The organism is Actinoplanes sp. NPDC049668 (genome assembly GCF_044465445.1).
Lineage (GTDB): Bacteria > Actinomycetota > Actinomycetes > Mycobacteriales > Micromonosporaceae > Actinoplanes.
The window spans coordinates 1-56,024 of record NZ_JBITLR010000002.1 but is presented as its reverse complement, the minus strand read 5'-3'; the positions used below and the strand labels follow the sequence as shown (position 1 = coordinate 56,024).

General features: G+C 73.2%; 49 protein-coding genes and 1 pseudogene (1 of these 50 running past the window's edge). 29 read left to right on the top strand and 21 right to left on the bottom strand.

Annotated features, from left to right (window positions below; all coding sequences use genetic code 11):
- Window positions 1–74: the beginning of a hypothetical protein gene (locus ACIBSW_RS07390; protein ID WP_354729464.1), read on the bottom strand. Its footprint begins 388 nt before the window's first position; 74 of the gene's 462 nt are visible here — the first part of the coding sequence; it begins with the start codon at window positions 72–74; its stop codon lies off the left edge, out of view.
- Between the two features lie 105 nt (window positions 75–179).
- Here ACIBSW_RS07390 and ACIBSW_RS07385 point away from each other — a divergent pair, with 105 nt between their 5' ends.
- The 3 genes from ACIBSW_RS07385 to ACIBSW_RS07375 are packed head-to-tail and all read left to right on the top strand — an operon-like array spanning window position 180 to window position 1,556.
- Window positions 180–599 carry a hypothetical protein gene (locus ACIBSW_RS07385; protein WP_354729466.1) on the top strand — a complete coding sequence of 140 codons (420 nt, stop codon included), beginning with the start codon at window positions 180–182 and terminating at the stop codon, window positions 597–599.
- Window positions 600–601: 2 nt separating this feature from the next.
- Window positions 602–826 (top strand): helix-turn-helix transcriptional regulator, encoded by a 225-nt coding sequence (locus ACIBSW_RS07380; protein WP_354729468.1) that lies wholly within the window; start codon window positions 602–604, stop codon window positions 824–826.
- 34 nt (window positions 827–860) lie between these two features.
- Window positions 861–1,556 carry a DUF4386 domain-containing protein gene (locus ACIBSW_RS07375; RefSeq protein ID WP_354729470.1) on the top strand — a complete coding sequence of 232 codons (696 nt, stop codon included), beginning with the start codon at window positions 861–863 and terminating at the stop codon, window positions 1,554–1,556.
- Here the strand turns inward: ACIBSW_RS07375 and ACIBSW_RS07370 are convergent.
- Both ACIBSW_RS07370 and ACIBSW_RS07365 read right to left on the bottom strand, forming a co-directional pair.
- On the bottom strand, window positions 1,547–2,428 hold the full coding sequence (locus ACIBSW_RS07370; RefSeq protein WP_354729472.1) for a universal stress protein: 882 nt from the start codon (window positions 2,426–2,428) through the stop codon (window positions 1,547–1,549). The genes ACIBSW_RS07375 and ACIBSW_RS07370 overlap by 10 nt on opposite strands.
- A complete protein-coding gene (locus tag ACIBSW_RS07365) occupies window positions 2,425–3,867 on the bottom strand; it encodes an amino acid permease (RefSeq protein WP_354729474.1) in 1,443 nt (480 codons plus the stop codon). The genes ACIBSW_RS07370 and ACIBSW_RS07365 overlap by 4 nt, the downstream gene beginning before the upstream one ends.
- 236 nt (window positions 3,868–4,103) lie before the next feature.
- Here ACIBSW_RS07365 and ACIBSW_RS07360 point away from each other — a divergent pair, with 236 nt between their 5' ends.
- Genes ACIBSW_RS07360 through ACIBSW_RS07330 form a run of 7 tightly spaced genes read left to right on the top strand, consistent with a single transcriptional unit; the run spans window position 4,104 to window position 12,279 of the window.
- Entirely contained in the window at window positions 4,104–4,454 is a 351-nt protein-coding gene (locus tag ACIBSW_RS07360) for an STAS domain-containing protein (protein WP_354729476.1), read from the top strand.
- Between the two features lie 41 nt (window positions 4,455–4,495).
- Window positions 4,496–5,521, top strand: coding sequence for an alpha/beta hydrolase-fold protein (locus tag ACIBSW_RS07355; protein ID WP_354729478.1), 1,026 nt, complete (start codon window positions 4,496–4,498; stop codon window positions 5,519–5,521).
- Window positions 5,522–5,533: 12 nt separating this feature from the next.
- Window positions 5,534–6,769 carry a hypothetical protein gene (locus ACIBSW_RS07350; RefSeq protein WP_354729480.1) on the top strand — a complete coding sequence of 412 codons (1,236 nt, stop codon included), beginning with the start codon at window positions 5,534–5,536 and terminating at the stop codon, window positions 6,767–6,769.
- The gene (locus ACIBSW_RS07345; RefSeq protein WP_354729482.1) at window positions 6,762–8,033 is read left to right on the top strand and encodes a cytochrome P450; all 1,272 of its coding nucleotides are present in this window, start codon (window positions 6,762–6,764) and stop codon (window positions 8,031–8,033) included. Before ACIBSW_RS07350 ends, ACIBSW_RS07345 begins: the two co-directional genes overlap by 8 nt.
- Window positions 8,034–8,064: 31 nt before the next feature.
- Window positions 8,065–8,508 (top strand): DUF5990 family protein, encoded by a 444-nt coding sequence (locus tag ACIBSW_RS07340; protein WP_354729484.1) that lies wholly within the window; start codon window positions 8,065–8,067, stop codon window positions 8,506–8,508.
- Window positions 8,505–11,456 (top strand): DEAD/DEAH box helicase, encoded by a 2,952-nt coding sequence (locus ACIBSW_RS07335; RefSeq protein ID WP_354729486.1) that lies wholly within the window; start codon window positions 8,505–8,507, stop codon window positions 11,454–11,456. The genes ACIBSW_RS07340 and ACIBSW_RS07335 overlap by 4 nt, the downstream gene beginning before the upstream one ends.
- Complete coding sequence (locus ACIBSW_RS07330; protein WP_354729488.1) at window positions 11,449–12,279, top strand: hypothetical protein; 831 nt, start codon at window positions 11,449–11,451, stop codon at window positions 12,277–12,279. The genes ACIBSW_RS07335 and ACIBSW_RS07330 overlap by 8 nt, the downstream gene beginning before the upstream one ends.
- 379 nt (window positions 12,280–12,658) lie before the next feature.
- On the opposite strand, the gene ACIBSW_RS07325 is transcribed toward ACIBSW_RS07330, so the two are convergent.
- Entirely contained in the window at window positions 12,659–13,291 is a 633-nt protein-coding gene (locus tag ACIBSW_RS07325) for a hypothetical protein (protein WP_354729490.1), read from the bottom strand.
- A 1,444-nt stretch (window positions 13,292–14,735) separates the two neighbouring features.
- Between ACIBSW_RS07325 and ACIBSW_RS07320 the strand changes: the two are divergent.
- Together ACIBSW_RS07320 and ACIBSW_RS07315 are read left to right on the top strand one after the other, a co-directional pair.
- Window positions 14,736–15,628 (top strand): annotated as a pseudogene (locus ACIBSW_RS07320) (IS5 family transposase).
- A gap of 363 nt (window positions 15,629–15,991) precedes the next feature.
- Window positions 15,992–16,807, top strand: a complete 816-nt coding sequence (locus tag ACIBSW_RS07315) for a methyltransferase domain-containing protein (protein ID WP_354727146.1) — start codon at window positions 15,992–15,994, stop codon at window positions 16,805–16,807.
- A 298-nt stretch (window positions 16,808–17,105) separates the two neighbouring features.
- Here the strand turns inward: ACIBSW_RS07315 and ACIBSW_RS07310 are convergent, their stop codons facing one another.
- From ACIBSW_RS07310 to ACIBSW_RS07300, 3 genes are all read right to left on the bottom strand, one after another.
- On the bottom strand, window positions 17,106–17,303 hold the full coding sequence (locus ACIBSW_RS07310) for a leucine zipper domain-containing protein (RefSeq protein WP_404799310.1): 198 nt from the start codon (window positions 17,301–17,303) through the stop codon (window positions 17,106–17,108).
- A 211-nt stretch (window positions 17,304–17,514) separates the two neighbouring features.
- Window positions 17,515–19,005, bottom strand: coding sequence for an SDR family NAD(P)-dependent oxidoreductase (locus ACIBSW_RS07305; RefSeq protein WP_354727148.1), 1,491 nt, complete (start codon window positions 19,003–19,005; stop codon window positions 17,515–17,517).
- 101 nt (window positions 19,006–19,106) lie between these two features.
- Window positions 19,107–19,967, bottom strand: a complete 861-nt coding sequence (locus ACIBSW_RS07300) for a hypothetical protein (RefSeq protein WP_354727150.1) — start codon at window positions 19,965–19,967, stop codon at window positions 19,107–19,109.
- Window positions 19,968–20,366: 399 nt separating this feature from the next.
- On the opposite strand from ACIBSW_RS07300, the gene ACIBSW_RS07295 reads away from it, so the two are divergent.
- Entirely contained in the window at window positions 20,367–20,957 is a 591-nt protein-coding gene (locus ACIBSW_RS07295; RefSeq protein ID WP_354727152.1) for an FKBP-type peptidyl-prolyl cis-trans isomerase, read from the top strand.
- A 7-nt stretch (window positions 20,958–20,964) separates the two neighbouring features.
- Here ACIBSW_RS07295 and yaaA read toward each other — a convergent pair whose 3' ends face one another.
- From yaaA to ACIBSW_RS07280, 3 genes are read right to left on the bottom strand one after another with little or no spacing between them, the layout of a single operon-like run.
- Window positions 20,965–21,771, bottom strand: a complete 807-nt coding sequence (gene yaaA / locus ACIBSW_RS07290) for a peroxide stress protein YaaA (protein WP_354727154.1) — start codon at window positions 21,769–21,771, stop codon at window positions 20,965–20,967.
- A gap of 9 nt (window positions 21,772–21,780) precedes the next feature.
- Window positions 21,781–22,125, bottom strand: coding sequence for an STAS domain-containing protein (locus tag ACIBSW_RS07285; protein ID WP_354727156.1), 345 nt, complete (start codon window positions 22,123–22,125; stop codon window positions 21,781–21,783).
- A 41-nt stretch (window positions 22,126–22,166) separates the two neighbouring features.
- Window positions 22,167–23,843: a copper resistance protein CopC gene (locus ACIBSW_RS07280; protein ID WP_354727158.1), complete on the bottom strand. Its 1,677-nt coding sequence runs from the start codon at window positions 23,841–23,843 to the stop codon at window positions 22,167–22,169.
- Between the two features lie 121 nt (window positions 23,844–23,964).
- Between ACIBSW_RS07280 and pgm the strand changes: the two genes are divergently transcribed.
- Window positions 23,965–25,608 (top strand): phosphoglucomutase (alpha-D-glucose-1,6-bisphosphate-dependent), encoded by a 1,644-nt coding sequence (gene pgm / locus ACIBSW_RS07275; RefSeq protein WP_354727160.1) that lies wholly within the window; start codon window positions 23,965–23,967, stop codon window positions 25,606–25,608.
- Here the strand turns inward: pgm and ACIBSW_RS07270 are convergent.
- On the bottom strand, window positions 25,598–26,248 hold the full coding sequence (locus tag ACIBSW_RS07270; protein WP_354727162.1) for a response regulator transcription factor: 651 nt from the start codon (window positions 26,246–26,248) through the stop codon (window positions 25,598–25,600). The two genes, pgm and ACIBSW_RS07270, sit on opposite strands and share 11 nt — an antisense overlap.
- On the bottom strand, window positions 26,248–28,587 hold the full coding sequence (locus tag ACIBSW_RS07265; RefSeq protein WP_354727164.1) for a histidine kinase: 2,340 nt from the start codon (window positions 28,585–28,587) through the stop codon (window positions 26,248–26,250). Before ACIBSW_RS07265 ends, ACIBSW_RS07270 begins: the two co-directional genes overlap by 1 nt.
- Before the next feature lie 216 nt (window positions 28,588–28,803).
- Here ACIBSW_RS07265 and ACIBSW_RS07260 point away from each other — a divergent pair, with 216 nt between their 5' ends.
- Complete coding sequence (locus tag ACIBSW_RS07260) at window positions 28,804–31,101, top strand: bifunctional diguanylate cyclase/phosphodiesterase (protein ID WP_354727166.1); 2,298 nt, start codon at window positions 28,804–28,806, stop codon at window positions 31,099–31,101.
- 39 nt (window positions 31,102–31,140) lie between these two features.
- Here ACIBSW_RS07260 and gndA read toward each other — a convergent pair whose 3' ends face one another.
- Window positions 31,141–32,571, bottom strand: a complete 1,431-nt coding sequence (gndA, locus tag ACIBSW_RS07255) for an NADP-dependent phosphogluconate dehydrogenase (protein WP_354727168.1) — start codon at window positions 32,569–32,571, stop codon at window positions 31,141–31,143.
- 217 nt (window positions 32,572–32,788) lie between these two features.
- On the opposite strand from gndA, the gene ACIBSW_RS07250 reads away from it, so the two are divergent.
- On the top strand, window positions 32,789–33,103 hold the full coding sequence (locus ACIBSW_RS07250; RefSeq protein WP_354727170.1) for a type II toxin-antitoxin system PemK/MazF family toxin: 315 nt from the start codon (window positions 32,789–32,791) through the stop codon (window positions 33,101–33,103).
- Here ACIBSW_RS07250 and ACIBSW_RS07245 read toward each other — a convergent pair.
- Window positions 33,100–33,951, bottom strand: a complete 852-nt coding sequence (locus ACIBSW_RS07245; RefSeq protein ID WP_354727172.1) for a transglutaminase family protein — start codon at window positions 33,949–33,951, stop codon at window positions 33,100–33,102. The two genes, ACIBSW_RS07250 and ACIBSW_RS07245, sit on opposite strands and share 4 nt — an antisense overlap.
- 259 nt (window positions 33,952–34,210) lie before the next feature.
- On the opposite strand from ACIBSW_RS07245, the gene ACIBSW_RS07240 reads away from it, so the two are divergent.
- On the top strand, window positions 34,211–35,656 hold the full coding sequence (locus ACIBSW_RS07240) for a SpoIIE family protein phosphatase (protein ID WP_354727174.1): 1,446 nt from the start codon (window positions 34,211–34,213) through the stop codon (window positions 35,654–35,656).
- On the opposite strand, the gene ACIBSW_RS07235 is transcribed toward ACIBSW_RS07240, so the two are convergent.
- Both ACIBSW_RS07235 and ACIBSW_RS07230 read right to left on the bottom strand, forming a co-directional pair.
- On the bottom strand, window positions 35,653–36,417 hold the full coding sequence (locus tag ACIBSW_RS07235) for a DUF427 domain-containing protein (protein ID WP_354727176.1): 765 nt from the start codon (window positions 36,415–36,417) through the stop codon (window positions 35,653–35,655). The genes ACIBSW_RS07240 and ACIBSW_RS07235 overlap by 4 nt on opposite strands.
- Window positions 36,418–36,519: 102 nt before the next feature.
- Entirely contained in the window at window positions 36,520–37,410 is an 891-nt protein-coding gene (locus ACIBSW_RS07230; protein WP_404799261.1) for an alpha/beta hydrolase family protein, read from the bottom strand.
- 163 nt (window positions 37,411–37,573) lie between these two features.
- Here ACIBSW_RS07230 and ACIBSW_RS07225 point away from each other — a divergent pair, with 163 nt between their 5' ends.
- The 4 genes from ACIBSW_RS07225 to ACIBSW_RS07210 all read left to right on the top strand — a co-directional run bounded on the left by ACIBSW_RS07225 (window position 37,574) and on the right by ACIBSW_RS07210 (window position 43,577).
- Window positions 37,574–38,926: a phthalyl amidase gene (locus ACIBSW_RS07225; RefSeq protein ID WP_354727178.1), complete on the top strand. Its 1,353-nt coding sequence runs from the start codon at window positions 37,574–37,576 to the stop codon at window positions 38,924–38,926.
- Window positions 38,927–38,959: 33 nt separating this feature from the next.
- Window positions 38,960–40,798 (top strand): hypothetical protein, encoded by a 1,839-nt coding sequence (locus ACIBSW_RS07220; protein ID WP_354727180.1) that lies wholly within the window; start codon window positions 38,960–38,962, stop codon window positions 40,796–40,798.
- Between the two features lie 168 nt (window positions 40,799–40,966).
- Window positions 40,967–43,135, top strand: a complete 2,169-nt coding sequence (locus tag ACIBSW_RS07215; protein WP_354727182.1) for a protein kinase domain-containing protein — start codon at window positions 40,967–40,969, stop codon at window positions 43,133–43,135.
- A complete protein-coding gene (locus ACIBSW_RS07210) occupies window positions 43,128–43,577 on the top strand; it encodes a hypothetical protein (protein WP_354727184.1) in 450 nt (149 codons plus the stop codon). The genes ACIBSW_RS07215 and ACIBSW_RS07210 overlap by 8 nt, the downstream gene beginning before the upstream one ends.
- 12 nt (window positions 43,578–43,589) lie before the next feature.
- On the opposite strand, the gene ACIBSW_RS07205 is transcribed toward ACIBSW_RS07210, so the two are convergent.
- A complete protein-coding gene (locus tag ACIBSW_RS07205) occupies window positions 43,590–44,123 on the bottom strand; it encodes a DUF4240 domain-containing protein (protein WP_354727186.1) in 534 nt (177 codons plus the stop codon).
- 54 nt (window positions 44,124–44,177) lie between these two features.
- On the opposite strand from ACIBSW_RS07205, the gene ACIBSW_RS07200 reads away from it, so the two are divergent.
- Window positions 44,178–44,579: an NUDIX domain-containing protein gene (locus tag ACIBSW_RS07200; RefSeq protein ID WP_354727188.1), complete on the top strand. Its 402-nt coding sequence runs from the start codon at window positions 44,178–44,180 to the stop codon at window positions 44,577–44,579.
- Between the two features lie 85 nt (window positions 44,580–44,664).
- Complete coding sequence (locus ACIBSW_RS07195) at window positions 44,665–46,350, top strand: cellulase family glycosylhydrolase (protein ID WP_354727190.1); 1,686 nt, start codon at window positions 44,665–44,667, stop codon at window positions 46,348–46,350.
- On the opposite strand, the gene ACIBSW_RS07190 is transcribed toward ACIBSW_RS07195, so the two are convergent.
- The gene (locus tag ACIBSW_RS07190) at window positions 46,343–47,560 is read right to left on the bottom strand and encodes a hypothetical protein (protein ID WP_354727192.1); all 1,218 of its coding nucleotides are present in this window, start codon (window positions 47,558–47,560) and stop codon (window positions 46,343–46,345) included. The genes ACIBSW_RS07195 and ACIBSW_RS07190 overlap by 8 nt on opposite strands.
- Before the next feature lie 112 nt (window positions 47,561–47,672).
- Between ACIBSW_RS07190 and ACIBSW_RS07185 the strand changes: the two genes are divergently transcribed.
- The 3 genes from ACIBSW_RS07185 to fliQ all read left to right on the top strand — a co-directional run bounded on the left by ACIBSW_RS07185 (window position 47,673) and on the right by fliQ (window position 49,313).
- A complete protein-coding gene (locus ACIBSW_RS07185) occupies window positions 47,673–48,236 on the top strand; it encodes a sigma-70 family RNA polymerase sigma factor (protein WP_354727200.1) in 564 nt (187 codons plus the stop codon).
- The gene (locus ACIBSW_RS07180; protein WP_354727194.1) at window positions 48,229–48,957 is read left to right on the top strand and encodes a hypothetical protein; all 729 of its coding nucleotides are present in this window, start codon (window positions 48,229–48,231) and stop codon (window positions 48,955–48,957) included. Before ACIBSW_RS07185 ends, ACIBSW_RS07180 begins: the two co-directional genes overlap by 8 nt.
- An 86-nt stretch (window positions 48,958–49,043) precedes the next feature.
- Window positions 49,044–49,313, top strand: a complete 270-nt coding sequence (gene fliQ, locus ACIBSW_RS07175; protein ID WP_404799260.1) for a flagellar biosynthesis protein FliQ — start codon at window positions 49,044–49,046, stop codon at window positions 49,311–49,313.
- A gap of 49 nt (window positions 49,314–49,362) precedes the next feature.
- Here fliQ and ACIBSW_RS07170 read toward each other — a convergent pair whose 3' ends face one another.
- Together ACIBSW_RS07170 and ACIBSW_RS07165 are read right to left on the bottom strand one after the other, a co-directional pair.
- Window positions 49,363–49,824, bottom strand: coding sequence for an SRPBCC family protein (locus ACIBSW_RS07170; RefSeq protein WP_354730585.1), 462 nt, complete (start codon window positions 49,822–49,824; stop codon window positions 49,363–49,365).
- On the bottom strand, window positions 49,821–50,156 hold the full coding sequence (locus ACIBSW_RS07165; RefSeq protein ID WP_354730587.1) for a metalloregulator ArsR/SmtB family transcription factor: 336 nt from the start codon (window positions 50,154–50,156) through the stop codon (window positions 49,821–49,823). The genes ACIBSW_RS07170 and ACIBSW_RS07165 overlap by 4 nt, the downstream gene beginning before the upstream one ends.
- Before the next feature lie 99 nt (window positions 50,157–50,255).
- Here ACIBSW_RS07165 and glgX point away from each other — a divergent pair, with 99 nt between their 5' ends.
- Entirely contained in the window at window positions 50,256–52,364 is a 2,109-nt protein-coding gene (gene glgX, locus ACIBSW_RS07160) for a glycogen debranching protein GlgX (protein ID WP_354730589.1), read from the top strand.
- Between the two features lie 7 nt (window positions 52,365–52,371).
- Here the strand turns inward: glgX and ACIBSW_RS07155 are convergent, their stop codons facing one another.
- Window positions 52,372–54,042 (bottom strand): DEAD/DEAH box helicase, encoded by a 1,671-nt coding sequence (locus tag ACIBSW_RS07155; protein ID WP_354730591.1) that lies wholly within the window; start codon window positions 54,040–54,042, stop codon window positions 52,372–52,374.
- A gap of 168 nt (window positions 54,043–54,210) precedes the next feature.
- Here ACIBSW_RS07155 and ACIBSW_RS07150 point away from each other — a divergent pair, with 168 nt between their 5' ends.
- Together ACIBSW_RS07150 and ACIBSW_RS07145 are read left to right on the top strand one after the other, a co-directional pair.
- Window positions 54,211–55,140: an FAD-dependent oxidoreductase gene (locus tag ACIBSW_RS07150; protein WP_354730593.1), complete on the top strand. Its 930-nt coding sequence runs from the start codon at window positions 54,211–54,213 to the stop codon at window positions 55,138–55,140.
- A gap of 78 nt (window positions 55,141–55,218) precedes the next feature.
- On the top strand, window positions 55,219–56,024 hold an 806-nt coding region (locus tag ACIBSW_RS07145; RefSeq protein ID WP_354730595.1), incomplete at its 3' end, for an alkaline phosphatase PhoX.

The window sequence follows — 56,024 nt, the reverse complement described above, 5'->3', positions numbered from 1 at the left end:
GCCCAGCGCTGATGCTCGTCGCCGGGGTCCTCGGGTGGCGGCGTGCCGAGGCACTCGGCAAGGTCACTGCTCACCTCACCACGGTAGACAACTGCCATGGTCATGTTAAAGATTCTTGACACGATGTCAATGCTGTTTTACCTTTGGCGTGTCAAACTTTTTGTACATGGGAGCGGGTCATGTCCTCCGAGGAGAAGCGCACCTGGATCTCCGCGCTGGTCGGCTTCGTCGTTCCGGTCGTCTATCTCGCGGTCGTCATGTCCAAGGTGCCGGGTGCGGACGTGGCGGGGATCGGCTACGTGGTGCCGATGCTGGCCTCGATCGGGATCGGGATCGGCGCGGGCATCGTGCTGGCCATCGTGGCCGCCGTCGCCTCGCCGCAGGACGCGGACCGGACCGACGAGCGCGATCGGGAGATCAACCGGCGGGGTGAGTACGTCGCGTTCTACGTCATGAGCGGCGCCGCGATCGTGCCGCTGGCCCTGGCCATGGCGGAGGTCGAGCAGTTCTGGATCGCGCACGCGCTCTACCTGGCGTTCGTGCTGGCCGCGCTGACGTCGTCGGTAGTGAAGATCGTCGCGTACCGGCGGGGCTGGTAGGGGTGGGCAAGCCGACCAGGGTGACCAACTCGATCCGGGCGCTGCGCTTCTCGCACGGGGAGATGACCCAGGCGGAGCTGGCCGACCGCATCGGGGTGACCCGGCAGACCGTCATCGCGATCGAGCAGGGCCGGTACTCGCCGTCGCTGGAGGTGGCCTTCCAGATCGCGCGGGTGTTCGGGGTGCCGCTCGACGACGTCTTCGGATACCCCGACACCCACGAATAGACCGGCTCCGTTTACCCGAGATCGAGGAGGGATCATGCAACCAGAAGAGCTGAGGCGTACCGCCCGCATCACCGGGCTGTTCTACCTCGGCAACGCCGTCACCAGTGTGCTCGGGTTCATTGTCATCCGCTCGCGGCTGTTCGACGTAGGCGATCCCGGTGCGACGCCGGCCAACCTGGTCGCGCACGAGTCTCTCGCCCGCGTCGGCATCGCCATGTACCTCGGCATGGTCATCACCCAGACCCTCGCCGCGGTCTGGTTCTACCGACTGTTCCGAACCGTGAACTCCTTCGCCGCGAGTGGGATCGCCGCCTTCGGACTGGTCAACGCGGTCGTGGGCATCATGAGCACGGCGCTGCTGGCCACGGCGGTCGAGGTGGCGGCCGACCCGGTCGGCGACGCGGTGGCCACCGTCCAGGTTCTGCAACTGGTCGACGACAACCTGTGGGGCGTCGGGGCGCTGTTCTTCGGCCTGTGGCTGATCCCGATGGGCTGGTGCGTGCTGCGGTCGGGCTGGATGCCCCGCGCCCTCGGCTGGCTCCTCGTCGGCGGCGGTGCCGGGTATGTGCTCAGCGCGTTCGTCGAGTACCTCGCCCCCGACGCTCAGGTCATCGCCGAGGCGCTTACGTATCCCGCGTCCGTCGGCGAGCTCTGGATGGTCGGGTACCTGCTGATCCGCGGCGTGCGCCGGGTGGCGCCGGAAGCGGCGCCGGCGGTGGCTCAGGTCTGACCGGCGGCGCTGCGCGGTACCACCACCAGCGGGCGGCGGGCGCGGCGCACGAGCCGGGTCGAGACCCCGCCGAGCAGCACCCGCCGGGCCGGGCCGTAGCCCCGCGAACCGCAGAACAGCACGTCGACGTCGTCCAGGTCGGCGAGGGACTCGACCACGTCGCCGACCCGGATCTCCCAGTCGGTCTGCACGCCCGCCACGGACTCGGCCGCCCGGCCCAGCGCCAGCTCGTAGGTCTCCCGGGCGGTCTCCAGGAAGGCGTGCTCCGCGTCCTGCCCGACCAGGAACGGCATGGCGGCGTCGGCGTCCGCGACCACCGTGTACAGCCGCAGCGGGCTGCCGGTGCGCGCCGCCAGCCGGGCCGCCGCCGCGAGCGCCGCCCGGCCGTCGGGGGTGTCCACGTAGGCGACGCCGATCCGGCCCAGCGCGCCGGGCGGCGTCTCCATCGCGGCCGGCGCGACCGCGACCGGGCAGACGCTGCCGGCCAGCAGCCGCTCGGCGGTGCTGCCCGCGAAGAGCCGGTGTCGGCTGCCGGCCCGCCCGGAGCCGACCACGATCACCTCCGCGGTCAGCTCCTCGGCGAGATCGTGCAGGCCGTGCGCGGCCGAGGTGGAGGCGATCACCCGGTACGCGATGTCGCCGGTCGCGCCGGCGAGCACCGCGCGGGCGCCGTCGAGCACCGCCGTCGCGGCCCGGTGCCGGTCGGCGACCCACTCGGCGTCGACCCGGCCCGAGCCGAGCGCGGACGGCGCCGGATGCACGACCGCGACGATCAGCGGGGCGTCCAGCGTCTGCGCCGTCCACTGGCCCAGCCGCAGGGCGTCCTCGGCCGCCTCGGCGCCGTCGACGCCGACGATGACCGGGGCGGTCACTGGGACTCCCCGTCCGGCGCCGCGGCGCGGCGGCGCAGCCGGGAGTGGCGGTAGCCGTACAGGAAGTAGATGGCCAGGCCGAGGATCAGCCAGACGATGAAGCGGATCCAGGTGCTCAGCGGGAGGTCCGACATCAGGTAGACCGCGAAGAGCACGCCGAGGATCGGCAGCACCGGCGACCACGGCACCCGGTACGGCCGGGGCATCTCGGGCCGGGTCCGGCGCAGGATGATCACGCCGACGTTGACCAGCACGAACGCGAACAGCGTGCCGATGTTGACCAGCTTGACGATCTCGGAGAGCGGCACCAGCGCCGCGAGGATCGAGATGAGCACGCCGAGGCCGATGGTCAGCCGGGCCGGGGTGCCGTAGCGCTGGTTGACCGTGGCCAGCCGCTCCGGGAGCAGGCCGTCGCGGCACATGGCGAAGAAGATGCGCGTCTGGCCGTACAGGATGACCAGGACGACGCTGGTGATGGCGACGACCGCGCCGAGGGCCAGGATCGAGGCCGCCCAGCTCATGCCGGCGCCCTGGTCGAGCGCCGCGGCCAGCGGCGCGTCGCTCGAGGCGAGCTGCTCCGGGCTGGCGATGCCGATCGCGCCGATCGCGGTCAGCACGTAGAAGACCGTGCAGATGGCGAGCGAGCCGATGATCGCCAGCGGCAGGTCCTTGGCCGGGTTGCGGGCCTCCTCGCTGCCGGTCGAGACGGCGTCGAAGCCGATGTAGGCGAAGAAGATGATCGCGGCGGCCGAGGTGACCCCGTCGACCCCGGACGGCGCGAACGGGTGGAAGTTGCCGGTGCCGAAGTTGAAGAGCGCCACCACGATGAAGAACAGCAGCACCGTCAGCTTGACCCCGACCATGACCAGGTTGACCCGGGTGCTCTCGGTGACGCCCCGCACCAGCAGCAGCGTGATGGCCAGGACGATGAAGACGGCGGGCAGGTTGAAGACGCCACCGTCCTCGGGCGACTTGGAGATGGCGTCCGGCAGGGCCACCCCGAACGCGGCGTCGAGGAACGCGTTGAGGTTGCCGCCCCAGCCGACCGCGATCGCGGCGACCGAGACGCCGTACTCCAGGATCAGGTCCCAGCCGATGATCCAGGCGACGATCTCGCCCAGCGTGGCGTAGGTGTAGGTGTAGGCGCTGCCGGCGACCGGGATGGACGAGGCCAGCTCGGCGTACGAGAGGGCGGAGAACGCGCAGGCGACCGCGGCCAGCACGAAGGAGAGGATGACCGCCGGGCCGGCCACCGAGGCGCCCTCGCCGATCACCACGAAGATGCCGGTGCCGATGATCGCGCCGACGCCCATGGCGGTCAGATGGGTGGCGCTGACCGTCTTCCTGAGCCCGTGTCCCTCCTCGGTCGTCTCGGAGATCAGCGACCCCACGTCGCGGACCGCGAAGATTCCCGGGCGTTGGTTCGAACCATTCACCATGCTGAGACCATCCTCCACATGCGTCGGCCGCGCGCCTCTCACCAGCGGATCCGCCGGATGCTGCCTACTTTCCCGCAGTGGTCGGCGTTGATGCCGGTGATGCGTGATTTTCTCGTCGCCCTCTGTGGCGGACGTGGTGTCCGCCCTGGTCACGGAAACACCGGGCAGCCTGCGGGGGCACCGGAGGGCGTTGTACCGTGAGCCGACGGGCTAGCTGGTTCGAAAGGTCGGGGTACATGGGCGAGGCCGTGATGACCACGCGGCGCCAGGCGGACGGCGCGATCGTGGTCGAGGTCCGCGGCTCCCTCGACGCGGCGACAGTGGACGCGCTGCGCAGGACGGTGCTCGGCGCCCTGCAGGCGGAGCGCCCGGTGATGATGATCGTCGATCTCACGTTCGTCACCTTCATGGACTCGATGGGCGTCGGCGCTCTGGTGGCCGGCCACAACGCCGCCCGCGACACCGGCACCCGGTTCCTGCTGCGCAACCCGAGCGAGTTCGTGCACCGGCAACTGCGGATCACCGGCCTGACCGAGATGTTCGGCCTGCCGCCCGGTTCCTCCCGCCCACAGACATACACCCCTTAGCCCCGTGGGCGACGGAGCCTCGCGCCGGTTATGGTGCCGTCATGGAACCGGCGGTCGGTGCGTGGTGCGCGAACGCCGAGATCTGCTTCCGACTCCATGATCACGAGCACCGGCTCAAGTCCGTACGGCTGAGCTCCGCGGCCGCGGCCGGCGACTTCTCCTACGACGCCGAGCGGCGCAGCTGGGAGCTGCGGCTGCCCCGCCCGCCGGTGCGGCGCGTCGAGTACCGCCTGGAGCTCGGCCATCCCGACGGCACCAGCGAGCTCGTCCGCGACCCCGACAACCCGCGGCGCAGCGGCGAGGCCTCCGTGCTCTGGTGCCCCGACTACCGCGAGCCCGACTGGCTGCACCTGCCGCAGGCCGCCGGCCGGTGGCGGGAGGTCTACCTGCCGCTGCCCGCGCTGCGCGGCGAGATGATCGCCCGGATCTGGTCGCCGGACACCCGGACGGATCGGGTCCTGGTCGCGCACGACGGGCCCGACTTCCACCGGTACGGCGAGATCGGGCGTTACACCGGCGCCATGATCGGCGCGGGGCGGGTGCCGCCGTACCACCTCGTGCTGCTGCCGCCCGGCGAGCGCTTCGAGTGGTACTCGGCCAGTCCGGCGTACGCGAAGTCGCTGGCCCGCGACGTCCTGCCGAAGCTGGCCGCCGAGCTCGGCACCGACCGGCCCGTGGTCGGCGCCGGCGCCAGCCTCGGCGCCCTGGCCATGCTGCACGCGCAGCGCCGCCACCCGGAACGCTTCGCGGCGCTGTTCCTGCAGTCGGGCAGTTTCTTCCAGCCGCGCTTCGACCGGCAGGAGTCCGGGTTCCGGCGCTACCTGCGCATAGTCCGGTTCACCGGCCGGGTCCGGCGGGCCGAGTCCTTCGACGCCGGCGTGCCCACGGCCATCACCTGTGGTGCGGTCGAGGAGAACCTGGCGAACAATCGCGACATGGCCGCGGTGCTGGGCCGGCAGGGCTACACCGTGAGCTTCGGCGAGGTTCCCGACGCGCACAACTGGACCGGCTGGCGCGACGCCCTCGACCCGGACCTGACCAGGTTGCTGCAGAAGGTGTTCATCTAGCGGGAGGCGCCAATGGCCGACGTCGAGCACACCATCGGACTGCTGCTGGGCACCGAGGACGACTGGCCACGGGCGTACGAGGCGATGCTGCGCCGGATCGGCGCGGTCACCGACGACCAGGGCCGCACCCACCTCACCCGCAGCGTGCGGGTCACCATCGAGCCGTTCAACCTGCGCGACTCGCCGCGCCACGACCTGGTCATCGACCGGCTCGCCTACTGGTACTACCACCCGCGCGAGTGGCTCAAGAAGATCGCGCTGATGGACGACGTGTACCTGCTGAACAGCCCGTTCACGTTCCAGGCCATGGAGAAGCACGCCGCGTACTGCGCGATGATGCGGCTCGGGCTCAAGGTGCCGGAGACGGTGCTGGTGCCGTTCAAGAACCCCCTCGACAACGCCCGGTACGCGTACACCTCCGAGCGCTACAACCAGGCCTTCGACCTCGAGGCGCTGGCCGCCTCCATCGGCTACCCGATGTACATGAAGCCGTACGACGGCGGCGCCTGGGTCGGCGTCTCCCGGATCCGCGACGTCACCGAGCTGCACGCGGCGTACGACGCGTCCGGCGAGCGGCTCATGCACCTGCAGGCGGCCGTCGAGGACTACGACGTCTTCGCCCGGTCGCTGACCATCGGCCCCGAGACCATGGTGATGAAGTTCCGCCCCGAGCTGCCCATGCACGAGCGGTACGCGGTGGCGCACGACTTCCTCACCCCGGCCGTCGGCGACGAGGTGGTGGCCATCTCCCGGGTGGTCAACGCGTTCTTCCGCTGGGAGTTCAACAGCTGCGAGACGCTGATCCGCGGCACCGACGTGCACCCTATCGACTACGCGAACGCCTGCCCCGACGTGGCGGTGACCTCGCTGCACTACTACTTCCCGTGGGCGATGTCGGCGCTGCTGCGCTGGACCGTCTACTGCGTGGTCACCGGCCGCAAGCCACGGCTGGACACCGACACGTCCCGGTACTTCGCGATCGCCGACGACCCGTCGCTGTCGTACGACGAGAAGCTGGCGGGCTACCGCCGGCTCGCCGACGAGTACTTCGAGATCGACCGCTACCAGGAGTTCTGCGCCAAGCACCTGGGGCACGTCGACGACGTGGTCGCAGACTGGGTCGGATCCGAGGAGTTCCGCTTGCTACTGGACGGTACCGTCCGGGGGATGTACCCGCCGCACGAGCACGAGCGCTTCCTCGGCCACTTCAACGGGCTGATCGACGCCTGGCTCCGCGACCATGGCTGACCTCGTCCGCGCGGTCAGGTTCTCCGCCGGGCTGTACGCGCGCCGGCTCGACTTCCTCTACCACGGCTACCTGCGCCGCGACCCGATGGCGCTGCTGCACCTGCGGCCCGGCCGCGACGACCCGTACGCGATCTATGCGGGCATGCCGCGATTCGGGCCGACCCGCCTCGGGAACTGGGCGACGACCAGCCACCGCGTGTGCAGCGCCGTGCTGCGCGACCGGCGCTTCGGGGTGAGCGCCGTCAACCTGGACCCGGCGGCACCGCCGGCGGTCGCCGACTCGTTCGACATGTCGTTCCTCGACCGGGATCCGCCCGACCACACCCGGCTGCGCCGGCTGGCGCAGCCCGCGTTCAGCCCGAAACAGATGGCCGGCTACCGGCCGCGGATCGAGCGCACGGTCGACGACCTGCTGGACACCGCGCTCGCGGCGCGGGAGTTCGACCTGGTACGGGCGCTCGCGGCGCCGCTGCCGATCGGGGTCATCACCGACCTGCTCGGCGTGCCTGACGCCGACGCCGAGCGGTTCTCCCGCTACGGCACGATCATCGGCGGCGCGCTCGACGGCGTCCGCTCGCCGGCGCACGCGGCCCGGCTGCGGTCGGCCAACCGGGCGCTGCGGGAGCTCTTCGAGGAGCTGTTCGTGCTGCGCCGCCGGGAGCCCGCCGACGACCTGATCAGCCGGATCGTGGCGGCGGAGGGCGACCAGATCCAGCCGCGCGAGATGGTGCCGATGTGCAACCTGCTGCTGGTCGCGGGCTTCGAGACGACGGTCAACCTGATCGGCAACGCGGTGAACGCGCTGCTCGAACACCCGGAGCAGTGGGCCGCGCTGGTCTCGGACCCGGCCGCCTTCGCGCCGGCCGTCGTCGAGGAGACGCTGCGCTACGACCCACCGGTGCAGCGTACGGCCCGCTGCGCGCTCCAGGACCTCGAACTGGAGGGCCGGCGCGTGCGCCGGGGCCAGTTCGTGGTGACGCTGATCGGCGCCGCGAACCGCGACCCGGAGGCGTTCGAAGACCCGGGGAAGTTCGACATCTGGCGCGCGTCGACCGCCGACCACCTGGCCTTCTCCAGCGGCATCCACTACTGCATCGGGCAGCCCCTCGCGCGGCTCGAGGCGACGATCGCCCTGCAGAAGCTGGCGGAGCGGGTGCCGGACCTGCGCCGGGCCGGCCCGCTGCGCCGCCGCGCGTCCAGCATCGTGCGAGGCCCGATCCGCCTACCGGTGCGCACCGGCGACCGGCGGCTGTCCGTGGTCTGAACTGTCAGTGCCCCGGCCTAGAGTTCAGGGCGTGCATATCCGGATCGAGGGCAGCGACCTGCCCGGGCAGCGCCCCGGCGACCAGGCCGACGAGCTGCGCCGCGGCAACGTGCACGTCGGCGTGCAGCGGGGGAGCGAGGTGATCGAGCGGGTCCCGGCCGGCGCCGCCGGCGCCACCTGGGAGCTCGAGGTGGCCAGCCGCGAGGTCGACGGCCTGCTCGACGTCGGCGGGCCATACGTGCACGGCCGGCCCGGCGCCCGCTTCCTCTACCTCAGCTGGGGCGCGGTCGACGGCGGGAGCTTCGCGATGTTCCGGCGGGCCAAGCTGCTCTTCGGCGACATCCCCACGCCGATGCTGCGCGCGGCGCACGACGGCACCGCCTCGCTGGTCGGCCGGCTCGGCCTCACCGACGACCGGGGCGGGCCGCGCTGCGCCCGGGTCCGGCCGCCGGACATCGTCTGGCGGCTCGCATGACGGTGGTGGCGCACGGCCTCATCGCGCGCGACGGCGCCCTGGCCGTCTGGGCCGAGACCGACGAGCCCGACCCGGCCGCCCGCGGCGGTGTGCACCCCCGGGCGCTCCCGCTGCCCGGCGCGGACCGGGAGGTGACGCTGATGCTGCCCGCCACCACGGCCGGGCCGCTGCCGTCCCCGCAGCTCGGGCTGCCGCCGCGCCGCGGCCGGCCCCGGCTGCGCCCCTGGCGGGTGCCCGCCGCCGCCGTCGCGTTCGTCACCGACGACCTCGCCGACGACTACGGCGCGCGCGCCGCGCCCTCGCTGGCCTACCTGGCCGAGGTGTGCGCATTCGCGGCCGACCTGGTCGCCCGCGGCCGGGTGCTGCCCGCCGTGCACGCCGCGGAGCCTCAGCCCCGGGCGCTGTGGCGGCCCGTGCTCACCGGGCCCGACGCGGCCCGCCACGCCGACCTGCTGCGCCGCATGCCGCCCGCCTGCCGGGCCGAGCGCGCCCGTCCCGGCGACGCCGGCGGGCTGCCGGCTCCCGACCTGCTGCACGCCGCGCTGCACCGGCTTGTCGACGGCCTGGTCCGCACCCGGCTCGCCGAGTCCGGCGTCGCCCTAGGTCCTGCCTGGCTCGCCGCCCTGTCCGCGGAGCCCGAGTTCGACCCGCCGCCGCACCACGAGCTGGACGCCCTCGCCGACGCCCTGAACGCCTGGCACGCCGAGGCCACCAGCGGCGCCGCCGTGCGCGTCTGCTTCCGGCTCACCTTCCTGCCCGAGCTCGAGCCCGACGAGCCCGACGCCACCGGCGTGCCGGAGCCGGCCGCCGACGGCGACGCGTGGCTGCTCGAGTTCCTGCTGCAGCCGGCCGACGAGCCCAGCCTGCTCGTGACCGCCGCCGACGTGTGGCGCGACCGCAGCGCCCCGCTGCGGCGCTGGACCCACCACCCGCAGGAGCGGCTCATCGCCGGGCTCGGCCGGGCGGCCCGGCTCTACGCCGACCTCGACGCGGCCCTGCGCACCGCCCGCCCCGCCGAGCTGGTCCTCGACACCGAGGGCGCGTACCGCTTCCTGAGCCACGCGACGCTGCTCGAACAGGCCGGCTACGGCGTCCTGCTACCGGCCTGGTGGCGCGAGCCGCAGCGCCTCGGCCTGTCCCTGGAGGTCCGCGGCCGCGAGGACGTCGCGGCGGTGCTGCGCGACGAGGCGACCGACCTGGCGAGCATCGTCGGCTACAACTGGGGCCTCGCGCTGGGCGGCCGCGCCCTGACCGAGACGGAGCTCGCCGAGCTGGCCCGGGCCAAGGTGCCGCTGGTGCGGCTCCGCGGGCGCTGGGTCTACCTCGACGCGGGCCGCCTGCGGGCCGGGCTCGAGTTCCTGCGGCGCGGCGGCGGCACCATGACCGCCGGCGACGCGCTGCGGATGATCCGGCTGCTGCCGCCCGAGGAACTGCCGCTGCCGGTGACGGCCGTCGACGGCAAGGGCTGGCTCGCCGACCTGCTCGCCGGGCGCCTCGGCGAGCGGCTCGAGCTGCTCGACCCGCCCGGTGGCCTGGTCGGGGAGCTGCGGCCGTACCAGCGAAGGGGTTTCTCCTGGCTGGCCTTCCTCGACGGCCTCGGCGTCGGCGCCTGCCTGGCCGACGACATGGGCCTGGGCAAGACCGTGCAGCTGCTCGCGCTGCTCCTGCACCGCCGCGGCGGGCCCACCCTGCTGATCTGCCCGCTGTCGGTGCTGGGCAACTGGGTGCGCGAGGCGGCCCGGTTCGCGCCGGACCTGCGGGTGCGCGTCCTGCACGGCAGCGACCGCCCCGACCCCGCCCACCTGCTCGACGGCGCCGACGTGCTGCTGACCACCTACGCGACGGCCACCCGCGACGTCGACGCGCTGGCCGCCGTGCCCTGGGACCGGGTGGTCCTCGACGAGGCGCAGCACATCAAGAACGGCGCGAGCGCCGCCGCCCGGGCCGTGCGCCGCCTCGACGCCCGGCACCGAGTCGCGCTCACCGGCACCCCGGTGGAGAACCGCCTGGCCGAGCTCTGGTCCATCCTGGACTTCCTCAACCCCGGCCTGCTCGGCAGCGCGCACTCGTTCCGCGCCCGCTACGCGGTGCCCATCGAGCGGTACGCGGACGAGGACGCCGCCGCCCGCCTGCGCCGCGCCACCCGGCCGTACATGCTGCGCCGGGTCAAGGCCGACCCCGCGGTGATCGACGACCTGCCCGACAAGCGGCACACCCGGCACCTGTGCGGCCTCACCACCGAGCAGGCCACCCTCTACCAGGCCGTGCTCAACGAGATGACCGACCGGCTCACCGACGAGACCGAGATCCGCCGCAAGGGCATCGTGCTGTCCGCGATGACCAAGCTCAAACAGGTCTGCAACCACCCGGCCCAGCTGCTCGGCGACGGCTCGCCACTGCCCGGCCGCTCCGGCAAGCTCGAACGCCTGGAGGAGATCCTCGACGCGGCGCTCGCCGACGGCGAGAGCGCGCTGTGCTTCACCCAGTTCGCCCGCTTCGGCGCCATGCTGACGCCGCACCTCGCGGCCCGCTTCGGCGTCGAGGTCCGCTACCTGCACGGCGGCACCCCGCGCCGGGCCCGCGACGAAATGGTCGCCGCGTTCCAGGCGGACACCCGCCCGGGCATCTTCGTGCTCTCGCTCAAGGCCGGCGGCACCGGCCTGAACCTGACCGCGGCCAACCACGTCGTGCACGTCGACCGCTGGTGGAACCCGGCGACCGAGACCCAGGCCACCGACCGGGCGTTCCGCATCGGACAGAACCGCGACGTCCAGGTACACACCCTCGTCTGCCTCGGCACGCTGGAGGAGCGCATCGACCGCCTGATCACGGACAAGGGCGTGCTGGCCGAGCGCGTCGTCGGCAACGGCGAGGGCTGGCTGACCGCCCTGAGCACCGACGACCTGCACGCCCTGCTGGCCCTGGAACCGGAGGCCGTCGTTGACTGACAACCTCTCAGCGCCGTTCATCGCCATGTTCGAGTCCCTGCGCATGGCGCCGACCTTCGCCCGCGGCCGCCGCGACGCCCGCGCCGGCCACGTGCGCCACCTGACCGTCTCCAGCAGCCTGGTGACGGCCCAGGTCCGCGGCCCGGACGACCCGACCGCGTTCCGCTCCCGCATCGCGGTACGCGCGTTCGGCGCGGCCGAATGGTCCCGCGTCGAGGACGACCTGGCGTCCCAGGCCCGCTACGTGGCCGACCTGCTGGCGGGCCGCATGCCGGCGGACATCGACCAGGTGTTCGCCCGCGCCGGGGTGACGCTGCTGCCGCTGTCGCTGGACGAGGTGGCCCTGGACTGCACCTGCGAACGCTGGCCGATGCCGTGCGCACACCTCGCGGCGACGTGCTACGCGCTGGCCCGCTCCTTCGAGACGGACCCCTTCACGGCCTTCGCCTGGCGCGGCCGCTCCCGCGACGAACTACTCACCCGCCTCAGCCAACTACGCGGCGCCACCGCCCACGCCCCACCGCCGACACCGCCGGAGCCCTCGTCCGGCGACCTCGGCGACCTGGCCGCCTTCTGGGGCGGCCCGGCAACCATCTACCCGGCCGCCGTCCCGGGACCGGGGACCGTGGAGGCCGCCGCCGGTCCGGGAGCCGCCGCTGGTACGGGAGGCGCCGGGTGGGTGGAGGTAGCCGCGCCGTCCGCCGACGCGGGGCGTCCAGACCTTCTGCTCGACCAGTTCGACCCGCCGCCGCTGCGCCCGGGCGGGGTCCCGTTGATCGAAGCCCTGCGCCCGGCCTACCGCGCACTTCCTCCGCACGCCTGAGCGCGCGCAGCGCGGCCGCCTGATTGCACTCGCCGGATTTTCTGCGTGGGATTCGGCGGAGGGTCGCCGCTGGTCCTGGGGCCGGGACCTCGGCGGTTTGAGGCGGTGGCGGCGTGGCGTGCCCGATGCCACCGTCTGGCATTCACCGGATTTCTGCGTGGGATCCGGCGGAGGGTCGCCGCTGGTCCTGGGGCCGGGACGTCGGCGGTTTGAGGCGGTGGCGACGCGGCGTGCCCGATGTCGGATGTGGCGGCAAGGCGACGATGCCTTAGACCAAGGTGCGTCACGAGCTGCGGCATGCCGGCAACCGCGGCGACGCCGCGCACGATGATCTCGTCCATGTCGATCTCCCACCCGCGGACGCCTCCGCACTGCGGACCTACTCCCGGTCCAGCCGGTAGGTGTAGAAGTAGCCGCTGTATCCGGCACCTTGCATTTCGGCGCGGATGGCGGCAACGAGGCCGATCGCCTGGCTCGTCGCGAGCTGCCGGAGCCGGTCCCGCGCCGGCCAATCGTCGAGCCGCTCCGTGCGGCCCTCGCTGGTCTCGATGATCCTGCCGTCGCGCTCGGTCCAGCTCAGCAGTGGCGAGTCCACCGAAACCGATCCCTCGGTGACTCCGATCAGGAGCGCACGCAGCGCGGTGAACCGGATGTGCACCAGATCCGACGCGTAGAGGTCGATCTCCTCCTCCACGGCACGCTCGATGTGCCACCTGTCCCGTTCGAGCTGCGGGTGCTCCGCCGTCATCTCGGCGAGAGCGGCAAGCAACGCATATGTCCATTCGACGATGGCGCCGTAGATCGGCGCGCGCCGCTCCCGCAACTCCTGCCCGTGCGAGCGTTCTCGCAATGCCTGTTCCTGTTGATGGACAAGCGAAGGCTGTGAATCCAAGGTGGCTTTCGTATTCTCACGCTGTGTCTTCAGCGAGGTAATGGTGGTCAATGCGTTTACCCCGACGGTAAGCGCGGCGACACCGACTGACGAAAGGGCGGCAACGAGCGGGGCATCCATCGGGACATGCTGCCATCGATCGGCACCACGCCGAACCACGATGCCCATCCATCCTCGGGGCCGGCACGCCGCCGACCAGGATCCCACCGCCGACCAGGCCGACGCCGGCCGCCAGAGGTCCGCGACACCGCGCGGGTCGATGCGGCCGCGCCAGGCAGTCGATGTCGTATCGGACGAGCCCTGCGGTGGTGCGAGGATGTCGGCCGGCGTGCTTCCCCAGGAGGACACCGCCCGCGGGCAGGGCTGCGGGTGCCGGCCGGACATGACTCACCTGGTAACGCAGGATCCTTCCCCGAACCTTCTCGGTGAGTTCCACCTGACGCTTGGAACCGTCCGGCGGCCCGCACTTGAACCGGCTCCATGCGGCCGGCCGCCTCGCGCAGCCGACGCGCCTTGGCGGGTTTCGGCTGGTCGGTGGTCTTGCGTGGTGGGTGTGTCCCGGCCGGTTTCGGCTGGGCGGTGGTCTCGCGCAGCCGACGCGCCCTGGCGGGTTTCGGCTGGTCGGTGGTCTTGCGTGGTGGGTGTGTCCCGGCCGATTCCCGCCGACCGGCGGCCTCGCCCGGCGTGTGCACCCTGGCCGGTTTCCTGCCGGCCAGCGGCCTCACCCGATTGGCGCCCGCCGGCCGTCGCCAGCCAACGGCCTTGCCTGACAGGTGTTTCCTGGCCGGTTCCCTCGGATCAGCGCCCTCGCTCAGCGTGTGTGCTCTGGTGGGTTGCGGCTGGCCAGTGCCGTCGCTCAGCGTGTGTGCTCTGGTGGGTTGCGGCTGGCCAGTGCCGTCGCTCAGCGCGTGCGCCCTGGTGGGCTCCGGCTGGCCAGCGATCTCGCCCAGCGCGTGCGCCCCGGCCGGTTCCCGCTGGCTGGCGTCCCGGTCTGGGTGGTGCTCTTGGGCGGGTTCGGCGAGGCCTGCGAGTGCGGTGCGTGGTTGATTGCTGCGCTGCGACGGATCGTGGTTGGTCGGCAAGGTGTGGTCCGGTGATGTCTGTTCGATGTGGATGGGGCCGGTTGCCCGGGTCGGCGGCGGGTTCGTTGTGTGGGGCTCGGTCGGGTCTGGTGCGGCGTGGTCATCGTGTTGGTCGCGTAGCTGGCGCAGGCGCCGGGCGTGGCGTTGTGTCAGTCCCCATCTGCGGTGTCGCTCGTGGTCGCGCCGGAACTGGTCGCGCTCGGGGGAATAGTTGCGGGATGCGGTGCGGTCGCGCATGGCGGCCAATTCGCCGCGACTGAAGAATTGGAGCTGTTGCCGCATGTATTCATTATCTCGGGTCGGCCGACAGTTGTCCCTTCCCGATCAATGTCGATCATGCCAACTTATCGGCGCCCGTCGCTGGTTACAGAAAATGACTATTGATTAGAAAGCTCTGCAATTAGGCGGTGGTTGCAACAGCCGACTAGGTTCTGTCCCGCGGATCATGCGTAGCGATCATGGACGATGGTCGTTGAATCGGTGTGGCGCGTGGTGATCTGAGCAGCGAGGAATGGGCTGTGCTGGAGCCGTTGCTGCCGGCGCAGCCCGTCCGGGGCGGGCAATGGCGCGATCACCGGCAGGTCATCAACGCGATCTGCTGGGTCAAACGAACCGGCTCGCCCTGGCGTGACCTGCCCGAACGCTACGGGCCTTGGAAGACCGCGCATCAACGCTTCACCAGGTGAGCCGCCGACGGCACCTGGGCCAGGATGAAAGCTGAAGTGATCGCGTTGGCCGAGCTCGACGACGACATCGACTGGGACGCCCAGGTCGATGCCACCATCGTGCGTACCCACCAGCACGCCGCCGGAGCCGCTAAAAGGGGCTGACGGTTGCCGAAACTCAGGCACGCGAAAGCATCGGCCGGTCCCGCGGCGGGCTGACCACCAAAATCCACACCCTGGCCGACGGCCGTGGCCGGTCCCTCGCCACGCTCATCACGCCCGGCCAAGCCGCTGACACCCGGCAGCTGATCCCGCTGCTCGAGCAGGTCCGCGTTCCCCGGCCCGGTGGTGTCGGCCGGCCCCGCACCCGGCCCGCGTCGGTCACCGGCGACAAGGCGTACTCATCACGGGCGAACCGGCAAGCGCTGCGCGGCAAACGGATCCGCGCGACGATCCCGGAACCCAACGACCAGATCGCGAACCGGAAACGCCGCGGCTCTCACGGCGGCCGCCCAGCCGCTTTCGACCCGCACGCCTACCGCCGCCGCAACCAAGTCGAACGCGGCTTCAACCGGCGCAAACACTGGCGCGGGCTGGCCACCAGATTCGACAAACTCGGCATCAACTACCAGGCCACCCTCGACCTGGTCGAGATGCTCGACTGGTTACGCGCGGTCCCCGACGGACATGATCCGCGGGACAGAACCTAGTGGCCCGTTTGCCCGGTAGGAGCCAGGCCGGCGGGCACCTGGGAGGCCGACCGTTGCCACGAAACAGTTGGCGCGATCCGCTTCCCTGTGAGCTGCGGCTGCTGCGGCGGCGTGATGTCCTCCCGGCTTCCACTCTGGATGTCCGCCTACCGAGATCGTCTCTAACGGAGTGCTCGCCGACCGGCCGCATCCGCGATGGGCCAAGTCGTCGGATACGCCCCGGTGTGGGACAAGGCCGGCCGCATCGGCGGTGATCACGGGCCGCCCGCGCGAAGGAGAGACGGCCGCGGGTTGGGATCGATCTACACCGAATCTGCACAAGAGCAGCACCATTGCCGCGACCCGCTGTGGTTCGCTGCGGTGATGACCCGGACGACCGCCGCGGCGCGTGCCGCGCGTCAGATCTCCTATCTCGACGAGGCTGCTGCGAGCGATGTCGGGCGGCGTTACAAGCGGCGGCTGCTGGGGGAGTTGCGGATCGGGCCGGGTCAGGTCGTCCTCGACGTGGGCTGCGGTCCCGGCACCGATCTTCCCGCCATGGTCGCGGCGGCCGGGCCGGGCGGCAGAGTCATCGGCGTGGACCGGGACCCCGGGATGCGGGAAGCGGCCCGGCGGCGGATCCGCGCGGCGCCGGGCGCCGAGATACTGGCCGGTGACGCGCACGCGCTGCCGCTCGGGCCGGCGAGCGTCGACCGGGCCCGCGTCGACCGGGTGCTGCAACACGTGGACGATCCGGCGGCGGCGGTGGCCGAGCTGCGGCGGGTGCTTCGGCGCGGAGGTCGCGTCGCGCTGGCCGAACCGGACTGGGACACCCTGGCCATCGACTCCACCGACGCCGCGACCAGCCGCGCCTTCACCGGCTTCGTCACCGGGCACGTGGTCCGTAACGCCGGCATCGGTCGCAGCCTCGGCCGGCTGCTGTCGGACGCCGGATTCATCGTGGAGTCCGTCGACGCCACCGTCGCCCTGTTCCGCGACTACCGCAGCGCCGAGGCCATCTTGCGGATGCCGGCGGTCGCGGAGCGGGCCTGGCGGGCCGGCCACCTCGACGAGGGCCGGGCCCGGGCCTGGCTGGCGGGGCTGACCGCCGGGCCGTTCCTGGCGGGGTTCACCTTCGTGACGGCAATCGGCCGGATAGCGTCGGACCCGCTGACGGCGAGTGAGTCTGGTCCGGGCTGACGGACTGGTCCGCGCGCATCATGGCATCGGCCGGATAGCGTCGGACCCGCTGACGGCGAGTGAGTCTGGTCCGGGCTGACGGACTGGTCCGCGCGCGCTGCGTGGGTGCGGTGTGATCGGCTGTGTGAAGGTCTACGGCGTGCGGTTCGCCGGGCGCAAGGGCTTCGGGAACGGCGGCCGGCAAGCCCCGATGATCATCGCGGCTGCTACCTGGTCCGGGCGGTGTGGGCCGGCGCCGACCAAGGTGTCGGTGCGGGTTCGGATTCGATGGCGGTCGTTCGCAGGCGCCCAGGGCCGATCATGACGGCCTGCGCCGGGGGCTGGCTTCCGTCTCGCGGCGCGGTCCGAGGCGGCGTTTACGGCGCAGGTGCAGGATCTTGCGCACCACCGGCGCCGGGGTGGCGTTCGGCTGCCGGTGGGGGCGGGACGAGCGGTCGTGCATGCCGGCAGCGCCGTGCTCGCGGTATCGCTGGGCCCATTGGTCGCGGTGCGCCAGGACACGTCTTAGCGTTCGGCTGCTCGTGCGGGTGACCGGCCGCCTTCGACGATCAGACGCGCCGGCCGCAATCGCGCTCGTGGGGCCGGCGCGGCGGCAGCGTGGGACATGAAGGCCTCCAGCCCGGCCTTCATCTGTTCACTCGATCCCTAGACCCGACCAACGTCCCCGGACAATCACGCCTAGGCCATGAGCAGAACGGCAGCGGGGTTCACCAGGCGATGGGGGCGTAGTCCTTCAGGAAGATGCCGTACAGGTCCTCGCCCTGTTCGCCGCGGACGATCGGGTCGTACACGCGGGCCGCGCCGTCGACCAGGTCGAGTGGGGCGTGGAAACCCTCCTCGGCCAGGCGCATCTTCGTCGGGTGTGGGCGTTCGTCGGTGATCCAGCCGGTGTCCACGCTGGTCATCAGGATGCCGTCGGCGAACAGGTCGTCGGCGCTGGTGCGGGTCAGCATGTTCAGGGAGGCCTTCGCCATGTTCGTGTGCGGGTGGCCGGCGCCCTTGTAGCCACGGGCGAACACGCCCTCCATCGCCGACACGTTCACCACGTAGCGGCGCGGGTGCGGCGACGCCGTCATCGCCGCGCGCAGGCGGCTGACCAGGATGAACGGGGCCGTCACGTTGCAGAGTTGGACCTCGAGCAGCTCGAGGGCGTCGACCTCGTGCACGCGGTCGCTCCAGCTGTTCGTCGGTGCCAGGTCCGGGACCAGGCCGCCCGCGTCGATCGCGGTCAGCGCCGCGATCCGCTCCGGGGTCGCCGAGCCGCCGGTCAGCGCCAGCGCCGTCAGGGCGTGCGGGCTGAAGCTCGAGCCGTCCGTCAGGGCCGCCGGGTGTGCGGGGGAGGCGTGGCCGCCGAGGTATTCCAGCTCCGGCAGGGTGCCCTCGGGCAGCGGCGCCGACTCCGCCGCGACCAGCGCCGAGTAGGAGCCGGGCGAGCGGCGTACCGTCTGGGCCGCGTTGTTGATCAGGATGTCCAGCGGGCCGCGAGCCGCGACCGAGTCGGCCAGGGCGACCACCTGCGCGGGGTCGCGCAGGTCGATGCCGACGACCCGCAGGCGGTGCAGCCAGTCCGCGCTGTCCGGCATCGCGGCGAAGCGCCGGACGGCGTCGTTCGGGAAGCGGGTGGTGATGGTGGTGTGCGCGCCGTCGCGCAGCAGGCGCAGCGCGATGTACATGCCGATCTTCGCGCGGCCACCGGTGAGCAGGGCGCGGCGGCCGGTCAGATCGGTGCGCGCGTCGCGGTGGCCGTGGTTCTTCGCCGCGCACGACGGGCAGAGCTGGTGGTAGAACGCGTCGACCTGCACGTAGCGCTGCTTGCAGATGTAGCAGCCGCGCGGCTGCTTGAGGATGCCGGCGGTCGGTGCCTGCGTCGCGGTGGCCAGCGGGATGCCCGCGGTCTCGTCGTCGATGCGGCTGGGTGCGCCGGTCGCGGTCGCGGCGGTCACCGCGCGGTCGTTCGCGAGGATCGCGTCGCGGCGGTCCTTGCGGCGGCGCAGCTTCACCGACTTGAAGAGGCCCGCCGTCGCCCGCCGTAGGGCGACCGCGTCCGGATGTTCCGGGTCGAGCTCCTCGGCCTCGGCGATGACGGCGAGGCAGAGGGCGAGCCGCTCGGGATCGATGCTCGTGGCGTGGCTCACGTCCGGCGGCGCGGCCTCGGCGCGGCCGTCGGGCGCGGCGCGCTCGTCAAGTGTCGCGGTCATGCTCATCCCGTCCCGGTAGAACCCCAACGCTTCCCGGGGGCACTGTACTGACTGCGCAGGCCACGATAGCCGCAAGAGGGCCATAGCGGCCAATGGGCCGGTCAGCGCAGGGTGGCCGCCTCGAGCGCCACGCCGCCGCAGTCGTCGTTGAAGGCGGCGTCGGTGATCCAGGTGAGGTTGAGCTTGCCGTTCTTCGGCGCCCGGTACGTGATCACGAAGACCGCGGTGTCCAGCTCGTTGCCGCGCACCTCGAACGTGCCGGTCGCCGACGCGTTCCCGGTCGACAGCCGGGCGGTCAGCTTCCCGCGCCCGGCCAGCGCGCCGACGTACAGCTTCAAAGTCCGGTTGGACGTCGTCGCGGGCGCCGAGATGGTGTAGCCGTTGCCCTTGCCGCAGGTGCGCACGCCGGTCGGTGTGCCGTCCGAGCGGTCCACCGGCGAGCCGCCCCGCCAGCTGAACTGCTGCCGGCTGAAGCCGTGCCGGAAGCGCGGCGCGGTCGGCGGGCCCTCGAGGATGGCGAAGTCGCCGTCGGAGCGGCGCTCCAGCGAGAACGTGCTCTGCTCGCCCCAGTGCACCCAGTCGCGGGTGCCCTCGGCGGAGAGGTCGACCCGGGACGGGACGCCCTCGCGGGCCACCCTGATCGAGCCCTGGTCCGGCGGGGGGACCTTGGAGCGCGTCGTCGGCGGTGTGGTCGGCGGCGTCGTGGTGGGCGGGTCCGTCGGGCTGGGCAGGTCGGAGGCGCTGGGCAGCGGGATCGGGAACTGGTTGCCCGGGTTGAGCGGCACGTCGCCGAGGGCCGGCGGCTGCACCGGCGGTATCGCCGACGGCTCGTTCCTGCGGACCGCGTTGCTGATGACGAAGCCGAAGGCGACCACGATGAGCACCCCGGCGAGGATCACCGCGGCGGGCATGAGGAACTCGCTGAGCCGGCGTTGCCGGTCGTCCAGCAGCTGCGACGGCACGAACGCGCTGCGTCGCCCCGTGGTGCGGTAGCCGTATCCCGAGCGTGGGGTCGCCGGCTGGGCCCGCCGCCCCTCGGATCCTGGCTGGCGACCTGTAGTACGGCCGTCGTCCGGCAACCGACCCTCCCCGGTCGTTCGCGGGGCGCGCGCTGATCGCCGGTGGCGGCCGGGCGGTGTCCCGAGTGTTGATGGCGGTGAGCATCCGCCCTGGTGCCTGTGGGGAGCTATACCGTCTCACTTTCCCTGAGTGACGGAGAAGAGCGAAATCAGTTACCGGCCGACCAGTTGATCACCTTGCTCGGCGGTTCGGCCGAGGTTCGGCCGAGTCGGGACCGCAACGGCTAGTACGGTGTCCGAAGTCTTCCCATCAGCACCGTTCGACAGGAGAGTCGGGATCAGATGAGCGCCCAGGACAAGACCGGCACCAGCCGCCGCGGACAGGCCCTAATCGGCGCCCTCGCGGGCGTGGCAGTGATCGTCATACTGGTCGTCGTCTATATCGCGATCCAGGCGTCGGACGACGACGAGCCCGCCGCGACGCCGACGCCGGTGGCCACCCAGCCCGCCGCGCAGGCGCCCGAGGAGCCCGCGCCGAGCCAGGCCGCGCCGGCCGCGATCGACCCGGCGCTGCAGAAGCCGCCGGTGGTCAAGCCCGGCACGGGCGACGTGAAGGAGCTCAAGGTCACCACGCTGGTGGAGGGCAAGGGCCCGAAGGTGGAAGCCGGCCAGACCCTCACGGTCAACTACACGGGCGTGACCTACGCCGACGGCAAGGAGTTCGACTCGTCCTGGCAGAACGGCCAGCCGGTGCAGTTCCCGGTCGGCGTCGGCCAGCTCATCAAGGGCTGGGACCAGGGCCTGGTCGGGGTGCCGGTCGGCAGCCGGGTCCAGCTCGACATCCCGGCCGACCTGGCGTACGGCGAGCAGGCCGAGGGCGGCCGTCCGAGCGGCGACCTGCGCTTCGTCGTCGACATCCTGGCCGCGCAGTAAGGGTCGGTCAGAGCTCGCGCACGATCACGTCCACCTGCCGGGGACGGCCCGCGGCCGCGGGCCGCTCCTCGACGGTGTACTTCAGGTCGCGCAGCGTGCTCAGTAGCTCCTCGGCCGAGGCGGGCGCCGCGCCCGCCTCGGCGAGGGCACGCACCAGCCGGCCCTTGGTCGCCTTGTTGAAGTGGCTGACCACCGAGCGCCGCGCCTCGCCGTCCACCACCCGCTCGTGCAGCACCCGCAGCGCCATCGTGCGCCCGGCGAGCTCGCCGGCGGGCGCCCACATCGCCGCGTAGGCGCCCGAGCGCAGGTCGAGGACCGGACCGTCGGCGGCCGCCCGGTCCAGCGCCGGGCTCAAAACCTTCTTCCAGTACGCGGTGAGCCCGCCGACGACCGGCAGCGTGACACCGACCGAGCAGCGGTACGCGGGTATCCGGTCGGAGAGCCGCAGCACGCCCCACAGCCCGGAGAACACGACGGCCCGCTCGTCCAGCCAGGCACGCGCACCGGGCGACAACCCGGCCGTGCCCAGCGCCTCGTACAGCACGCCGGTGTACACCTCGGCCGCCGGCGCCGCGGGCGCGGTGACCAGCGCGGCGTTGCGGGCGATCTCGCCGTGCTGCCCGGCGCTGAGCCCGAGGACCGCGAGCGAGTCGGCGACGCCGCGCGCGCTGGTGCGCCTGGTGAGCGTGACGAGCCGGCCCAGGACCCGGCGCCGGGCCGGCGCGAGCCGGGGCAGCCAGAGCTCCGCGGGGTCGGCCGGTTCCCCGGCGGCGGGTGCGGTCTTACCCTCGGACGGCGGCAACAGGATGAGCACGCCGCGAGGTTACAAGTCCGGGCCGGCGCCGAGCGCGTCGGCCACGCTGGGATAGATCTCGATCTGTGGCGTGAGTCCGACCGTCTCCAGCAGGGCGAGCAGCCACGCGCTGGGCGCGGCCACCCGCAGCCACCCGCCGGCGGCCCGGGCCCGGTGGTGTCCGACCACGAACGAGCCCAGCCCGGTGGAGTCGCAGAAGGCGATTCCGGAGACGTCGACGACGATCCGCGGCGCCGGCTGGTCGAGCACCCGGTCCAGGGTGGTGCCCAGGACGGTGGCGGAGTCCAGGTCGAGGTCGCCGCGGACGGTCACCACCACGGCGTCGCCGGGGTTGCCGATCACGGACACGTGCATGGCGGGCCTCCTGAGACGCGGCAGGCACTCTCTCTGCCCCGTCAGGGCGCCGCCCGAACCTGCGGCACCTTGATCGTCGTCTTGACCGTCCGCTGGTCGATCTCGCTCACCCGTACGGTGAAGCTGAGCTCGTAGGTGCCCGGCAGCGGGAAGGTGAGCGCGCCGACGGCGTCGTTGCGGGGCGTCAGCGGCAGCATCGGCGCCGAGACCGGCTCGAGGTCGTTGCCGGTCAGCCGGTTCGTCACGGTCCACTCCGCGGCCGGCAGCGGCTTGCCCTCCGGCGTGTAGGTGAAGCCGTGCACGGTGTTGTTCTCGCCGAGCTCGACCGGGTACACGTAGAACTGCAGCGTGAAAAGGTCCGAGGTCAGGGTCTGCGAGACGCCCTTCTCGTTGTTCACGGCCCGCTCGGTGTCGGCGCTGCGGCCCGGCGTGACCTGCACCAGCACCGCGCTGAGCCCGAGCACGACCACCGTGGCGGCGACCTCGATGCCGACCGTGCGGCGCAGCCGGGCCGGCCCGTCCTGCACGCTGCGCACCAGCCGCCGGGCGAACGCGGCCGCGGTCAGCGCCGCGGCGAGGATCGCGACCTTGGCCAGCAGCAGGCGCCCGTACGCGGTGCCCACCAGGGCGCCCGCCGAGCCGACCTGGACCACCGACTGCACCACGCCGGCGCCGACCAGCCACACCACGGCGATCGTCGCCCAGCGCGACCAGGCCGGCAGGATCACCCCGAGCACCCGCGGGTGCGCCCGGCGCAGCAGGAACACGCTCAGCGTGACGAGCCCGCCGAGCCAGGTCGCCATCGCGGCCAGGTGCACCACGTCGGCGGCGACGATCGCGCCGGTCAGCGGCGCCTCGGCGGCGTGCCCGGTCAGCGGCCACGTGACGAGCCCGGCGACGCCGACGCCGAGCAGGGCGAGGCGGCGCCAGCGGTCGCCGGTGCCGTGCAGCACCGGCGGCAGCAGGGCGGCGACCACGGCCAGCGCCGCGAGGCGGGCGAGCATGGTGAGGCCGAACGGGCTCGCCAGCACGTCGGCGATCTCGGTGACCGAGACGTCCCACAGCGGGGCGCCGCTGGCGTACGGCGCCTGGGTCCAGAGCCCGCCCAGCGTCGCCGCGGCGGTGGCGGCCAGGCCGGCGCGGACCAGCAGGACCGGCCCGCGCCGGGACAGCCGCCGGGGCCAGAGCAGCGCCAGCAGCAGGGCGGGGCCGATGATCAGTGTGAGGCCGGCGTACCCGAGGAATTTGAAGGTGGGCACCGCGGCCGCGACCGTGCCGTGCAGCTGGTCCGGGTCGCTCTCCGGCGGTCGCGCCGAGGGCGCGCCGACGGAGAAGGTGAGCGCGCCGCCGACCGGGTGGCTGTCGGCCGAGATGATCCGGTAGCTGACCAGGTAGGTGCCGAGCGGCCGGTCCGCGCGGCGGATCCGGACCCGCAGCGTCGGCCCCTCCGCGGTGACCTCGCCGGTGATCCGCTTGCCGTCCGGCGCCAGCACCTGGGTGCGGCCGGTGACCGGGGTGACGCCCTCGGTGAACCTGATGACGATCTCGCTCGGCGCGGTGGCCACGACGCTGCCGGGCTCGGGCGTGGCGGTCAGCATCGCCGCGTGCGCGGCGGCCGGCGCGGCGGGTACGAACAGCACGCCGAGACCGATCACGAGCATGATCAGTACGCGCACCATCCGCGGCCCGCCGGCCGCCGCACCCCGTCTCACGGTCATTAGTTCGAATCTCCGCCCGGAAAGGTTCAATCCGCGCGTGGCGGCTTACGGTGCCCGGCACCGGGTAAGTGACGACGATACGATCCCGGGGCAGGATCACGCCCCTCAAGGAGGCCCCTCGATGTCCGTGCATCCCCGCGCCGGCACGCCCGCCGAACCGCGCGACACCATCGACGTCCCCCGGGTGGTCCTCAGCTACTACACCGGGCACCCGGACCCCGCGATCGCCGAGCAGCGGGTGGCGTTCGGCACCTCCGGGCACCGCGGCTCCAGCCTGCGTACGGCGTTCAACGAGGACCACATCGTCGCCACCAGCCAGGCCATCGTCGAGTACCGCCGGGAGCAGGGCACCGAGGGCCCGCTGTTCCTCGGCCGCGACACCCACGCGCTGAGCGAGCCCGCGATGATCTCCGCCCTCGAGGTCTTCGCCGCGAACGACGTGACGGTGCTGATCGACAGCCGCGACGGCTACACCCCGACGCCGGCGCTGTCGCACGCGATCCTGAGCCACAACCGGGGCCGGGCCAACGGCCTCGCGGACGGCGTAGTGGTCACCCCGTCGCACAACCCGCCGGACGACGGCGGCTTCAAGTACAACCCGCCGAACGGCGGCCCCGCGGACACCGACGCCACCAAGTGGATCCAGGACCGGGCGAACGTGCTGATCGCCAGCGGCCTCAAGGAGGTGCGCCGGGTGCCGGTCGCGCGGGCCCGCGCCTCGGCGCTGGTCGAGGGCTACGACTTCCTCGACTCGTACGTCGGGGACCTGGGCGCGGTCATCGACATGCAGGCCATCCGCGACGCCGGCGTCCGGATCGGCGCCGACCCGCTCGGCGGCGCCAGCGTCGCGTACTGGGGCGAGATCGGCTCCCGGTACGGCCTGGACCTGACGGTGGTCAACCCGGACGTGGACCCGACGTTCGGCTTCATGACGCTGGACTGGGACGGAAAGATCCGGATGGACTGCTCGTCGCCGTACGCGATGGCGTCGTTGATCTCGCAGAAGGACCGCTTCCAGCTCGCCACCGGCAACGACGCCGACGCCGACCGGCACGGCATCGTGACACCCGACGGCGGCCTGATGAACCCGAACCACTACCTGGCGGTGGCGATCTCCTACCTGTTCCAGGTGCGCACCGACTGGCCGTCGCGCGCGGCCATCGGCAAGACGCTGGTCTCGTCCTCGATGATCGACCGGGTCGCGGCCGACCTGGGCCGCGCGCTCGACGAGGTGCCGGTCGGCTTCAAGTGGTTCGTCCCTGGGCTGCTCGACGGCTCGATCGGCTTCGGCGGAGAGGAGAGCGCCGGCGCGTCGTTCCTGCGCCGCGACGGCAGCGCGTGGAGCACCGACAAGGACGGCATCCTGCTGGACCTGCTCGCCTCGGAGATCCTGGCCACCACCGGGCACACGCCGAGCGAGCACTACCGGGACCTGACGGAGAAGTTCGGCGACCCCGCGTACGCCCGCATCGACGCACCGGCCACGCGCGAGGAGAAGGCGATCCTGGCCCGGCTCTCGCCGTCGCAGGTGACCGCGAAGGAGCTGGACGGCGAGCCGATCACCGCCGTGCTGACCAGCGCGCCGGGCAACGGCGCGCCGATCGGCGGCCTCAAGGTGACCACCGAGTCGGGCTGGTTCGCGGCCCGCCCGTCCGGCACCGAGGACGTCTACAAGATCTACGCGGAGTCGTTCAAGGGCCCGGAGCACCTGGCCCGGATCCAGGAGGAGGCCCGCTCGGTGGTCTCGGCGGCGCTCACCGGTTAGGCCAGACCAGGCCGAGGTCGTAGGCGGCGATCGTCGCCTGCACCCGGTCGCGGACGCCGAGCTTGGCGAGCAGCGCGTTGACGTGCACCTTCACCGTGCCGGTGGTGATGCCGAGCGCGGCGCCGATCTCGGCGTTGGACTGCCCGGAGGCGATGCCGAGCAGCACCTCACGCTCGCGCGGGGTCAGCCCGGCCGGCCGCGGGCCGGGCTCGGCCGGCGGCCCGGTCAGCCCGCCGGCGGCGAACGCGTCGATGAGCCGCCGGGTCACCGCGGGGCTGAGCATGGCCTCGCCGTCGGCGATCACCCGGATGGCGGCGAGCAGGTCGGCGGGGAGCACGTCCTTGAGCACGAAGCCGGCGGCGCCGGCCTTCAGCGCCTCGTACACGTACCGGTCCTGGTGGAACGTCGTCAGGACCAGGACCTTCGTCCGCGGTGCGGCGGCGGTCAGCAGCGCGGTGGCGGTCAGGCCGTCCATGCCGGGCATGCGGACGTCCATCAGCACCACGTCGGGCCGCACCCGGGCCGCGAGGTCGAGCGCGGCCTGCCCGTCGCCGGCCTCGCCGACGACCTCGAGGTCGTCCTCAGCGCCGACGATCGCGGAGATCCCCGCGCGGATCATCAACTGGTCGTCCACGACCATCACCCGGACGGCGATGACGCCACCTCCGCACTCCGTGGCTCTTCCGGGCGGTTCCCGCCCGGATTCGGCGGAGCCGGCAGCAGGAACTCCGGCCCGCCGTCCGCGCCGATGATCATCGTTCCACCGACCGCGGCCATCCGGGCGCGCAGCCCCGCGGCGACCTCGCCGCCGGGATCCGCGGGCATCGGCCGCACCGCGACGCGCAGCGGATCCCCGGCGAGGTCGGCCCGCACGCTCACCGGGCCGGTGTCGCCGGCGAGCAGCAGCTCCACCACCCGGTACGCGGACAGGTCCACGTCCGCGGGCAGCGGCCGGCCCGGCTCGCGCAGCTCGAGCCCCACCTCCCGGCCGCCCGCGCGCCACCGCTCGACCAGGCCGGGCAGGGCCGCGACGGTCGGCTGCGGGTCACGCTCGACCGGGTCGGTGCGCGGGTCGGCGCGCAGTCCGTCGAGCAGCCCGCGCATCGCGCCCAGCGCCGCCCGGGCCGAGTCCACCACCTGATCGAGGTCGCCCTCGCGGGCGGCGGTCGCCACCCGGGCGGTGTCGCGCAGCACCGCGGCGCGCAGCCCGAGCGCCACCCGGGCCCGTTCGGCGGCGGCGCCGGCGATCGCCTGCGCGGTCGCGGCGGCCACCGCGTCGTGCTCGCGCGCCAGGACCCGGCCGTGCCGGCGGCGGACCAGGAACCCGGTCAGCCAGGCGCCGCCGGCCGCGCCGCCGATCGGCACGGCCAGGAACACGGCCATGAACAGCAGCCCGACCAGCGGCGGCATCCCGCCGTCGGTCAGCGACGGGTCCAGGACCAGCACGGCGCCGGCGGCCGGCACCGCCGCGGTGAGCGCGGCCGGTATCGCGAGCGCGCTGAGGCCGGGGCCTCGGCCGTAGCGGGCCACCGCGTACACGGCGATGAGCTCGGCGACCAGGCAGGTGGCGGTCAGCCAGCCGAGCCGGTGCGGCACCACGCCGGTGACGGTCAGCAGCGGCCAGGCCCACGCCGCCGCGGTGACGGCGGCCAGCACGGACCACGGCCGGCCGCGGCGCCAGGCGATCGGCACCGAGCTGCCGAGCACGACGATCAGCAGCAGCGCGACGGGCGCCCGGGTCACGGCGGGATCGCCGTCCGTGGCGAGCAGCACGCTCAGCGGCAGGAGCATCGCCAGCAGGACCAGCATCACGTCGATGACCTGCTCGGCGCCGGGCCGCCACCGGGGCGCCCCGGCCGGCGGTGCGGCGCGGTCCGGCGGCAGGACCAGCCGGACCCGCCACCCGCCCTCCGGGCGGTGCCCGGCCGTCACGGTGCCGCCGAGCGCCGCCGCCCGCTCCCGCATGCCGGCGATGCCGCGCCCCGAGCCGACGCCGGTCACGCCCGGCCCGCCGGCGCCGTCGTCGTCGACCGTCAGCTCGGTGCCGCCGCCGGCGATCGCGAGCCGGATCCGGACCGCGCCGCCGGGCGCGTACCGCAGGGTGTTGGTCAGCGCCTCCCGGGCGATGCCGACGGCCGCGTCCGCCGCCGGGCCGGGCGGGTCGCCGGGCCCGGCCTCCACCGTCACCGGCTGGCCGAGGAGCCGGAAGCCCTCCGCCAGCTCGGCCAGCCGCCGCGCCGCCGGGCCGGGACGCTCGTCGGGCAGCCGCAGCAGGGCGACCAGCCGATGCAGCGCCGCGAGGGTGTCGGCGCCGGTCCGGGCGGCGAAGTCGCGGGCCTCGGCGACCAGCTCGGGCCGGGTGCCGCCCAGGCGCTGCGCCGCCGACGCGATGACGACGATCGAGGTCAAGTGGTGCGCGGTGACGTCGTGCAGCTCGCGGGCCAGCCGGTGCCGCTCGGTGTCGGCGGCCCGGGCCCGCCGCTGTTCGGCCTCGGCCAGCCGGGCCGCCGCGCCCGCGCGCTCGGCGTGCCAGTGGTGGCGGGCCCGGCCGAAGGCCACCACGATCGAGTACGCGGCGAGGGTGAGGACGACGTTGACCGGATAGCTCAGGTCGGGGTCCGGCGGGGCGGTCGCGATCATGACGCTCTGCCACGCCACCGTGCCGGCCGCGGCGCCCAGCGTCAGCCGCCACGAGCGCAGCACCGCGACGTTGTAGAGCGCGATCACGTCGGCGGTGCCGATCAGCCACAGCGCGTCGGTCGACACGCCCAAGGCGCCGACGGTCATGGCGGCGAGCACGACCCCCAGCACCGCCGGCGGCGCCGAGCGCCGCCACAGCAGCGCGACCGCGACGACGAGCGTGACCGCCACGCCCGTCGCGGCGACGGTCGCGGAGGCCGGATCACCGGCGCCCGGCCAGACCGCCAGCTGCGCGGCGGCCAGGGCGAGCGGCAGGAGCCAGACCCAGATGCGATTCATGACACATCGACCCTAGATGGCCGTGGCCAGGCACCGCGTCGGCCGGTGGACCGACGCTCGCCTATATCCAAGGGAGTGGGACGCGCGTCGCGCCGGGCTCCGGAAGGCTCAGCTTCTCCTCAGGTTCGCCGACTTGGTACTGCGCCAGCACCAGCCGACACGAACAGTGACAGCACGGGGGAGCCGAACACAGCCATGAAGGCGGCCGAGAGACGGGTGGGACGCAGGCGGGCGCCACGGCGCGCACGCGCGGGCCTGCTACCCGTCGCGGTGGCGCTGGCGTCGGTGGCCGGGGTGATCGCCTGGCTGGTGCTGCGCCCGGCGGGCTCCGAGCTGCCCGCGTTCGCCGGCGGTCCGGTGGCCATGCTGGCGGCGTTCGTGGCCTGCCGGCGGATCGGCTCGATGATCGTGCTGGCGCGCCCGGTCCGCAGCTTCTGGAAGGTGCTGTCCCCGGCGGCCATCTGCATCGGGATCGGCTCCGTCGGCGCACTCGTCGAGAGCGATCCGGGCCTGTCGCCGTACGCGGCCGTGCCGATCCTGCTCGGTATCGCCATGTTCGTACTCGCCTTCGTGCTGCTGCCGGCCGAGCGGCGGTCCTGGCCGCGCTGGACGCAGTTGATCCTCGACGGCGCCACCGTCGGGGTGGGCGGCGGCCTGATCTACTGGTATGTCGTTCTCGACTTCGCCGGCCCGTCGATCACCACGGTCGCCCGGGTCGGTGCCGCGGTCGTCGGCGTCGGCGCCCTGATCGCCCTGGTCCTGATCGGCCGGGCGGCGGTGAGCCCGGCCAGCGTCGTCGACTCGCTGTCGCTGCGGATCCTGGCGGTGCCGCCGCTCGTCGCGGTGGTCACCACCGTGCTCCTGATCGCCGGCGGGCCCACCGGGCGAATGGTCATCTCGATGCTCGGCGTGCCCGTCGTCGGCGCGGCGATGGCGCTGGCCGCATACCGCCAGCAGCTCGTGCTGCTCCGCCCCGCGGCCGAGCCGGCGCCGCGGGCGGCCCGTAGCGTCTACGACGCGCTGCCGCTGGCCGCGGTCGCCGCCACCGCGGCCCTGGTGATCACCGTCGCCGCCCGCGAGCTCGGCCCGCAACACCGGGTCGTCATCATCGGAGCCGTCGTGATCGCGGCGTTCGTCGCCGTTCGCCAACTGCTCAGCCGCCGCGACCACGACCGGCTGCTGGCCGGCATCCACAGCCAGCAGGCCGAGCTGGAGCACCAGGCCGCACACGACTCGCTCACCGGCTTGACCAACCGGGCCCGGTTCGGTGCCGCGCTGGCCGAGCGCCTCGACGCGCACCTGCCCGCCGCGGTGTTGCTGATCGACGTCGACGACTTCAAGCTGGTCAACGACACGATGGGGCACGGCGTCGGCGACCGGCTGCTCTTCGAGGTCGCCCAGCGGCTGCGCAACCACAGCGCGGTGGAGCACCTGCCGGCGCGGCTCGGCGGCGACGAGTTCGCCGTGCTGCTCGACATCGACGAGGCCGGGCCGGCCGAGGAGGCCGCCGCCCGCATCCTGGCCGCGCTGGCCGTGCCGTTCCGGGTCGGCGAGCACCAGCTCCTCGCGCACGCCAGCATGGGCGTCGCCCTGGCCGGCCCCGGCGACAGCGCCGGCGAGGTGCTGCGCAACGCCGACATCGCGATGTACGAGGCCAAGGCCGCGGGCAAGGCGTCCTGGGCCCGCTTCGAGCCGCGGATGCGCAACGAGGTGGTCAGCCACGCCCGCCTCGGCAGCGAGCTGCACAACGCGATCATCCGGCACGAGCTGTACCTGCGGTACCAGCCGGTCTTCGACATCGTCACCGGCCGGATCGCCGGCGCGGAGGCGCTGGTCCGCTGGCGGCACCCGGTCCACGGCAACGTGCCACCGGGCGACTTCATCGGCGTCGCCGAGCGCTCCGGCCTGATCGTCCCGCTCGGCTCCTGGGTGCTGCGCGAGGCGTGCGAGCAGCTCAACGCGTGGCAGGGCGAGTACGGCGGCGCCTCGATCCAGTCCATCAACGTGAACGTCTCGGCCCGCCAACTGCGCGAGGCCGGCTTCGTCGACGAGGTCGCGGCGGTGCTCAGCGACACCCGGCTGATGCCGGCGAACCTGGTCCTGGAGGTCACCGAGTCCTCGGTGCTCGACGGCCGGCAGGTCCGCGAGACCCTGCAGGCGCTGCACGAGATGGGCGTACGCCTGGCGCTGGACGACTTCGGCACCGGCCAGTCCAGCCTGAGCCTGCTGCGGGCCTTCCCGGTGGACGTGTTGAAGCTGGACAAGTCGTTCGTCGACGGCATCTGCGACGGCGAGGACCGCGGCCGGCTCGCGGTGGCCGCGGCCGTCGCCCAGCTCGCCGAGTACCTGGACCTCTACGCCGTCGCCGAGGGCATCGAGACGGCCGCGCAGATGGAGAAGCTGCGCACCATGGGCTACCGGCTGGGCCAGGGTTACCACATGGCCGAGCCGCTGCTCCCGGACGAACTGGCCGCCATGATGGTCCCGGCCGCCCGGTCGGTCACCGCCGCCTGACGGCCCGGCCCGGCGCGAGGCCGGGCCGGTGCCGCGGCACTACGCGGGTACTTCGTTGCGGTCGGCGCCCCACATGGTGTGGAAGGCGCCCTCCTTGTCGATCCGGTGGTACGTGTGCGCGCCGAAGAAGTCGCGCTGCCCCTGGATCAGGGCGGCCGGCAGGCGCTCGGCGCGCAGGCCGTCGTAGTACGCCAGCGCCGACGCGAAGCCCGGCGCGGGGATGCCCTGCTGCGCGGCCGTGGCGACGACCCGCCGCCACGCCTGCTGCGCGCCGCTGACGGCGTCCAGGAAGTAGTCGTCGACCAGCAGCGTGGCCAGCGACGGGTTCTTGTCGTACGCCTGCTTGATGAAGTCGAGGAACTTGGCCCGGATGATGCAGCCGTCCCGCCAGATCTTGGCCATGGCGCCCGGGTCGATGTCCCAGCCGTACTCCTTGCTGGCCGCCTGGATCTGCTGGAAGCCCTGCGCGTACGCGACGATCTTCGACGCGAACAGCGCCTGCTCGACGTCCGCGCGCAGGTCGGCGCCGCCGGCGCCGGCCGTCGCCGCCGGACCGGGCAGCCCGGCCGCCGCGGCGCGGACCTCGGGGTCGCCGGAGAGCGCCCGGGCGAACACCGACTCGGCGATGCCGGAGACCGGCACGCCCAGGTCGAGGGCGGCCTGCACGGTCCAGCGGCCGGTGCCCTTCTGCTCGGCCCGGTCGACCACGATGTCGACGAACGGCTTGCCGGTCTCGGCGTCGACCTGCTTGAGCACCTCGGCGGTGATCTCGATCAGGTACGAGCCCAGCCGGCCCTCGTTCCAGCCCTTGAAGATCTCCGCGATCTCGGTCGGCGAGTGCCCGCCGACGGAGCGGAGCAGGTCGTACGCCTCCGCGATGAGCTGCATGTCGGCGTACTCGATGCCGTTGTGCACCATCTTGACGAAGTGGCCGGCGCCGTCCGGGCCGACGTGCACGCAGCACGGCTCGCCGTCGACCTTCGCCGAGATGTCCTCGAGCAGCGGGCCGAGCGACTCGTAGGACTCCTTGGAGCCGCCGGGCATGATGCTCGGGCCGTGCAGGGCGCCCTCCTCGCCGCCGGACACGCCGGTGCCGACGAAGTGCAGCCCCTTCTCCCGCAGCGCCGCCTCGCGCCGCCGGGTGTCCGCGAAGTGCGCGTTGCCGGCGTCGATGAGCATGTCACCGGGCTCGAGCAGCGGCGCGAACTCGTCGATGACCGCGTCGGTCGCCGTGCCGGCCTTGACCATGATCACCACGCGCCGCGGGCGCTCCAGGCTCGCGACGAAGTCCTGTGCGCTCTCCGAGGGGATGAACGAGCCCTCGTGGCCGTACTCCTCGACCAGTTCCTTGGTCCGGGAATAGCTGCGGTTGTGCAGGGCCACCGTGTGACCGTGGCGGGCGAAGTTGCGGGCCAGGTTCCGGCCCATCACCGCCAGGCCGGTTACCCCGATTTGGGCCTTTTCCGTCATGAACGTCCTTCCTCCATGCGAGCGCCGGGTCGGGTACCCCACGCCGCCGCAAGCCGTCGCGCCCATTGTTACGTGTCCACCACGCCGGGGGTTCAGGGGTGCGCCGGACGTCTCGCTCCCCGGCGGAAACGGCCGTGTTCCGGCGCCCCGGACGACACGCGGACGCGCCGCCCGACGCGCCGGTCACCGAAGATCGGTCCGACGGTACGCTCGGCGCGTGAAACGCGGCGAGATCTGGACCATCGGCAGCCGCACCGACCTGCGCTACCGGGTCCTCGTGCTTTCCAGCGACAGCTACAACGAGCGCAACAACCCGTCGCCGTTCTGCGCCCCGATCGTGCGGCAGCGCGGCGCGACCGAGCTGCCGCCGTACGCGGTCGCCCTCACCGAGCAGGATCCGATCACCGGCATCGTGGTGGTGAACCGGATGCGCCGCCTGCCGGCCTCGGTCGGCGCGGAACGCATCGGCATGGTCACCGGCTCCAGCATGGCCCGCCTCGCCGAGGCGATGCGCGAACTCTTCGAGCTCTAGCCGGCCCGAACCGGCTCCCGGTCGACGCTGGTCACGGTGAGGGTGCGGGTGCCGGTCAGGGTGCCGCCGGGGGCGCCGACGTAGGTGCCCGACGTCGGTGCGACGTCCGCATAGTCGCGGCCGACCGCGACCGTGACGTAGCCGTTGCCGGCCGGGCGGCCGTGGCACGGGTCGAAGGCGAGCGCCGCCGCGCGGTCGCCGCGCGGGACCAGGACCTCCACCCACGCGTGGGTGCCGCCCTGGCCGATCAGGTGGCCCGAGACGTACCGGGCGGGCAGGCCCAGCACGCGGCACACCGAGAGCATCACGTGCGCCGAGTCCTGGCAGACGCCGGTGCCGCCGGCCAGCGCCTGTGCGGCCGTCGTGCTGACCGTCGTCGCGCCGTACCCGTAGGTCAGGGCCGCGTGGGTGACCTCGCACGCCCGGGCGGCCCGCTCCTCGGCGTCCGCGGCCCGGCAGCGGGCCGCGAGTTCCCGGACGGCCTCGTCCGGCGCGGTGAGCCGGGTGGCGCGCAGCAGGCGGGGGTCGTGCAGCGCGGCGAGGGGCAGCGCCGGCGGGCCGTCGCCGGCCACCCGCTCCAGGTCGGCGGTGAGCCGGAACTCGACGGCGCGTTCGACCCGGGCGGCGACCACCCGGACCACCGTGTTGCCGGCCGAGTCCAGCCGGTCCCGCCGGGCGTGCGCGGCGCCGGTCACCGTCAGGCGGTGCGCGCGGCGGTACTGATCACCGTGGCGGCGCCGGGGTACCACCACGAGGCGCTGGGCGAGGGCGGTCACCGGTGCGTCGTAGGCGTACCGGAAGGTCTGCTCGACGCGGTAGCCGATCCGCCGGGCGCCGTCGAGGTCCATCCATCCATGATCGGGCATGGCTGTTTCCGGCGTGTGACCCGGCCGCCGGACGGGGTGTTCGTACGTTCGGCGTGGCCAGCGCGCCGGGCGGCCGGGCGCCGCCGCCGGACGGCCACGCGGGCCCGGTCGCCCTTCCGGGTGACCTGTGCGGGGTGCGCCGCAGGTCGGATGTAGGGGGAGGTGAACGGGGGATGACGTCGCGTGGCGCACTGGCGTATGCAGGGATACGGATCGGCGACTTTCAGCGGGCGGGAGCGGCATGGGCGGCGGGCAGCAGGCCTACCTCGAGGCGCGGGGGAGCGTGCGGACCGCGGCGCGCCCGGCCGCCGCCGAGGACGGCCGCGCCATCGTGGACCGGGCCGTCGGGTTGCTCGCCGGCCGGACCCGTTGCCGGCTCTCCGAGGCGCACCGGCACGTGCTGCGGATGGCCGCGGAGCAGAACCGCGACGTCGTGGACGTGGCCGCGGGCGTGGTGAGCATGCTGGACGTCGCGGAGCCGGCCGACGCGCCGGGCGGGCCGGCCGGCGGCGACCGGGTCGCCGTCACCGAGCGGCTGGGCAACCTCGGGTGGGCCGAGTGGGATCTGGTCAGCGGCGAGGTGCGCTGGTCGGCGCAGCTGTACCGGATCTACGAGCGGGACCCGGCACTCGGCCCGCTGACGCGCGCGGAGTCCGAGGCGCTGGAGGTCGCGGAGGACCGGCCGCTGCGGCTCGCCGCGATGGCGGCGTTCGGGCGCTCCGAGCGGGTCGACGTCACGTACCGGATCAGGATCAACGGACGGATCAAATACCTGCGCACGGTGGCCGACGCGGAGTGCGACGGCGCCGGGCGGCCGTTGCGGATCTTCGGCATCGTGCAGGACGTCACCGTGCGGGAGACGAGCCTGCGGCGGCTGGCCGACGTCGAGGAGCAGCTCGACGAGCAGCGGCGCAGCCTGCACGCCGAGCACGAGCTGGCGGCCCGGCTGCAGGAGATCATCCTGCCGATCCCGGACTGCCCGATCGAGCTGCCCGGCGTCAAGGTCGCGGTCCGCTACCTGCCGGCGGGGCAGGAGTGCCTGGTCGGCGGCGACTGGTTCCACGCGGCGGCGCTGCGCGACGGCTCGGTGCTGCTGGCCGTCGGCGACGTGGCGGGGCACGGCACCCAGGCGGCGACGACGATGGCGCAGCTGCGCTACTCGCTGCGCGCGCTCGCGGTGACCACCACCGATCCCGCGTTCCTGCTCGGCCACCTGAACCGGCTCACCTGCGAGCTGGACCGCGAGCGCCCGGAGACGGCCGCGACCGCGATCGTGGCCCGCTACGACCCGGAGCGGCGCCGGCTGACCTGGGCGCAGGCCGGGCACCCGCCGCCGCTGCTGAGCCGGGGCGGCCGCACGGCGCCGCTGCGCCGGCCCGCGGGCCCGATGCTGGGCGTCGTCGAGGACGCCCACTACGAATGCGCGAGCCTGCGGATGGAGCTCGGCGACCTGCTGCTGCTCTACACCGACGGCCTGGTCGAGCACCGCCGCCGCAGCCTCGACGAGGGCATGGCGGCGGTGATCCGTACCGTCGACGAGTCGGTCGCGGTGGCGCCGCGGCAGCCGCTCGCCGAGCTGCTGAGCCGGCTGCGGCAGGCCAACCCGGACGACGACACCTGCATCCTGGCGGTCCGCCCGGTCACCGGCGACACCCGGGACCTGCGCCGCTACCTGCGCCCGCGCTAGCTGAAGGGTGTCGAGGGGCGCTCCAGCGGCACTCCGTCGAGCCGGATGTCGACCTTCTCGTTGTAGAAGCTGATCAGCCCGGCGATCGGGTACAGGTCCCGGGTCGGGAAGTCGTACGACCAGGCCAGGTCCGGGTGGGTGGTGCCGCCGGCCTCGACCGACCAGTACCCGGTGGTCCGCCCCTTGTACGGGCACGCGGTCACCGTCGCGCTGGGCCGCAGGTGGGTGAAGTCCACCTCGGCGCGGTTCAGGTAGTAGCGCGTCGGCAGCCCGGTCTCGAAGACCATCACCGGCGACGCCGACTCGGCCAGCAGCAGGCCCTCCAGCTCGACCCGCACCCGCCGGGTGGAGCGCAGCGCGTCGACCCGCGCGTACGGGTTGCGCGGATGCACGAAGATCTCCTCGTCCTCCTCGAACCAGGCGTCCAGCGCCGCCCAGTCCAGCCGCGCGAGCCCGGCCAGGCCGGGCAGGCTGTCCTGGGTGTACACCCGGCCGGCGGCGGCCCGGCTGATCCCGCCGGCCCGCAGCCCGATCCGGCGGGCGGTGCCGCGGCGCAGCTTCTCCACGTGGTCCTCGTCGACGAGCGCCTCCGGATCGATGTCCGCCGCGGGGATGTAGAACTGCGGGTACGGCGGAATCTCCCACAGGTACACCGCGCGGGTGGTGTCCAGCACGACGCGGCCGCCGAGCGTGGCGCGGACCCGGCGCGGCACCGGCTCCAGGTGGTCGACCGGCGTGATCAGTCCGGGGTAGTCCGGCATCGCGGCACCTTCCGTCGGGGTTCTTCCATCCCCTGGATTCTCACCCCGCGCGCAGGTGGGGCCGGCGGATTCGATCCCGCCGGCCCCTTTCCGGGTACGCCTTCAGGAAAGCGGGCAGGTGCTGCGGTAGTCGGAGATGGCCGTGCCGCCCGGGCCCGGGCAGATGAACTGGTCGTAGCGGGTGTCGTCGTCGACGAAGCGCTTCAGCCAGGCGACCGCCTGCCGCCCGGTCGGCGTGTTGGTGGTCTGCGGGAAGAAGTGGCTGGCGTTGTTGAGCTCCAGGTAGGACTTCTCCGCCGACGCCGGGATGCTGTTGTAGAACGGGATGGAGTGCGACGAGACCGACGCCACGCTGTCGCTCTCCCCGCCGATGATCAGAGTCGGCACCCGCAGCGTCGACCAGGACTTGGTCAGGTTCCACGGGGCGAGGGGCACCGCCGCCTGCAGGGACGGCCGGGACCGGGCCGCCTCCAGGCTGCCGCCGCCGCCCATCGAGTGGCCGGCCACCGCGAGCCGCGAGGCGTCGATCCGGGTCCGGACCGAGCTGCGCTGGGTCAGGTAGTCCAGCGCCGCGAGCAGCTGCTCGCCGCGGGAGCCGGGCTGGTCCAGCACCGAGTTCGTCTCGATGCCGATGACCACGAAGCCGTGCGATGCGATCCGGGGGCCGAGCCAGCTGATGCTCGACCACGACGCGGTGTAGCCGGGCGAGATCGCGACGGCGCCGAAGGTGCCCTCGCTGGTGCTGGTCGGGTAGTAGATGATGCCGCCGCCGAAGCCGGTGACGGTCGAGGAGACGGACTGCTGCGAGGTGGCGAACGGGCCGCGGCTCGCCTCCAGGGCGGCGACGGTCGGCGCCGGCCCGCGCTCGTACGGGTTGGCGGCCTGCGCGGCGCTCGCGCCGGCGAGGGAACCGGCGACCAGGGTGAGGGTGGCGGCCGCGGTGACGAACAACCGGCGGGCCCGGTGGCGGGCGGGGATGGACGGTGACTGCACGTCGGACTCTCCTCAGGTGGGCGGGATCGACGAACGTCAGTCTTTGGTGGGATGCCGTCCGGACACATCGGCGAAATCACCGGCCTTGACAGCGGTGGGCCCGGGCCATTGAGTGTTACCGGGAGGTAATGCCGTGGACCTCAACCGGAAACATTTCGTACTGATGCTCGCGCCGATACTGCTCCTCGGCGTGCTCGCGTCGCCGGCCTCGGCGGCGCCCGCCGCCTGCGCCGCGCCCGTCGCCAGCACGACCCAGGCCGGCTATCTCGTCGCCGACCCGGCCTGCGACCCGGACGGTACCCCGTTCGCCGCGACGCCGGACTCCGAGGTGCACACCGGCATCCGGGACGGCGCCGCGTACCGGATCGAGGTGCCCCGGTCCTGGAACGGTCAGCTGGTCGTCTTCGCCCACGGCTACCGCGGCACCGGCCGGGTCGTCTATGTCGACAGCCCGGACCTGCGGGCGCACTACATCGCCGGCGGGTTCGCGTGGGCGGCCTCCAGCTACCAGACCAACGGTTACGACGTCGGCCAGGGCGTCCGCGACTCGCACGCGCTGATCGGGCTGTTCCGGCAGGTCACCTCGAAGCGCCCCCGCTCGGTCCTGATGACCGGCAAGTCGATGGGCGGGCACATCACCGCGGTCGCCGTCGAGGAGTACCCCAAGGCGTTCTCCGCGGCGATGCCCTACTGCGGCGTGCTGGGCGACACCGAGCTCTTCGACTACTTCCTCGACGCCGGCGTCACCGCGGCCGCGCTGTCCGGCGTCGAGACCGGGTTCCCGGTCGGGCCGGTCCCGTGGCAGTCACAGGTCGACCGGATCCTTCCCGCGCTCGGCCTGGCCGTCGGCCGGCCGCCGGCGCTCACCGACGCCGGCCGGTCCTGGTCGGCCGTCCTCGAGCGGCGCAGCGGCGGGGTGCGGCCCGGCTTCGCCGGCGCGTTCGCCTACTGGAACACCGCGACGGCCTCGGACCCCGCGCTGCGGATGCCGTTCCTGTTCGGCGTCTATCCGGGGCTCAACGGCGGCACGATCGGCATCGCCGAGGGCAACGTCACCGGCAACCGCCTCGAGTTCTACCGGACCACCGACGGGTGGCCGACCAAGGCCGAGTTGCGGCTCAACGCCCGGGTGCTGCGGGTGACCCCGACCGACCGGGCCAGCCGGGGCCTCGACGGGATCCCGCGGGTGGACGGCCGCCCACCCGTGCCGGTGCTGTCGCTGCACGACATCGGCGACCTGTTCGTACCGTTCTCGATGGAGCAGGTCTACGCCCGCCGCGCCGCGCTGCACGGCCGGTCCGGGCTGTTCGTGTCGCGGGCGATCCGGGGCGTCGGCCACTGCGACTTCACCCAGCCGGAGCTGCGCCAGGCCTTCGACGACCTGGTCCGCTGGGTACGCACCGGGCACCGGCCGGGCGGCGACGCGATCCTGGACCGGCGTGCCGTCGCCGCGCCGGACTTCGGCTGCCGGTACACGGTCGGCCGCCGCCCGGTGTTCGGCGGGGACTGCGGCTGACCGGGCGGTTGATCTACCGCCCACAATGGAGGCATGAGCCTGACGGAGCACGAGAGCCGGATCCGGGAGGCGTTCGGATCCGGCGAGCGCACGGTCTTCAGCGCCGCCGAACCGGTACGCGGCTCGGTGCTGGCCGCCCTGCTCCTCGAGGCGCCGGGCGGCAGCCGCGGCCTGTGGGTCACCGGCGCGACCGTCACCGGGACGCTCGGCCTGGAGTTCGCCGAGGTCGCGCACGCGATCCGGCTGGAGAGCTGCGACTTCGAGCAGCCACCCCAGCTGTCCTGGTCGAACCTGCGCTTCGTCAGCTTCACCGGATCACGCCTGCCCGGCCTGCACGCCTCCGCCGCGGTCGTCGGCGGCGACCTGTCGCTGCGCGGCTGCGCGGTCGACGGCGAGATCAAGCTGTACGGCGCGAAGATCGCCGGCAGCCTCCGGATGGCGGGCATCCGGGTCAGCAACGCCGCCGGGCCCGCCGTCATGGCCGACCACGCCACCGTCGGCGGTGACCTCTCCGGCAACGACGGCGAGTTCGACGGCCCCGTGCACCTCTACCACGCCCGCTGCGCCGGCGGCGTCGAGTTCGACGACGCCCGGATCACCGCGCCCGGCCGGATCGCCCTGGCGGCGGACAGCGTGCTGATCGACAGCGCCTTCTTCGCCCGCCGCTGCCACATCGAGGGCGAGGTCCGGCTGCGGCACGCCCGAATCAGCAACGCGCTGGTGCTCACCGGCTCCACGCTGCGCAATCCCGGTGCCGTGGCGGTCCGGCTCGACCGGGCCACCATCGACGGCGGCCTGTTCCTGGGCCGCGGCCTGTCCGTGCACGGCGAGGTACGCGCGGTGAGCGCCCGGATCGGCCGGACGCTGAGCCTGACCGACGCCGCGTTCGAGGCGCCCGGCGCCGTCGCGCTGCGCCTGGACGCGGCGGTGGTCGACGGCGTGCTCGACGGCGGCGAGGGCCTGCGCGTCCGCGGCGAGCTGCGGATGGAGGACGCCACCGTGCACGGCCCGATCCGGCTGCGCGGCGCCGACCTGTACAACCCGGACGGCGTCGCGCTCAACGCCATCGGGGTGCGCGCCGCCTCCACGTTCCACTGCTGCGACGGGTTCTACGCCGGCGGCACCGTCCGGCTCGACAACGCCGTCGTCGGCAGCAAGCTCTGCTTCGACGACGCCGCGCTCAGCGCCGCCGGCGGCACCGCGCTGACCTGCTGGCGGGCGCAGGCGGCCGAGCTGACGCTGCGCTGGGCGCGCCCACCCGACGGCCGGGTGGACCTGCGGCACGCCCGGGTCGGCGAGCTGCGCGACGACCCGGACACGTGGCCTGCGCGGATGGATCTGAACGGGCTCACCTACGAGATCCTCGAGCCGCAGCTCGGCGCCGAGCTGCGGGTCGGCTGGCTGGCCCGGGACCCGGACTCCCATCAGCGCCAGCCGTACGAGCAGCTGGCCGCGGTCCTGCGCGGGCAGGGCCGCGGCGACCAGGCGCGGCTGGTGCTGCTGGCACGCCAGCGCCGCGACACCGCCGGCGGCTCCGGCTTCGCCCGGCTCTGGGGCCTGCTGCAGGACGCCACCGTCGGGTACGGCTACCGCCCGCAGCGCGCCGCCGCCGTCTTCGCCGCCCTGCTGGTCCTCGGCACGATCGTCTTCGGCCTGCGCCCGCCCGCCGCGGCGGAACCGCCCAAGGCGCCACCGTTCAACGCGCTCGTGTACACGCTCGACCTGCTGCTGCCGATCGTCGACTTCGGACAGCAGAACGCGTTCGTGCCCCGCGGCGCCTACCAGTGGATCTCGTACGTCTTCATCGTGGCCGGCCTGGTCCTGGCCACCACGATCGCCGCCGGCCTGTCCCGCTCGCTGCGACGCACGTGAGGCCGCGTGAGGCCCGCCAGCGCGGCGGCGAGCAGGACGGCACCGACTGCGATTCGATTGGAGACCGACTGGACGCCGGCACGTGCGAGCGACACCGTTGAATGCCGCCGCCGGTTGCCGTTAGTGTCCTTCCTTTGGACGATCTGTGATCGGCGGGATGGAGCGGTCGTGTCGATCAGGCTCGGTGGCCGGTACGAGGTCGGTGAGCTGCTCGGTGCCGGCGGGATGGGCGTCGTGTACCGGGGACACGACCTGCGGCTCGGCCGGGACGTCGCCGTGAAGATGCTGCACCCGCGCCTGGGAGGGGACGAGCTGGCGACGGCTATTTTCCGCCGGGAGGTGCTGAACACCGCCGCTCTGAATCACCCCGCGATCGTGGCCGCCTACGATGCCGGCGAGGAGCCCATGCCGAACGGCGACGGCGTGCCATACCTGATCATGGAGCTCGTCGACGGCCGCTCGCTGCGTGACTTCCTGCGCTCCGGCCGGCCGGAGCCGCGGCTGGCACTGCAGATCACGGCGGAGGTCTGCGCGGCGCTGGAGTTCAGCCACCGTCACGGCACGGTGCACCGCGACATCAAGCCGGGCAACGTGATGCTCTCCTACGCCGGCCAGGTCAAGGTGATGGACTTCGGCATCGCCCGGGCGTTCGCCCCGGACGGCGACGGCCCGCCCCTGCGGCTGTCGGCCGCGGTCATCGGCACCATCCTGTACCTGTCCCCGGAACAGGCCCGGGGCGCCCCCGTCGACGCCCGCACGGACGTCTACGCCGCCGGGTGCCTGCTGTACACGCTGCTGGCCGGTCGGCCGCCGTTCCTCGGCGACGACCCCATATCCATCGCCTACAAGCACGTCCGCGAGGATCCGGTGCCGCCCAGCCGGTTCAACCCGGACGTCCGCGACGACGTCGACGCGGTCGTGCTGACGGCGATGAACAAGAGCCCGCTCGACCGGTACCAGAGCGCCGAGGCGTTCCGGGCCGAGCTGCTGCGCGTGCTGACGGACGGGTCGGTCGCGGCGGCCCCGGTCCTGCCGCGGCAGTGGACGCGGGGCGCGGGTGCGCCCGGTTCCTACTGGACGTTCGCCTCGCACCTGGGTGAGACGAGCACGGTCACGGCGTGGCGGGCGCGGGTCGCCGAGCGCCTCGATCGGCTCGGCGAGAGCCACACGGCCGTCGAGGAGGTCGTGCACGGCTGGCGGCCGCCCGCGGTCGCCGACCTCGAGGTCGCCGTCTCGCGCCGGCCCGACCGGGCCGACGGCGGCCATACCGTGCTGCTTCGCGGCTCGGCCGGGGAGGTGGAGGTACCGCTGCGGCTGCCCGCCGGGCTCGACCGGGCCGTGGCGCGGGCGGCGGCCGCGGTCGACACCGCGCGGCTGAGCCCGGCGCTGACCTCGCCGGCCGACCTGGCCGCGGTCCGCGACCTCGGCGGCATGCTGTTCTCGGCGGTGTTGCACGGCGAGGCCGGTGCGCTGTACCGCGGCTGCCGGGCCGCGGCCGGTGCCGGCGACGCCCGCGCGCCGCACGGCCGCCTGCTCCGCCTGGTGCTGCGCCCCCGGGCGCCGGAGCACGCCGCGCTGCCGTGGGAGCTGATGTTCGACGAACTCACCGGGGCGCACCTGGCCCTGGAGCATCCGCTGGTGCGCTACGTCGAGCTGCCGGTGCCGGTGGCGCCTCCGGTGGACCGGCCGCCGCTGCACGTGCTGGGCATGGCCGTGTCGCCCCGCGACCTGCCGCCGCTGGCGGTCGACGAGGAACGGCACGCGGTCGAGTCGGCGCTCGGCCAGCTCACCCGCGACGGGCTGGTCCGGCTGACCTGGGTCAACGGGCAGACGTGGAAGGACCTGCAGCGCAAGCTCTACAAGCGGCAGTACCACGTGCTGCACATCGTCGGGCACGGCGGCTACCGTCCGGAACTCGGCGAGGGCTTCCTGGCCTTCGCCGACGACCGGGGCCGCAGCGACCCGGTGTCCGCCGGCGATCTCGGCGCGATCCTCGCCGGCCAGCGCCAGCTGCGGCTCGCGGTGCTCAACACCTGCGAGTCGGCGCGTGGCGACGGCCGGCGCGGCTATTCCAGCACCGCCGAGGCGCTGGTCCGCCGGGGCGTCGGGACGGTGCTGTCGATGCGCGACGTCGTCTCCGACCCGGCCGCCCGCACGTTCGCGACCGTCTTCTACGAGGCCGTCGCGGTCTCCGCCCCGATGGACGTCGCGGCCATGCTCGCCCGCCTGGCGGTCAAACGCGACGGGCAGGGCTCCCTGGAGTGGAGCACCCCGACGCTCTTCATGCGCTCCACCCACTCGAGCCTGTTCGGTACCGCAGAGGAGCACCATGGCTGACATCGTCTCCGTCGTCCACTTCGGCGAGCCCGAGGCCGCCGCGGTTCTCGCCGCCGGACTCGGCGGGCCGGGCGCCTCGGCGCCGGTCGTCGAGGCGCAGCGCACCCGGGCCGTCGCCGCCGACCTGGCGCTGCTGGTCCTCGTCGCGCTGCCCGTACACGGCTTCCTGAAGAAGCTCGGCGAGATGCTGGGCGAGTCGACCGGAGCCGGGATCGCGAAGCTCTTCAACGCCGCGTTCGCCCGGGTGCGTGGAGGCGGCGCCGGACGCAGCATCGTGCTCCGCGACGGCGTGCACGGCATGGACGTCGAGCTCACCGCCGACCTGCCGCCGGCCGCCTACGAGCAGTTGGGCGCGCTGATCGCCGCCGAGGCGGTCACGCTGCGGTACGACCCGGCCGCCGGCGCCTGGGTCGCCGCCGGCACTCCCGTCGATCCGCGGTAGCGGGCGGTCAGGTCACCAGCCGTCGGGGTTGCGGCACGACTCGCGGGAGATGTCCGAGCCGGTGTCCGGGAAGCCGCCGAACCGCTCCTCGTGCAGGTGCGCGAAGAAGTAGCACATCGTCTCGCACTCCGCCTCCATCACCGCCATCGCGGGGTCGGCGTTCACCGCGTCGTAGAAGTCCCGGCCCGCCGCGACGATGAAGCCGCGGGCGTACAGGAAGCCGTCGTCCGAGCCGTCGGTCTGCTCCTGGATCTCCCGCCGATCGAGGTCGTAGAGCTTGCGCTCGACCACCCGGTCCAGGTCCGTCAGTTCCGCTCTCGACAGGTCGGCGCTCAGTCGCTGAAGCTGCGTCAGGAACCGTTCCAACCAGGCATCGAGGAGGTAGATGTCGTCGTTGTCGTCGTCCGCGGCCGGATCGCGACCGACCAGCGCCCGGCGGACGGCGGCCGCCTCCGGCCCGCACGCGGCCCACGCCGACTCCACCAGCTCCCAGAGGCGGCCTTCCTCGGCCGAGGTCGGCACCCGTCCCACAGCATTCGTGATCATGGCTGGAGAGGCTACCGGGCCCCTCCGACATCGACCTGGGGCAGAATTCGCCGGGTGACCTCAGAACCGCGCGTCTCCTGCGTCTTCATCTGCCACGACGGTGGCGACAAGATCCTGCTGGCCCGCCGCTCCGCCGGCGCCCGCGACGAGCCCGGCACCTGGGACACCGGCGCCGGTGCGCTGGAGTTCGGGGAGACCTTCGACGCCGCCGTCGCGCGGGAGGTCGCCGAGGAGTACGGGGCCACCCCGCAGGAGATCACCCTGCTCGGCGTGCGCAACGTGGTCCGCGCCGAGGCGCCGTCGCACTGGGTCGCGCTCGTCTTCGCCGTACGCGTCGACCCGGCCGCCGTGAAGATCGGGGAGCCGGACAAGTTCGACGAGCTGGGCTGGTTCGTCCGCGACGCGCTGCCGGCGCCGCTGCACTCCCAGCTGGAGCCCACCCTCGCGCTCTACTAGCAAGGCTTTTCGAAACACTGGATTTGGTTTCGTCGATGTCACATGCTGTGGGAGCGCTCCCACACCGCATCGGAGGAACTCACGCATGTTCTCGATTCGAAGCAAGCGGCGGCTCGCCGCGGCGGCAGCGGCGGTCCTCGCCGCGCCGCTGCTGTGGTTCGCCACGTCCGGCGGCTCGCAGGCGGCGGCCGCGGTGCCGGCCAAGGACTGGCTGCACGTGCAGGGCAACCAGATCCTCGACCAGGCCGGCAACCCGGTCTGGCTGACCGGCGCCAACTGGTTCGGGTTCAACGCCGGCGAGCGGGTCTTCCACGGCCTCTGGTCGGCGAACCTCACCGAGGTCACCAAATCGATGGCCGACCGCGGCATCAACCTGGTCCGGGTGCCCATCTCCACCCAGCTCCTGCTGGAGTGGAAGGCCGGGCAGGCCGCCGTGTCGTCCGGGGTCAACACGTACGCGAATCCGGAGCTGGCCGGCAAGACCACCCTGGAGGTCTTCGACGCGTTCCTGGCCCTGTGCGAGCGGTACGGCATGAAGGTCCTGCTCGACGTGCACAGCGCGGAGGCCGACAACTCCGGGCACGTCTACCCGGTCTGGTACAAGGGCGCCGTCACGCCGGAGCTGTTCTACCAGGCCTGGGAGTGGGTCGCGCAGCGCTACCGGACCAACGACACCCTGGTCGCGATGGACGTCAAGAACGAGCCGCACGGCCGGCCGAACGAGAGCCCGCGGGCGAAGTGGGACTCCTCGACCGACGTGGACAACTTCAAGAACACCTGCCAGGTCGCCGGGCGGCGGATCCTGGCGATCAACCCGGACGTGCTGATCCTCTGCGAAGGGGTGGAGGTGTACCCGAAGGACGGCGTGAGCTGGTCGTCCACCGACGGCAAGACCTACGACAACGTCTGGTGGGGCGCCAACCTGCGCGGCGTCCGGGACCACCCGGTCGACCTGGGCGCCAACCAGGACCAGCTGGTCTACTCGCCGCACGACTACGGGCCGCTGGTGTACGAGCAGCCGTGGTTCGCCAAGCCGTTCGACAAGGCCTCGCTGACCGCCGACGTGTGGACGCCCAACTGGCTGTACGTGCACGACTCGAACACCGCGCCGCTGCTGGTCGGCGAGTGGGGCGGCCGGCTCGGCCAGGACGCCCGGCAGGACCGCTGGATGACCGCGCTGCGGGACCTGATCGTGGAGAAGCGGCTGCACCAGACGTTCTGGGTGCTCAACCCGAACTCGGGCGACACCGGCGGCCTGCTGCTCGACGACTGGAAGACCTGGGACGAGCAGAAGTACGCCCTGCTCAAGCCGGCCCTGTGGCAGTACGGCGGCAAGTTCGTCAGCCTCGACCACCAGGTGCCGCTCGGCGGCGCGGGCAGCTCGACCGGGATCAGCCTGGCGGCGCGCTACGGCGGCGGCGTCGAGCCGTCCACCCCGGTGCCGTCGTCGCCGTCGTCGCCGCCCCCGCCCGCCGGTGCCTGCGCCGCCACGTACACGCAGACCAGCGCGTGGTCCGGCGGCTTCCAGGGCGAGGTCACGGTCCGGAACACGGGCACGACCGCGGGCCGGGCCTGGACCGCGACCTGGACCTACCCGTCCGGTACGACGGTGGCGTCGCTGTGGAACGGCGTGCTGAGCACGGCCGGCACGGCCGTGACCGTGCGCAACGCCGCGCACAACGGCGCACTGGCCGCGGGGGCGAGCGCGAGCTTCGGCTTCGTCGGCTCCGGCCCGGCGGCGACGCCCGTGATCACCTGCGCGCTCACCTGACGTGTCGCAGCGCGGTCAGGCCCTCCACCGGGGCCCGGCCGCGCAGCGCACCGGTGGCGGCGTCGAGCCAGACGACCTCGTCGGCGCCGCCCGCGTAGACCCGGCTGCCGTCGCGGTTGAGCCCGAGCCCGCGTACCCCCGTCGGCACGGACCAGCGGCCGGCCACCGCGCCGGTGCCCGGGTCGTACGCGGTGACGGCCGGGCCCGCGCCGAGCAGCACCCGGCCGCCGTCCGGGGTGAAAGCGAGGCTCGCCGCGTCGCCGCCCTTCGCGGCGGCGGCCACCCGCTCGATCTTCAGGGAGGTGGTGTCCGCGTAGGCCAGCGAGCCCGACGTCACGTCGGCGACGGCGAGCCGCCGCCCGTCCGCGCTGGCCGCGAGGGCGTGCCCGGCGGCCGGGCCCTCGCCGAACGGGTGCGGCAGGTCCAGGCAGTACGCCCAGCCCTGCGCCAGGTGCAGCACGTGCACGAACGCATGCGCGCCGCCCGGACGACCGGCGATCAGGTCGCGGGTGTGCCGGTGACCGGGCTGATGGGTGTAGAGCGTGTAGAGCACGTCGCGGCCGGGCGAGAGGACCGCCTGGCGCCCGTCGCCGCGCATCTCCTCCTCGGCGCCCGGCGGCACCGGCGTCTTGTCGCGGGTGTACAGCGGGTGCGGCACGCCCGAGCCCAGGTCGAGCAGCCGCACCCGGTACCGCTCCGGCGCCTCGCTCGGCAGCCACTCCAGCACGAACAGGCCGGTGCCGTCGGTGGTGAACGCGTCGGGCTCGACGACGCCGGCCAGGTCGTACTCGCGCTGCCGGCCGCCGGCCACGACCAGCAGGGCGGTCCGCTGCTGGGGCGCCGGCCGGTCCGACGCGGGCGTAAGGGTCAGCGCGCAGGAGTCGCCGTCGGGGGAGATCACGCGGGGCACCCAGCCGGCGGCGATGGGGGTACGCGCGTCCGGCTCGCCCTTCGCCGGGTCGAGCCGGAGCAGGATCGGTGCGCCGGCGTCGTCGCGGGCCATCGCGCAGGCCAGCGCGCCGTCCGGGCTCAGCACGGCCTGGTGGCCGAGGTCGCGGGGCCGCGCGCCGCCGAGCACGACCAGGCCGCGGCGGCCGTGCGCCACCACCAGGTCCGGTGGCACGGACGTGGTCGCGCGGGCCGGCTCGCGGCACGCGGCGGTCAGGGCGGCGCCGCCCGCGATGATGAAAAGATTCCGCCGGGTCGTCATGCCCTGTCGACACCGCGGGCCCGGCGATGGTTCCCGGGAACCTCATCGCGGTTCGCGGTGTCATGAGGTTGTCGTAGACAGGTTCAACCGCGTGGAGGTGTCGAGGCCGCACATGGTCACCGAACTGGACGACGCGGCGGCCGTGGCCCGCGCCCGCGGCGGCGACCTCGACGCGTACGACGTCCTGGTCGCCCGGTACACCGTGCCCGCGCACCGGGCCGCGGTGCTGCTCGGTGCCGGCGCGGACGCCGACGACGTGGTGCAGGAGGCGTTCGTGAAGGCGTACCGGCAGCTCTCGCGGTATCGCGGCGAGTCGGGATTCCGGCCCTGGCTGCTCGCGATCGTCGCCAACGAGACCCGCAACCTGCACCGTTCCCGGCGCCGCCGCGACGGCCTGGTGCTGCGCGCCGCCGCGCACGAGCCGCCGGAGCGGCTGGTACCCGATCCGGCCGAGACCGTGGTGGCCGACGAGCGCCGGCGGCAGCTGGTCGAGCAGATCCGGCTCCTGGACACCCGGGATCGGGAGGTGCTGGTCCTGCGGTTCCTGCTGGACCTGTCGGAGGCGGAGACGGCGGCGACGCTGGGGCTGCCGAAGGGGACCGTGAAGTCGCGGACCTCGCGGGCCCTCGCAAAGCTGCGCGGCCGGCTGGTCGTGGGGGAGGTGCGCGGTGCCTGAGCAGCGGGACGACCTGGTCGCGGAGCTGCGCGCGCTCGGCGCCGAACTGGACGTGGGGCGGGCGGCGGACCAGCGGGCCGCGGTCCGGGCCCGCCTCACCCAACCCGCGCCGGCCCGGCGCCGCGTGCGCCGGTGGATTCTGGCCGGCGTCGCGGCGGCGGTCGGCGCGGTCGCCGTGGTCGCGCCGGCCCGCGCGGCGGTGGTCGACGCGGTCGGCGGGCTGCTGCGGATCGCCGGGATCGAGGTACGCGGCGAGCCGCACCCCGGCGGCCTGCCGGCCACGCCCGCACCGCTGCCGTCGCTGCGCGACGCGGACCTGGCCGAGGCCCGGCGGGTCGTGCTGTTCCCGGTGCGGGTGCCGGCCGAGCTGGGCGCGCCCGAGCGGGTCACGCTGGCCGATCCCGACAGCGGCGGCGCGCCGCGGGTGGTCACGATGGCCTTCCGCGGCGGCGCCGTCCGGTTCGACCAGTTCGACGGCGCCCTGTCGCCGGCGTTCTTCAAGACCGCCGCGAACGCCGAGTGGGTGGAGGTGGGCACCGGCGGCATCTGGCTGCCGGGGCCGCACCCGGTCACCTACGTCGGCCGTGACGGCGCCGAGCGCGTCGAGACTGCCCGGCTGGCGGCGCCGACCCTGATCTGGGCCGACGCCGGCGTCACCTACCGCCTCGAGGGGGTGGCGACGCTGGCGGAGGCCCGGCGGATCGCGGGCTCGCTCACTTGAGGGTTTCGCCGGTGCGAACCGAACGGCAACCGTGGTGCCCCCGTTTGGGTCTCCCCGGGTGGCGGCGGTGCGCCGAACGGGATGGCATGACCGACACGCAGATCGTGGAGCTGGGCCTGCAGGCGATGACCGTCGCGGCGAAGATGTGCGCGCCGGTGCTGGTCACGGCGCTGCTGATCGGTTTCGCGATCTCGTTGTTCCAGTCGGTGACGCAGATCCAGGAGGCGACGCTGTCGTTCGTGCCCAAGGCGGTGGGTGTCGGCGCGGCGATCCTGTTCTCGGGTAACTGGATGTTGCACGAGATGATGACGTACACGACGCAGCTGTTCGAGAAGATCCCGACGCTGCTCGCCTGAGCGCAGACACGGGAAGGGCCGCCGGTCTTCCGGCGGCCCTTTTCCGTGCTCAGCTGATCTTGACGAGGTAGGCGTCCAGCGCCGCGTAGCTCTGGTTGGCGCCCTGCTCCATGCCCGACCCCATCATGGCGTCGCGCTCGGCCTGGGAGTCGAAGTGCGTCGTGCTGGTCACCGTGGTCCGGCCCGCCTCCTCGGTGAAGACGAACGTCTCCACCGCGACCTGGCCGGCCATCGGCTCGTACTCGAACGTCCAGGTGAACGTCTCCGGCGCCGAGATCTCGCGGAACTCGCCGCGGAACGGGTGCTGCGTGCCGTCCGCGGTCTCGACGAAGCGCCAGGTGCCGCCGACCCGGAAGTCGATCGACACGTCGAGCGGGTTTCCCCGGCCCCACCAGTGGCGCAGGTGCTCGGCCTCGGTGTGCGCGGCCCAGACCAGGGCCCTCGGCGCGTCGAACGTGCGGCTCATGACCAGCTCGGTCGGGGCGGGGGTGCTGATCGCGATGGTGTTCACGGCTGCTCCTTCTGCAGGTCGTCCAGGTATGTGCCGAGCGTGTCGTAGCGCTCCTCCCACAGGAGCCGGTACTGCGCGACCCAGCTCGCGACGTCGCGCAGCGGCGCCGGCTCGATCCGGCAGCGCCGCCACTGCGCCTCGCGGGTGCGGGCGATCAGGCCCGCCTTCTCCAGCACGTTGAGGTGTTTGGAGATCGCCTGGGCGCTGATCGGGAACGGCGCCGCGAGTTCGTTGACCGTTGCCTCGCCCCGGGCCAGCCGGGCGAGGATCGCCCGGCGGGTCGGGTCGGCGAGGGCGGCGAACACGCCGCTGATCGGGTCCGTTGTCGTCATGCTCAACCACCTGGATTATAAACCGATTGGTTTACCAACCGATGGGTTGGAGACTACGCCCCCGTGCGCCGATGTCAACCCCCTGGTTCGATGGTCGACATGAATATCTGGCCGGGGAATCCGTACCCGCTCGGCGCCACCTACGACGGCGGCGGGACCAACTTCGCGCTCTTCTCCGAGGTCGCCGAGCGGGTCGAGCTGTGCCTCTTCGACGACGACGGCACCGAGACCCGGATCGAGCTGCCGGAGCGCGAGGCCCTGGTCTGGCACGGCTATCTGCCGCGCGTCGTGCCCGGTCAGCGGTACGGCTACCGCGTGCACGGCCCGTACGACCCCGCCGCGGGGCTGCGGTGCAACCCGGCCAAGCTGCTGCTGGACCCGTACGCGAAGGCGATCGAGGGCCACAACGAGTGGAACAGCGCACACTACTCGTACCACTTCGGCGACCCGGCCAGCCTGAACACCGAGGATTCCGCGCCGTACGCGATGCGCTCGGTGGTGATCAACCCGTTCTTCGACTGGGCCAACGACCGGCCGCTGCGGATACCGTTCCACCAGACGGTGATCTACGAGGCGCACGTGAAGGGCATGACCGCGCGGCACCCCGGCATCCCCGAGGACGTGCGCGGCACCTACTCCGGCCTGGCGCACCCGGTGATGATCAAGTACTTCAAGGACCTCGGGGTGACGGCGGTCGAGCTGATGCCGGTGCACCAGTTCGTGCACGACGACGCCCTGACCGTGCGCGGGCTGTCGAACTACTGGGGTTACAACACCATCGGCTTCTTCGCGCCGCACAACGACTACGCGTCGTTCGGCGGCCGCGGCGGCCAGGTGCAGGAGTTCCGGTCCATGGTCAAGGCGCTGCACGCGGCCGGCATCGAGGTCATCCTCGACGTCGTCTACAACCACACCGCCGAGGGCAACCACCTCGGGCCGACCCTGTCGTTCCGCGGCATCGACAACCCCGCCTACTACCGGCTCGTCGACGACGACAAGCAGTACTACTACGACACCACCGGCACCGGCAACAGCCTCAACGCGCGCCACCACGAGTCACTTCGGCTGATCATGGACTCGCTGCGGTACTGGGTCACCGACATGCACGTCGACGGCTTCCGCTTCGACCTCGCCTCCGCGCTGGCCCGGGAGTTCCACGAGGTGAACCGGCTGGCCGCGTTCTTCGACCTGGTCAACCAGGATCCGATCGTGTCGCAGGTCAAGCTGATCGCCGAGCCGTGGGACGTCGGCGACGGCGGCTACCAGGTCGGCGGCTTCCCGCCGCTGTGGACCGAGTGGAACGGCAAGTACCGCGACACCGTGCGCGACTTCTGGCGCGGCGAGCCGGCCAGCCTCGGCGAGTTCGCCTCCCGCTTCACCGGCTCCTCCGACCTGTACGAGATCGACGGCCGCCGCCCGATCGCCTCGATCAACTTCGTGACCGCGCACGACGGGTTCACCCTCGACGACCTGGTCTCGTACAACGAGAAGCACAACGAGGCCAACGGCGAGCAGAACCGGGACGGCGAGAGCCACAACCGGTCCTGGAACTGCGGCGTGGAGGGGCACACCGAGGACTCGGCGGTGACCGCGCTGCGCGAGCGGCAGAAGCGCAACTTCCTCGCCACGCTCCTGCTGTCGCAGGGCGTGCCGATGATCTCGCACGGCGACGAGCTGGGCCGCACCCAGCACGGCAACAACAACGTGTACGCCCACGACAGCGAGCTGAGCTGGATCGACTGGGCGGACGCCCGCAACCACGACGTGCTGACCCTGTTCGCCGCCCGGCTGACCCGGCTGCGCGCCGAACACCCGATCTTCCGGCGCCGGCGCTTCTTCAGCGGGCAGCCGGCCGACGACGCGAAGGTACCCGACATCGCCTGGCTGCGCCGCGACGGCGAGCCGATGACCGGCGAGGACTGGACGGCCCGGTCCGGCATGACGATGACCGTGTTCCTCAACGGCCACGGCATACCGGAACGCGACGCGCTCGGCGAGCCGATCGTGGACGACTGCTTCCTGGTGCTGTTCAACCCGCTCGCGGAGCCGGTGACGTTCACCGTGCCGCCGCGGGTGTACGGGCGCACCTGGGAGACGGTCGTGCACACGGGCGACCCGCTGCTGCTGGCCCGCAAGCGCGTCACCAAGGCCGGCGGCGCGCTGGACGTTCCCGCGCACACCATGGTGGTGCTGCGCTGCCGCTATTGAGCGCGCCTCAGCGCTGGTGACGCTCCCTGCGTACGCCCGGCTTGCGGCCCCGGATCGTGCTGCGCTGCAGCGCGGCGATCACCATGTCGGCGGCCGCCTCCGGCACCTCGACCAGCGAGAAGCGGTCGGTGATCTGGATCGCGCCGATGTCGCGGGCGCTGAGCCCCGACTCGCCGGCGATCGCGCCGACCAGGTCCTGCGGGCGCAGCCCGGCCCGCCGGCCGATGCCGAAGAACAGCCGCGCCACCGGCGCGCCGGAGGACGGGCCGCGGCGCTCGGGCCGCTCGGTCCGCCGGCCGTCGCGGTCCGGCTCGCGCGGCGGCCGCGCCACCGACGGGATCTCCTCCTCGTCGACGTCACCGCCGGCCGCCTCGTGCGCCAGCTTCACCGCGGCCAGCGCGACGGTCTCGATGTCGAACTCGCTGGTCAGCGACTCGATCACGACCCGGAACCGGTCCAGGTCGTCGGCCTGCAGGCTGCTCTCCAGCGCCGAGCGGGTCAGCTCGAGGCGACGGGCCCGCAGGTCGGTGACCGTCGGCACCTTCTCCACCGTGATCCGCTGGCGGGTCAGCCGCTCGATCGCCTTGAGCATGCGCTGCTCGCGCGGCTCGACCAGGGTGATCGCGGCGCCCTCCCGGCCCGCCCGGCCGACCCGGCCGATGCGGTGCACGTAGGCCTCCGGCGCGGACGGGACGTTGTAGTTGACCACGTGCGTGAGCTGTTCGACGTCCAGGCCGCGGGCGGCGACGTCGGTCGCGACCAGCAGCTCGGTGCTGCCGGCGCGCAGCCGGCCCATGACCCGGTCCCGCTGGTCCTGGCTCATGCCGCCGTGCAGGGCCTCGGCCCGGTAGCCGCGCCCGTTGAGCGTCTCGGTGACCTGGTCGACCTCCTCGCGGGTGCGGCAGAAGACGATCGCCGCGGTGGGCGCCTCGACGTCCAGCACCCGGCCGAGCGCGGCCGACTTGTGCGCGCGGGCCACGACGTACGCGCTCTGCCGTACCAGGGGGATCTCGCCCGGCGCCGACTCCTCCCGGCCCATCTGGATCCGGACCGGCTCCTTCAGGTGCCGGCGGGCGATGCCGTCGATGCGCGGCGGCATCGTCGCCGAGAAGAGCACGGTCTGCCGGCTCTGCGGCGTCTCGGCCAGGATCGCCTCGATGTCCTCGGCGAAGCCCATGTCGAGCATCTCGTCGGCCTCGTCGAGCACCACCGTGCGCACGTCGCCCAGGTCCAGGGTCCCGCGGCTGATGTGGTCCAGCACCCGGCCCGGCGTGCCCACGACGACGTCGACGCCGCGCTGCAGCGCCTGCAGCTGCCGACCGATCGGCTGGCCGCCGTAGACCGGCAGGACGCGTACGCCCAGGTCACGGCCGTAGCGGTGGACCGCCTGGGAGACCTGCTCGGCGAGCTCGCGGGTGGGCACCAGCACCAGGGCGGCCGGGCCGCCCTTGGCGTCCGGCTCGAGCCGGTGCAGCAGGGGCAGCGCGAAGGCCGCGGTCTTGCCGGTGCCGGTCGCGGCCTGCCCGAGCAGGTCGTTGCCGGCCAGCAGCGGCGGGATCGCCTCGCGCTGGATCGGCGTCGGCTCCTCGTAGCCCAGGCTGGTCAGTGCCTTCAGCAGCTCGGGCCGGAGCGCCAGACCGGCGAAGCCTGTCGCGTCCGCGAACAGGTGCTCGCTCATTTTCACTGCTCCGGATCCTTGGTGCGCCGGTCACGGTGGTGTCCGGCATCAACGACAAGTAAGGATACGAGGCCGGCGTTTCGCCCCCGCCGGCCGGTGGCCGGCCCGACCGGTCGGAGGTCCGACTGAGTCCGGGTACGCGTGCGCGTGATACGTCAGGATGACGACATGGCTGACGTGATCGTGGTGGGCGGCGGGATCATCGGGCTGACGGCGGCGACGCGGCTGCGCGAGCGGGGCGCCGAGGTGACCGTCTGGGCGCCGTCCGGGCCGGAGCAGACCGTCTCGGCGGTCGCCGCGGCGGTCTGGTACCCGACCCGGACGCTCTTCGAGCCCCGCGTCCTGGCCTGGGCCGCGGCGACCTACGACCAGTTCCGCCGGCACGCGTTCGCCCGGGTGCCGGGTGTGCTCGTCCGCGAGACCCGCAACCTGGAACGCGACGGCGCCACCGGCGAGCCCTGGTGGGCGAGCGCCGCCCGCGGCGTGCGGTACCTGCCGATCGACCCGCCGTGGACGCGCGAGGTCCGCTTCCAGGCGCCGCTGGTCGAGATGGGTACCTACCTGGCGTGGCTGCGGGAGCGGCTGGTCGCCGCCGGTGCCCGGGTGGTGCGCCGCCGGGTCGACCGGCTGGAGGAGGCCCTGGTCGAGGCGCCGGTGGTGGTCAACGCCACCGGTCTCGCGGCCGGCGCCCTCTGCGGCGACCCCGACGTCTTCCCGGTACGCGGGCAGATCGTGCGCGTCGCCAACCCCGGCATCATCGTCTCGGTGCGCGACCAGGGCGACCCGGGCACCTACGTGCACCCGCGCAGCCGGGACGTCGTCCTCGGCGGCACCTGGCAGGCGAACAACTGGAACACCACGCCGGACCCGGCGACCCGTGACGCGATCCTGGAGCGGTGCGTCGCACTGGTGCCGGAGCTGGCCGGTGCGCCGATCGTGGGGGAGGAGGCCGGGCTGCGCCCGGCGCGCCGCGGCGGGCCGCGCGTCGAGGCCGAGAAGTGGCCCGCCGGGACGGTCGTGCACGCGTACGGGCACGGCGGCGCCGGCATGACGCTCTGCTGGGGCACCGCCGACGAAGTCGCGGCGCTTGCGCTGTGACGAGACGTTGACCTTCCGTTAACGTCAGGGTCATCGATCCATCACGTTGCAATGACGCCGTGAGAGGAGATCAATCCGGTGACCGAAGAACCCCGCCTGCTTGCCATCCTGGGGCACAGTGGCCGCGACCCGAAGACCTGCCTGTTCCGCTGCGGCAACGCCTGCGACCATCCCGTGCCGAACCAGTCCGCCAACCCGTACCTCGGCGATGTGGTCAACACCGCGATGACGCGGCGCGGCGTCGTCCGCGCCGGTGCCGTCGGCGCGCTCGTGCTCGGCTTCGGCGGCGCCGCACCGGCGGCCGCCGCGCCGGCCGAGCAGGCCGCGCCGCTCGAGCCCGCCACGGGCCGCGCGGGCGCGCTGACCTTCAAGCCGATCCCGCCGAACGAGCTCGACAGCCTGATCGTCCCGAACGGCTACGACTCGGCCGTGGTGATCCGCTGGGGCGACCCGATCCTGCCCGGCGTGCCCGGCCTCGACGTGCACCACCAGACGGCGCGGCGCCAGTCGGCGCAGTTTGGCTACAACAACGACTTCCTCGGCGTGCTGCCGCTGGGCCGTGACGGGCGCCGGGCGCTGCTGGTGGTCAACCACGAGTACACCAACGAGGAGCTGATGTTCCCCGGCTTCACCAGCCAGGAGGCGCTCACGGTCGAGCAGGTGAAGGTCGCGATGGCCGCGCACGGCATGTCGGTGGTCGAGCTGGAGCGGGTCGGCGGCACGGGGCAGTGGCGCCCGGTCGGCGGCCGGCACCGGCCCTACAACCGGCGGATCACCATGCTCGACACCCCGTTCCGGTTCACCGGCCCGGCGGCCGGTTCGGCCTTGCTGCGCACCGCGGCGGACCCGAAGGGCACGACCCCCATCGGTACGCTGAACAACTG

Coding starts and splice junctions, on each gene's coding strand:
- ACIBSW_RS07385 (WP_354729466.1), top strand. CDS start 180: ATGTCCTCCGAGGAGAAGCGCACCTGGATCTCCGCGCTGGTCGGCTTC.
- ACIBSW_RS07375 (WP_354729470.1), top strand. CDS start 861: ATGCAACCAGAAGAGCTGAGGCGTACCGCCCGCATCACCGGGCTGTTC.
- ACIBSW_RS07365 (WP_354729474.1), bottom strand. CDS start 3,867: ATGGTGAATGGTTCGAACCAACGCCCGGGAATCTTCGCGGTCCGCGAC.
- ACIBSW_RS07360 (WP_354729476.1), top strand. CDS start 4,104: ATGGGCGAGGCCGTGATGACCACGCGGCGCCAGGCGGACGGCGCGATC.
- ACIBSW_RS07355 (WP_354729478.1), top strand. CDS start 4,496: ATGGAACCGGCGGTCGGTGCGTGGTGCGCGAACGCCGAGATCTGCTTC.
- ACIBSW_RS07350 (WP_354729480.1), top strand. CDS start 5,534: ATGGCCGACGTCGAGCACACCATCGGACTGCTGCTGGGCACCGAGGAC.
- ACIBSW_RS07345 (WP_354729482.1), top strand. CDS start 6,762: ATGGCTGACCTCGTCCGCGCGGTCAGGTTCTCCGCCGGGCTGTACGCG.
- ACIBSW_RS07335 (WP_354729486.1), top strand. CDS start 8,505: ATGACGGTGGTGGCGCACGGCCTCATCGCGCGCGACGGCGCCCTGGCC.
- ACIBSW_RS07325 (WP_354729490.1), bottom strand. CDS start 13,291: ATGGATGCCCCGCTCGTTGCCGCCCTTTCGTCAGTCGGTGTCGCCGCG.
- ACIBSW_RS07315 (WP_354727146.1), top strand. CDS start 15,992: ATGACCCGGACGACCGCCGCGGCGCGTGCCGCGCGTCAGATCTCCTAT.
- ACIBSW_RS07305 (WP_354727148.1), bottom strand. CDS start 19,005: ATGACCGCGACACTTGACGAGCGCGCCGCGCCCGACGGCCGCGCCGAG.
- ACIBSW_RS07295 (WP_354727152.1), top strand. CDS start 20,367: ATGAGCGCCCAGGACAAGACCGGCACCAGCCGCCGCGGACAGGCCCTA.
- ACIBSW_RS07285 (WP_354727156.1), bottom strand. CDS start 22,125: ATGCACGTGTCCGTGATCGGCAACCCCGGCGACGCCGTGGTGGTGACC.
- ACIBSW_RS07280 (WP_354727158.1), bottom strand. CDS start 23,843: ATGACCGTGAGACGGGGTGCGGCGGCCGGCGGGCCGCGGATGGTGCGC.
- pgm (WP_354727160.1), top strand. CDS start 23,965: ATGTCCGTGCATCCCCGCGCCGGCACGCCCGCCGAACCGCGCGACACC.
- ACIBSW_RS07270 (WP_354727162.1), bottom strand. CDS start 26,248: ATGGTCGTGGACGACCAGTTGATGATCCGCGCGGGGATCTCCGCGATC.
- ACIBSW_RS07265 (WP_354727164.1), bottom strand. CDS start 28,587: ATGAATCGCATCTGGGTCTGGCTCCTGCCGCTCGCCCTGGCCGCCGCG.
- gndA (WP_354727168.1), bottom strand. CDS start 32,571: ATGACGGAAAAGGCCCAAATCGGGGTAACCGGCCTGGCGGTGATGGGC.
- ACIBSW_RS07245 (WP_354727172.1), bottom strand. CDS start 33,951: ATGGACCTCGACGGCGCCCGGCGGATCGGCTACCGCGTCGAGCAGACC.
- ACIBSW_RS07240 (WP_354727174.1), top strand. CDS start 34,211: ATGGGCGGCGGGCAGCAGGCCTACCTCGAGGCGCGGGGGAGCGTGCGG.
- ACIBSW_RS07235 (WP_354727176.1), bottom strand. CDS start 36,417: ATGCCGGACTACCCCGGACTGATCACGCCGGTCGACCACCTGGAGCCG.
- ACIBSW_RS07225 (WP_354727178.1), top strand. CDS start 37,574: ATGCTCGCGCCGATACTGCTCCTCGGCGTGCTCGCGTCGCCGGCCTCG.
- ACIBSW_RS07220 (WP_354727180.1), top strand. CDS start 38,960: ATGAGCCTGACGGAGCACGAGAGCCGGATCCGGGAGGCGTTCGGATCC.
- ACIBSW_RS07210 (WP_354727184.1), top strand. CDS start 43,128: ATGGCTGACATCGTCTCCGTCGTCCACTTCGGCGAGCCCGAGGCCGCC.
- ACIBSW_RS07205 (WP_354727186.1), bottom strand. CDS start 44,123: ATGATCACGAATGCTGTGGGACGGGTGCCGACCTCGGCCGAGGAAGGC.
- ACIBSW_RS07195 (WP_354727190.1), top strand. CDS start 44,665: ATGTTCTCGATTCGAAGCAAGCGGCGGCTCGCCGCGGCGGCAGCGGCG.
- ACIBSW_RS07190 (WP_354727192.1), bottom strand. CDS start 47,560: ATGACGACCCGGCGGAATCTTTTCATCATCGCGGGCGGCGCCGCCCTG.
- ACIBSW_RS07185 (WP_354727200.1), top strand. CDS start 47,673: ATGGTCACCGAACTGGACGACGCGGCGGCCGTGGCCCGCGCCCGCGGC.
- fliQ (WP_404799260.1), top strand. CDS start 49,044: ATGACCGACACGCAGATCGTGGAGCTGGGCCTGCAGGCGATGACCGTC.
- ACIBSW_RS07165 (WP_354730587.1), bottom strand. CDS start 50,156: ATGACGACAACGGACCCGATCAGCGGCGTGTTCGCCGCCCTCGCCGAC.
- glgX (WP_354730589.1), top strand. CDS start 50,256: ATGAATATCTGGCCGGGGAATCCGTACCCGCTCGGCGCCACCTACGAC.
- ACIBSW_RS07155 (WP_354730591.1), bottom strand. CDS start 54,042: ATGAGCGAGCACCTGTTCGCGGACGCGACAGGCTTCGCCGGTCTGGCG.
- ACIBSW_RS07150 (WP_354730593.1), top strand. CDS start 54,211: ATGGCTGACGTGATCGTGGTGGGCGGCGGGATCATCGGGCTGACGGCG.